Annotated in this window: 52 protein-coding genes and 1 tRNA gene (1 of these 53 cut by a window edge); 35 read left to right on the top strand and 18 right to left on the bottom strand. The window is 52.9% G+C overall.

Features of this window, described 5'->3' with window-relative positions; genetic code table 11:
• Both FE845_RS13895 and FE845_RS13890 read right to left on the bottom strand, forming a co-directional pair.
• A protein-coding gene (locus FE845_RS13895) for an NADP-dependent oxidoreductase (RefSeq protein WP_200365665.1) crosses the window boundary here: on the bottom strand, nt 1-505 show its 5' portion. 521 nt of this gene lie to the left of the window's left edge; 505 of the gene's 1026 nt are visible here — the first part of the coding sequence; its start codon is at nt 503-505; its stop codon lies off the left edge, out of view.
• A 111-nt stretch (nt 506-616) separates the two neighbouring features.
• Nucleotides 617-1537, bottom strand: a complete 921-nt coding sequence (locus FE845_RS13890; RefSeq protein ID WP_200365663.1) for a DUF1853 family protein — start codon at nt 1535-1537, stop codon at nt 617-619.
• Between the two features lie 139 nt (nt 1538-1676).
• Here FE845_RS13890 and FE845_RS13885 point away from each other — a divergent pair, with 139 nt between their 5' ends.
• The 3 genes from FE845_RS13885 to FE845_RS13875 all read left to right on the top strand — a co-directional run bounded on the left by FE845_RS13885 (nt 1677) and on the right by FE845_RS13875 (nt 4027).
• Entirely contained in the window at nt 1677-2117 is a 441-nt protein-coding gene (locus tag FE845_RS13885; protein ID WP_200365661.1) for a VOC family protein, read from the top strand.
• A gap of 127 nt (nt 2118-2244) precedes the next feature.
• The gene (locus FE845_RS13880) at nt 2245-3666 is read left to right on the top strand and encodes a hypothetical protein (RefSeq protein ID WP_200365658.1); all 1422 of its coding nucleotides are present in this window, start codon (nt 2245-2247) and stop codon (nt 3664-3666) included.
• Nucleotides 3653-4027: a hypothetical protein gene (locus FE845_RS13875; protein WP_200365656.1), complete on the top strand. Its 375-nt coding sequence runs from the start codon at nt 3653-3655 to the stop codon at nt 4025-4027. Before FE845_RS13880 ends, FE845_RS13875 begins: the two co-directional genes overlap by 14 nt.
• Before the next feature lie 78 nt (nt 4028-4105).
• On the opposite strand, the gene FE845_RS18925 is transcribed toward FE845_RS13875, so the two are convergent.
• Nucleotides 4106-4657, bottom strand: a complete 552-nt coding sequence (locus tag FE845_RS18925; protein ID WP_200365654.1) for a cold-shock protein — start codon at nt 4655-4657, stop codon at nt 4106-4108.
• A 250-nt stretch (nt 4658-4907) separates the two neighbouring features.
• Between FE845_RS18925 and FE845_RS13865 the strand changes: the two genes are divergently transcribed.
• The gene (locus FE845_RS13865; protein WP_200365652.1) at nt 4908-5126 is read left to right on the top strand and encodes a SlyX family protein; all 219 of its coding nucleotides are present in this window, start codon (nt 4908-4910) and stop codon (nt 5124-5126) included.
• Between the two features lie 68 nt (nt 5127-5194).
• Here FE845_RS13865 and dapE read toward each other — a convergent pair whose 3' ends face one another.
• From dapE to map, 6 genes are read right to left on the bottom strand one after another with little or no spacing between them, the layout of a single operon-like run.
• Nucleotides 5195-6325, bottom strand: a complete 1131-nt coding sequence (gene dapE / locus FE845_RS13860; protein WP_200365928.1) for a succinyl-diaminopimelate desuccinylase — start codon at nt 6323-6325, stop codon at nt 5195-5197.
• Nucleotides 6318-7346: a 2,3,4,5-tetrahydropyridine-2,6-dicarboxylate N-succinyltransferase gene (gene dapD / locus FE845_RS13855; protein ID WP_200365650.1), complete on the bottom strand. Its 1029-nt coding sequence runs from the start codon at nt 7344-7346 to the stop codon at nt 6318-6320. Before dapD ends, dapE begins: the two co-directional genes overlap by 8 nt.
• Nucleotides 7347-7377: 31 nt before the next feature.
• On the bottom strand, nt 7378-7719 hold the full coding sequence (locus tag FE845_RS13850; protein WP_200365648.1) for an ArsC family reductase: 342 nt from the start codon (nt 7717-7719) through the stop codon (nt 7378-7380).
• A gap of 3 nt (nt 7720-7722) precedes the next feature.
• Nucleotides 7723-8919: a succinyldiaminopimelate transaminase gene (dapC, locus tag FE845_RS13845; RefSeq protein ID WP_200365646.1), complete on the bottom strand. Its 1197-nt coding sequence runs from the start codon at nt 8917-8919 to the stop codon at nt 7723-7725.
• Entirely contained in the window at nt 8916-11561 is a 2646-nt protein-coding gene (locus tag FE845_RS13840) for a [protein-PII] uridylyltransferase (RefSeq protein ID WP_200365644.1), read from the bottom strand. Before FE845_RS13840 ends, dapC begins: the two co-directional genes overlap by 4 nt.
• Complete coding sequence (gene map / locus FE845_RS13835; RefSeq protein ID WP_200365642.1) at nt 11562-12332, bottom strand: type I methionyl aminopeptidase; 771 nt, start codon at nt 12330-12332, stop codon at nt 11562-11564.
• 263 nt (nt 12333-12595) lie between these two features.
• Between map and rpsB the strand changes: the two genes are divergently transcribed.
• The 17 genes from rpsB to FE845_RS13750 all read left to right on the top strand — a co-directional run bounded on the left by rpsB (nt 12596) and on the right by FE845_RS13750 (nt 29745).
• Nucleotides 12596-13342: a 30S ribosomal protein S2 gene (gene rpsB / locus FE845_RS13830; protein ID WP_200365640.1), complete on the top strand. Its 747-nt coding sequence runs from the start codon at nt 12596-12598 to the stop codon at nt 13340-13342.
• Between the two features lie 93 nt (nt 13343-13435).
• Entirely contained in the window at nt 13436-14305 is an 870-nt protein-coding gene (gene tsf / locus FE845_RS13825; RefSeq protein ID WP_200365638.1) for a translation elongation factor Ts, read from the top strand.
• Nucleotides 14306-14486: 181 nt separating this feature from the next.
• Entirely contained in the window at nt 14487-15215 is a 729-nt protein-coding gene (gene pyrH, locus FE845_RS13820; protein ID WP_200365636.1) for a UMP kinase, read from the top strand.
• A 42-nt stretch (nt 15216-15257) separates the two neighbouring features.
• Entirely contained in the window at nt 15258-15815 is a 558-nt protein-coding gene (frr, locus tag FE845_RS13815; protein WP_200365634.1) for a ribosome recycling factor, read from the top strand.
• Nucleotides 15816-15885: 70 nt separating this feature from the next.
• Nucleotides 15886-16656: a polyprenyl diphosphate synthase gene (gene uppS, locus FE845_RS13810; RefSeq protein ID WP_200365632.1), complete on the top strand. Its 771-nt coding sequence runs from the start codon at nt 15886-15888 to the stop codon at nt 16654-16656.
• A 21-nt stretch (nt 16657-16677) separates the two neighbouring features.
• Nucleotides 16678-17517: a phosphatidate cytidylyltransferase gene (locus FE845_RS13805; protein ID WP_200365918.1), complete on the top strand. Its 840-nt coding sequence runs from the start codon at nt 16678-16680 to the stop codon at nt 17515-17517.
• Between the two features lie 2 nt (nt 17518-17519).
• Entirely contained in the window at nt 17520-18704 is a 1185-nt protein-coding gene (ispC, locus tag FE845_RS13800) for a 1-deoxy-D-xylulose-5-phosphate reductoisomerase (protein ID WP_200365916.1), read from the top strand.
• 47 nt (nt 18705-18751) lie between these two features.
• Nucleotides 18752-20101 (top strand): RIP metalloprotease RseP, encoded by a 1350-nt coding sequence (rseP, locus tag FE845_RS13795; RefSeq protein WP_200365628.1) that lies wholly within the window; start codon nt 18752-18754, stop codon nt 20099-20101.
• 44 nt (nt 20102-20145) lie between these two features.
• Nucleotides 20146-22464 (top strand): outer membrane protein assembly factor BamA, encoded by a 2319-nt coding sequence (gene bamA / locus FE845_RS13790; protein WP_200365626.1) that lies wholly within the window; start codon nt 20146-20148, stop codon nt 22462-22464.
• 63 nt (nt 22465-22527) lie between these two features.
• Nucleotides 22528-23022 (top strand): OmpH family outer membrane protein, encoded by a 495-nt coding sequence (locus FE845_RS13785; RefSeq protein ID WP_200365624.1) that lies wholly within the window; start codon nt 22528-22530, stop codon nt 23020-23022.
• Nucleotides 23023-23070: 48 nt separating this feature from the next.
• The gene (gene lpxD, locus FE845_RS13780) at nt 23071-24096 is read left to right on the top strand and encodes a UDP-3-O-(3-hydroxymyristoyl)glucosamine N-acyltransferase (protein WP_200365622.1); all 1026 of its coding nucleotides are present in this window, start codon (nt 23071-23073) and stop codon (nt 24094-24096) included.
• A gap of 11 nt (nt 24097-24107) precedes the next feature.
• Nucleotides 24108-24545: a 3-hydroxyacyl-ACP dehydratase FabZ gene (gene fabZ / locus FE845_RS13775; protein WP_200365620.1), complete on the top strand. Its 438-nt coding sequence runs from the start codon at nt 24108-24110 to the stop codon at nt 24543-24545.
• The gene (gene lpxA / locus FE845_RS13770; protein WP_200365618.1) at nt 24545-25336 is read left to right on the top strand and encodes an acyl-ACP--UDP-N-acetylglucosamine O-acyltransferase; all 792 of its coding nucleotides are present in this window, start codon (nt 24545-24547) and stop codon (nt 25334-25336) included. Before fabZ ends, lpxA begins: the two co-directional genes overlap by 1 nt.
• Before the next feature lie 20 nt (nt 25337-25356).
• On the top strand, nt 25357-26538 hold the full coding sequence (gene lpxB / locus FE845_RS13765; protein WP_200365616.1) for a lipid-A-disaccharide synthase: 1182 nt from the start codon (nt 25357-25359) through the stop codon (nt 26536-26538).
• Complete coding sequence (rnhB, locus tag FE845_RS13760) at nt 26539-27228, top strand: ribonuclease HII (RefSeq protein WP_200365613.1); 690 nt, start codon at nt 26539-26541, stop codon at nt 27226-27228.
• A gap of 67 nt (nt 27229-27295) precedes the next feature.
• Nucleotides 27296-27372: transfer RNA gene (locus tag FE845_RS13755), tRNA-Met, on the top strand.
• Between the two features lie 225 nt (nt 27373-27597).
• The gene (locus FE845_RS13750; protein WP_200365611.1) at nt 27598-29745 is read left to right on the top strand and encodes an autotransporter domain-containing protein; all 2148 of its coding nucleotides are present in this window, start codon (nt 27598-27600) and stop codon (nt 29743-29745) included.
• 123 nt (nt 29746-29868) lie between these two features.
• Here the strand turns inward: FE845_RS13750 and FE845_RS13745 are convergent, their stop codons facing one another.
• Nucleotides 29869-30450 (bottom strand): DUF2799 domain-containing protein, encoded by a 582-nt coding sequence (locus FE845_RS13745; protein ID WP_200365609.1) that lies wholly within the window; start codon nt 30448-30450, stop codon nt 29869-29871.
• 265 nt (nt 30451-30715) lie between these two features.
• Between FE845_RS13745 and FE845_RS13740 the strand changes: the two genes are divergently transcribed.
• On the top strand, nt 30716-31720 hold the full coding sequence (locus FE845_RS13740; RefSeq protein ID WP_200365607.1) for a hypothetical protein: 1005 nt from the start codon (nt 30716-30718) through the stop codon (nt 31718-31720).
• 59 nt (nt 31721-31779) lie between these two features.
• Here FE845_RS13740 and FE845_RS13735 read toward each other — a convergent pair whose 3' ends face one another.
• Nucleotides 31780-32814 (bottom strand): AraC family transcriptional regulator, encoded by a 1035-nt coding sequence (locus FE845_RS13735; protein ID WP_200365605.1) that lies wholly within the window; start codon nt 32812-32814, stop codon nt 31780-31782.
• Nucleotides 32815-32944: 130 nt separating this feature from the next.
• Here FE845_RS13735 and FE845_RS13730 point away from each other — a divergent pair, with 130 nt between their 5' ends.
• Nucleotides 32945-33802 (top strand): sterol desaturase family protein, encoded by an 858-nt coding sequence (locus FE845_RS13730; protein WP_200365603.1) that lies wholly within the window; start codon nt 32945-32947, stop codon nt 33800-33802.
• Here FE845_RS13730 and FE845_RS13725 read toward each other — a convergent pair.
• Nucleotides 33762-34661: a LysR family transcriptional regulator gene (locus FE845_RS13725; RefSeq protein WP_200365601.1), complete on the bottom strand. Its 900-nt coding sequence runs from the start codon at nt 34659-34661 to the stop codon at nt 33762-33764. The two genes, FE845_RS13730 and FE845_RS13725, sit on opposite strands and share 41 nt — an antisense overlap.
• A 194-nt stretch (nt 34662-34855) precedes the next feature.
• Here FE845_RS13725 and FE845_RS13720 point away from each other — a divergent pair, with 194 nt between their 5' ends.
• The 8 genes from FE845_RS13720 (at nt 34856) to FE845_RS18650 (ending at nt 44351) form a co-directional block, all read left to right on the top strand.
• Nucleotides 34856-35815 carry a quinone oxidoreductase family protein gene (locus FE845_RS13720; protein ID WP_200365599.1) on the top strand — a complete coding sequence of 320 codons (960 nt, stop codon included), beginning with the start codon at nt 34856-34858 and terminating at the stop codon, nt 35813-35815.
• 49 nt (nt 35816-35864) lie between these two features.
• Entirely contained in the window at nt 35865-36563 is a 699-nt protein-coding gene (locus tag FE845_RS13715; protein WP_200365596.1) for a pirin family protein, read from the top strand.
• Nucleotides 36564-36679: 116 nt separating this feature from the next.
• Nucleotides 36680-37279: an NAD(P)H:quinone oxidoreductase gene (wrbA, locus tag FE845_RS13710; RefSeq protein WP_200365594.1), complete on the top strand. Its 600-nt coding sequence runs from the start codon at nt 36680-36682 to the stop codon at nt 37277-37279.
• A 143-nt stretch (nt 37280-37422) separates the two neighbouring features.
• Nucleotides 37423-41148 (top strand): ATP-binding protein, encoded by a 3726-nt coding sequence (locus FE845_RS13705; RefSeq protein ID WP_200365592.1) that lies wholly within the window; start codon nt 37423-37425, stop codon nt 41146-41148.
• Nucleotides 41141-41776 carry a condensin complex protein MksE gene (locus FE845_RS13700; protein WP_200203967.1) on the top strand — a complete coding sequence of 212 codons (636 nt, stop codon included), beginning with the start codon at nt 41141-41143 and terminating at the stop codon, nt 41774-41776. The genes FE845_RS13705 and FE845_RS13700 overlap by 8 nt, the downstream gene beginning before the upstream one ends.
• Nucleotides 41776-43020, top strand: a complete 1245-nt coding sequence (locus FE845_RS13695) for a hypothetical protein (RefSeq protein ID WP_200365590.1) — start codon at nt 41776-41778, stop codon at nt 43018-43020. The genes FE845_RS13700 and FE845_RS13695 overlap by 1 nt, the downstream gene beginning before the upstream one ends.
• On the top strand, nt 43010-43864 hold the full coding sequence (locus FE845_RS13690) for a hypothetical protein (protein ID WP_200365588.1): 855 nt from the start codon (nt 43010-43012) through the stop codon (nt 43862-43864). Before FE845_RS13695 ends, FE845_RS13690 begins: the two co-directional genes overlap by 11 nt.
• Before the next feature lie 88 nt (nt 43865-43952).
• Nucleotides 43953-44351 (top strand): hypothetical protein, encoded by a 399-nt coding sequence (locus FE845_RS18650; protein WP_227714357.1) that lies wholly within the window; start codon nt 43953-43955, stop codon nt 44349-44351.
• A gap of 43 nt (nt 44352-44394) precedes the next feature.
• Here the strand turns inward: FE845_RS18650 and FE845_RS13680 are convergent, their stop codons facing one another.
• From FE845_RS13680 to FE845_RS13665, 4 genes are all read right to left on the bottom strand, one after another.
• A complete protein-coding gene (locus FE845_RS13680; RefSeq protein ID WP_200365586.1) occupies nt 44395-46962 on the bottom strand; it encodes a CHASE2 domain-containing protein in 2568 nt (855 codons plus the stop codon).
• Between the two features lie 30 nt (nt 46963-46992).
• Nucleotides 46993-48630, bottom strand: a complete 1638-nt coding sequence (locus tag FE845_RS13675) for a FecR domain-containing protein (protein ID WP_200365583.1) — start codon at nt 48628-48630, stop codon at nt 46993-46995.
• Nucleotides 48627-49331 carry a response regulator transcription factor gene (locus tag FE845_RS13670; protein ID WP_200365581.1) on the bottom strand — a complete coding sequence of 235 codons (705 nt, stop codon included), beginning with the start codon at nt 49329-49331 and terminating at the stop codon, nt 48627-48629. Before FE845_RS13670 ends, FE845_RS13675 begins: the two co-directional genes overlap by 4 nt.
• 116 nt (nt 49332-49447) lie before the next feature.
• Nucleotides 49448-51610 carry a DNA topoisomerase 3 gene (locus FE845_RS13665; RefSeq protein ID WP_200365579.1) on the bottom strand — a complete coding sequence of 721 codons (2163 nt, stop codon included), beginning with the start codon at nt 51608-51610 and terminating at the stop codon, nt 49448-49450.
• A 278-nt stretch (nt 51611-51888) separates the two neighbouring features.
• Here FE845_RS13665 and FE845_RS13660 point away from each other — a divergent pair, with 278 nt between their 5' ends.
• Together FE845_RS13660 and FE845_RS13655 are read left to right on the top strand one after the other, a co-directional pair.
• Nucleotides 51889-52260 (top strand): BolA family protein, encoded by a 372-nt coding sequence (locus FE845_RS13660; protein ID WP_200365577.1) that lies wholly within the window; start codon nt 51889-51891, stop codon nt 52258-52260.
• Entirely contained in the window at nt 52257-52877 is a 621-nt protein-coding gene (locus FE845_RS13655; protein WP_200365575.1) for an L-threonylcarbamoyladenylate synthase, read from the top strand. The genes FE845_RS13660 and FE845_RS13655 overlap by 4 nt, the downstream gene beginning before the upstream one ends.
• Before the next feature lie 6 nt (nt 52878-52883).
• Here FE845_RS13655 and FE845_RS13650 read toward each other — a convergent pair whose 3' ends face one another.
• Complete coding sequence (locus FE845_RS13650; RefSeq protein WP_200365572.1) at nt 52884-53549, bottom strand: hypothetical protein; 666 nt, start codon at nt 53547-53549, stop codon at nt 52884-52886.
• A 226-nt stretch (nt 53550-53775) separates the two neighbouring features.
• Here FE845_RS13650 and FE845_RS13645 point away from each other — a divergent pair, with 226 nt between their 5' ends.
• Nucleotides 53776-55398: a methyl-accepting chemotaxis protein gene (locus FE845_RS13645; protein WP_200365570.1), complete on the top strand. Its 1623-nt coding sequence runs from the start codon at nt 53776-53778 to the stop codon at nt 55396-55398.
• Between the two features lie 45 nt (nt 55399-55443).
• Here FE845_RS13645 and rnk read toward each other — a convergent pair whose 3' ends face one another.
• On the bottom strand, nt 55444-55827 hold the full coding sequence (rnk, locus tag FE845_RS13640; RefSeq protein WP_200365568.1) for a nucleoside diphosphate kinase regulator: 384 nt from the start codon (nt 55825-55827) through the stop codon (nt 55444-55446).
• A 375-nt stretch (nt 55828-56202) separates the two neighbouring features.
• On the opposite strand from rnk, the gene FE845_RS13635 reads away from it, so the two are divergent.
• A complete protein-coding gene (locus FE845_RS13635) occupies nt 56203-57333 on the top strand; it encodes an aminotransferase class V-fold PLP-dependent enzyme (protein ID WP_200365566.1) in 1131 nt (376 codons plus the stop codon).
• Nucleotides 57334-57450 lie beyond the last annotated feature (117 nt).

The following is a 57450-nucleotide window of genomic DNA, read 5'->3' as shown; positions in this document are numbered from 1 at the left end:
GGCCAACCACTGTGCCCACGGGGCCTGATGCTGCGGAAACCACGACGGTCTCTCCCGCTTTAGGCTTGCCTACATAGGTTAAACCGCAGTAACCGGTGCGGCCAGGCATACCGGCAACACCAAGGTATGTTTGCAGCGGAACGCCTTCTTTTTGATGGATTTTGTAAACCATTGGGGCGTCCGCCGGAAAGGTTACATACTCCTGCCAGCCAGAGTAACAGGTAACTAAATCGCCGACGTTTAGTTTGTCTGAACGAGACTCGACAATCCTCGCTACACTCTCGCCTACGATGGGTTCGTCGATCCCGATAGGATCCATGTAGCCCTTGGCATCGTTCATGCGTGGGCGCATGTATGGGTCTAACGATAACCAAAGAACCTTTGCAACAACTTCACCCTCTTCGGGTTTGCGCACTGGGCGATCTTCCATAACGAGATCACCGTCTTGGATCTCTCCGTTGGGGCGTTTTTTTAGGACAATGGCACGATTTTGGTACTGGCTCATAGTATTCCTCCCTATCTGTAGTGAGGCCTTTCGGAGCAGGCTTGCCCCTTGGGTTGCGTAACGAAACCAGATTAGCCTGCAGCAGAATAGCTTTGGGGTCAACCGCTCAGCTCATTTGGAGGCTAACCGATTTGCCCCCGGCCAAGCTTGCGGCACTACAAACACTCGATTTATTTCCAGCCAGTTTTCTGTTTGCGGGTCTTTCTGCATCATAGCGAACAGCTGGGGGACGGCTCTGTGGTCCACGCGCTCCAGTGCGTCCTGAGTGTGCGTAGTATCAGGCGGGTCCGTCTGGTACCAGTTACCAATCCAGTGCGGTTTGTTAAGAACAACCCAGTGTGACGTGTCCAGAGCCTTGGCGTCGGCAATATACATCCAACTCCCGCGCAGGTGCCCATCGGGAACATAAGCGGGCGTTTGCACCTGTTCGTTGGTGGGATAGAACAGGTATCCCGGCATGAACACTCGCGGGGTCAGTGGGCCAGCGATGTTGAATTCAGAAAGGAGTGCGAGGGTTTCAGGACGCTGTGTTCGTTGGCTTTGTTGCTCAAGCAGGCTGGTTGTTTTTATATCCAGCCTGTCCCGGGCATTGGGGCCGTACCAGAAGGTAGGGCCGTCTGACGCCGGTACACCAAGATAAAACTTGATGGCGATTTCGTGGTGCTCAATCCGGTCGTCTATTAGGTTGTGCACTACAAAATCGAGCTCTCCGATGGTGCGCCCGTTCGATTGGATCTGCTGGTTTTTTAGTAGGATGGGCCAACCTAGCAAATCGTTCAATAAAACCTGATACAGCCGCTCAAAATAGAAACCCAGCCGGCGCTGTGGTGGTTCGCTCAGCAGGAGCGGTGCGGTTTCAGGTTTCTGGTCCCAGCATTTGAGTAAACCGGGGTAGTTTGGGGGCAAATAGTGCGCGGGATCGATTGTGATCGGCGAGTGCAGCAGTTGCGGTGTTTGGCACAGCCAAGCGAGATGACGTATCGCTGGTGTTTGGTAAGAATTGATCAGCTTGGCGGCTAGGTTTGCATTCATCTACCCAGAATACCGTAAACTGTCGGTGAATAAAGGTGCGAGGTTTGAGGGGGCCGCAAGCTTAATCGAAAGGCCCGCAAGCCTAATCGCAACAAGCTATTGCACAAAGCGCCAGAGAACAGAGAACGGAGAGATGAGCATGCAATACTTACATACGATGATCCGCGTTAGTAATCTCGAACAAACTTTGCACTTTTTTTGCGACCTGTTGGGCATGGTTGAGATTGACCGTAAAAGCAGCGAAAAAGGCCGATTTACTCTAGTATTTCTGGCGGCACCGCAAGATGAGGCGCAAGCTCGTAAAAGCAGGGCTCCCATGCTGGAGTTAACCTATAACTGGGACCCGGAGGCTTACGAAGGTGGGCGCAATTTCGGTCATCTGGCATACCGGGTGGACGATATCTACGCGCTTTGCGAGTCATTACAGGCGAACGGCGTGACCATCAACCGCCCGCCGAGAGATGGGCGCATGGCGTTTATCCGCACCCCGGATAATATATCTATAGAGTTACTACAGAACGGTGAGCCACTGACGCCTAGAGAACCTTGGGCAAGCATGCAGAATACGGGCATCTGGTAAGCCTAATAGGCTCACGGGAATTGCAGATGTAAGAAAACGCCCATAGAATCATTGGCTCGCTTTTACGTAGCTTGTTGGTATCACGCTCAAAGCATCAGGACGATGCGCTAAAACAGGGAGATGTTCCATGGAAGACTGGCAAGGATGCTTGGCCCCCCAATGTCAGACTGCATTGCTGAACGCACGTGAAGATGTTGATCATCGCGGCGGTGCTGTCATTACGGTCGAAGATTTTCTGCTCGCATTGCTGAACTCCAGCCCTTCTATAAGCCGTTTTTTGCGTGGATCCGGTGTCGATATGGATGAGCTTATCCGCACCGTTCAGTGTGAGCAGCCGATTGTGACCGAAGTAGGCGGTGAAGGCCTGCTCTCTTCTCAGTTGATCTACTGGTTGGCGACTGCGCGAGAAACCTATGGAACGCCTGCTTGGCTCGATTGGCCGCAGCTCCTCGAAGTGCTTGCACGACACGCAGAGCGCTTGCAGGAAAAGGCGTATGTTTCGGTTCTTGAGCTGGTTTTACGGTGGCCGACTTCAAGTGAGCAGATGGATAGTGATCAACTAATTATTGACGGAAGCCTCGCAAAGTCAGGCATTGATGAGGAAACGGCCCCGGTTGTTATTACCGATACGGACTGGATTGAGCTGGCGGAAGACGTTGCTATCACTCTGGCTGCAACACCCAATGCGTTAGTTTGGGTAAGGGGAGAGCGTGGCTCGGGTAAATCCGCTTGGCTGCGTTCGCTGTTATCATCGTTCACGCAACCCTATGTTGAAATGGATCTGCGCCGCGAAGCGGAATTAATGGCTAGCGAACTCGCCGTTATTCCGGCCACTGGCAAAAAGCCCTGGCCAGTGTTGGTGCTAGATAATGTGACACCGGCCGACTTGCTTATGTTGATGGATAGCCCGTCGGGTCTCGCTTCTGAACTTGTTCAGCGGTGGCAGGGGCCCGTGATGCTTTTGGGCCCGGATGTGCAGCCTGAAGGTGCGGAAAGCTGTCGTACATTGGAGCAACGGCTTGGGCGGGCATTGGAGGTGTATAGTGCGCCGCTTTCCAGTGAGATGCAGCGCAAGGCAATCTTGGTCGCACATCAGGCAGCTATAGAGCGCCGATGGAACATTCATTTGCCGCAACCAGTGATTCATTTTGCAGCCTCCCGGCGCAGCCGGTGTGTTTCTACTCCGGGCGGAATGCTCCAGTGGGTAGAGCGAGCTGCTGCACGGCTGGAGCTATTTGCCCGGCGTGGGCCCGTGAAGTCGGTAGCGCTTTCCGGGCAAGAAGATACGCTCCGGCGCCAGAGTCTTGTTGCCATGGCGAGGCAAGAACCACTGGATGAAATAGCCCAGTCGCTTGAAGATGTGCAGTTGTTGCGTGTGGCTGCCGAAGTCGACTGGTACGAACGGCAAGCAGCAGGCACATTGCGCCAGCTTACGGTGGACGATTTACGGTATGAACTGGAACGCTGGCTTGCAGCGCGGCCCGGGCCGGTTCACTATGTGCTGCATTGTGATCACCAGCATGGAGAATCTGCGAGTGCAGGATCTTGAAATCTACATTCGTGACCTGAAAGCAGGCGCCGTTTCCCGTTGGCTTGAAAGCCATGTAAAGCAGTTGGTACTTGACGACAATGATGTTGCATCCGTTACCAAAGGCACAGCGTATTTTGGCGAAAAGCGGCTTAAAATTACCTTGTATCCACAGGCTTTTGGTAAGCGATTTACCTCGTTGATTATTGAAGGCGAGCAGCTACCGTGGACTAGCGATCTGGATTGTGCACGCAGTGCAAGGCGAGCGATGGATGCCGAAGTCCGTTGCAGCCCGGGGGAGTGGCAAGAGGGTGAAGCGGTGGAAGATGAAAAATGGTGGCGGTTGGACGACCGAGGAGAGCAGCTTGTTGTTTGGAATTGACTAGCTGCGTGCCATCCAGAACGAAAAAAGGCAGCCCCAACTCAATAGTGGGCTGCCTTTTTTGTTTCAGCTTGCGTTTCAGTCGCTCAAGATAGAAACGTTATCTGCTTGCAGGCCTTTATCGGCGTCTACCACACTGAAGCGAACCAGTTGGCCTTGTCGAAGAACCCGGCGACCACTTCCGCGAATAGCACGGAAGTGAACAAAGACTTCGTCTCCGCTGTCGCGGACAATGAAACCGAAGCCCTTCTTGACGTTAAACCACTTAACAGTGCCTTCTTCGTCGCCTTCGGGGCTGTCGTCATCATAGTCGGCATCATCGTTATCGGAGTTCGCGTAGCCTTGGCTAGAACTCTGGCTCCGAGACGGTGAGCTGCTACGCTGCGGCGCACTGCGTGTCGGCTGCTGTTTAGCGGCAACTGCGACGGCAATAAAGCCGGTAATACCGAAAACAATGAAGGTAATGACGTATGCGGCAATGCCACGGGTGCTGCCCAGAGCCTCTACAAATTCGCCAATGGCAATCAGGCGAAGTGGTTCAGGGGTAAATGAGAGCAGCAGGGCAAGTACCAATGGTGCTGGGATAGCGATCAGGAGAGCAACAAGGATCGCTTTGGCTGGATTACGCATTGACTGAGAATTCTCCATTTTTCATTAACGCTGACGATAAAAAACCGGATATCGGGTAAAATCGCTTATCCGGCCAGTGATTACCACCTGATTCCCTAAAAAACGGAAGCTCGGGCGGGCAAAAGCGGCATGATAGCAGATTATCCCCGCGGCATACCAAACGGCTGTGGCATCGAATGCTCTTGGCAGGATCTGGATCTCATATTTACCCATTCACGCGAACCTATTATCCAAGAGGGTTGAGTAGCTGATGAGTCAAAACGATTTGCAAACCAGACTGGACGAACTCGAAACACGGCTTGCCTTTCAGGATGATGTTATTCATACCCTGAGCGAGCAGGTGGCGAAGCAAGAGATGGATATTCGTGAACTGTGGGATGCGAAGCGGTTGCTGCATAGCCAGATCAAGGATTTTTCGTCGTCGAATATCAAGCGTGAAGAGGAAGAGTTACCCCCACCACATTATTGATTCGCGAGACAAAGAGGCCAGAACAATGTTCTGGCCTCTTTGTATGTGTCAGCTTTCAATCGAGCCGCTCAGGCTAGCAATTCCACAAGAATCTGCTCATAAATCCGGGATAGAGTGTCTAGGTCCTCAGCTTTTACGCACTCGTTCACTTTGTGAATGGTCGCGTTGATGGGGCCAAGCTCCACAACCTGCGCGCCGGTTGGTGCGATGAAGCGCCCATCAGACGTTCCACCAGACGTAGAGAGCTCGGTCTCGCGCCCGGTGACGTTCCGAATGGCGCTCTGGCTGGCAGACACCAGCGCGCCCTTATCCGTAAGGAAGGGGCGACCACTGAGGTGCCACTGTAGGTCGTATTTCAGATTGTGTCGCTCAAGTGTTGCCACAACCCGCTCCTCAAGGCTCTCCGCCGTGTTTTCTGTGCAGTATCGGAAGTTGAAGTGCACCAGACATTCGCCGGGGATGATGTTGCTACCAGTGCCAGCTTCCATTTTTGTAATTTGGAAGGTTGTAGGCGGGAAATAGTCGTTGCCGTTGTCCCAAAACTCATTCGCCAGCGTATGCAGAGCCGGTGCGACTGCATGGATGGCATTCTCAGCCAGATGGGGATAGGCAACATGGCCCTGAACGCCCTGTACCGTTAAGTAGCCGTGCAGCGAGCCCCGGCGGCCGTTCTTGATGACATCACCGACTTCATGAGTGCTGGAGGGTTCACCAATTAAGCACCAGTCAATTTTTTCTGAACGGGCTTCCAGCGCTTCGATAACCTTCACCGTTCCGTTTTGGGCCGGGCCTTCCTCATCACTGGTAATCAGCAGGGCGATGGAGCCGCGATGATTCGGGTGAGCACTTACGAAGCGTTCACATGCAGTGATGAAGGCCGCGAGACTGCCTTTCATGTCGGCAGCGCCCCGGCCATGGAGGTAGCCATCCTTGATAACCGGATCAAACGGCGGGTGAGACCAGTTTTTTTCAGGCCCGGTAGGAACCACGTCGGTATGGCCAGCAAACGCAAGCACAGGCCCCTCTGAGCCTTTGCGCGCCCAGAGGTTGTCGGTGTCGCCAAACCGCATGTGCTCTCCGGCAAAACCCAAGGGAGATAGCCGCGACATCATGAGTTCTTGGCAGCCCGCATCATCTGGCGTTACTGATGGCCGGCTGATCAGGTCGATGGCCAGTTTGATTGTTGGTGAATCAGTTATTTGCATGGAGTTCGTCGTTCAGCTCGATAGCGGATTGATTGGTTTTACATTCAACCGCGCCGGTTTGGCTGTTACGGCGGAACAGAAGGTCTGGCTTGTTGGCCAGATCGCGGGCTTTGATGATTTCAACCAGTTCGTTGCTGTCGTCCAGCAAGGCAACTTTAGTGCCAGCAGTAATGTATAGGCCAGCCTCAACCTTGCAGCGGTCACCCAAGGGAATGCCAATACCCGCATTGGCGCCGATCAGGCAGTTTTCGCCAACAGAAATAACCATGTTGCCGCCACCAGACAGAGTACCCATGGTAGAACAGCCACCACCGAGGTCGGACCCTTTGCCCACCATCACGCCTGCAGAAATGCGGCCTTCAATCATGCTGGTGCCTTCGGTGCCAGCATTGAAGTTGATAAAGCCTTCGTGCATAACGGTTGTACCTTCACCCACGTAAGCGCCAAGGCGTACGCGCGCTGTATCTGCAATGCGAACGCCATTGGGAACTACGTAGTCCGTCATCTGCGGGAATTTGTCTACGGATTTCACTTCCAGAGAACGGCCTTCGAGGCGGGCCTTGAGCTGACGTTCCGGCAGCTCGTTCAGGTCAATGGCGCCTTCGTTGGTCCACGCAAGGTTAGGCAGTAGGCCGAAGATGCCGTCCAATTTCAGCCCGTGGGGTTTTGCTTGCCGGTGGGAGATCAGATGTAGCTTAAGATAGACCTCCGGCGTGCTTGAAGCAGTATCGTCTGTTTCCAGAACGGTCACTACAACCGGGCGTTTGCTGTTGGCCGCTTTCTCTGCCAGTGATGCCTGATTTGTTGAGCCGATTTGGCGCAGAGCCTTTGCAAATTCAACCAGTTGTTCAGCGGTTGCATGGATTGCCCGGTTTCCGCCTTTGTAATCCAGAGCAGTCCCCACTACATCAATCAGCTCTGTCTCGGGTGTGATGATCGGTTGCTGGTAAAAAACCTCCAGCCATTCTCCCTGATTGTTTTGGGTGCCGATACCTATGCCGAATGCAAAGCTCATGCAGTGATTGCTCCTGTCTATTTGATCGTGTTTATTTGATGATTGTTGCCCAGTCATCGGCATTGAAGCCGACATAAATCGCGCCGTCATATTCGACGACGGGCCGTTTAATGATGGAGGTGTTTTCCAGCATAATATCGTGGGCAGATTGGGCGCTGATAGTATCACGAACCTCGTCGCTGAGTTTGCGCCAGGTGGTGCCGCGGCGATTCAGCAGGGTTTCCCAGCCCACCGCTTTTTCCCACTGGGATAACCGGCTTTCATCCAGCCCTTCTTTTTTGAAGTCGTGAAACTCGTAGTTAATGCCTTGCTCATCAAGCCATTTACGGGCTTTTTTGACGGTGTCGCAATTGCGAATGCCATAGAGCTTCATAATTCAGTTTGCCTTTACAAATTCAACGATGCGCCTTGCGGCTTCGACGCACTCTTCCAGTGGTGCAACCAATGCCATGCGAACTCTGTTTTCGCCCGGATTGTGGCCATCCACAGTACGTGATAAATAGCGGCCGGGCAGAACATGAACGTTTTGCTGAGCTGACAACTCTTTTGCAAAGGTTTCATCGTCCATTGGGGTGGTCGGCCAGAGGTAAAATCCCGCATCGGGAAAGTCCACTTCCATGACTTCGCGCAGAATAGGCACAACGGCTTCAAACTTGGCACGATAAGCCGCTCGGTTCTCCCGCACGTGATCTTCATCTTGCCAAGCGGCAATGCTTGCGAGTTGGTTATGAACCGGCATGGCGCAGCCATGGTAGGTTCGGTAACTCAGATAGCCTTTCAATATGCTTGCGTCACCCGCTACAAAGCCGGATCTCAGGCCCGGCAGGTTGCTGCGTTTCGATAGGCTGTGGAAAACAACACAGCGTGCGAAGTCGTTACGGCCCATAGCAGCGCAAGTCTGTAGTAGGCCTTCCGGTGGGTTGTTTTCATCAGGGTAGAGTTCCGAATAGCACTCATCTGAGGCAACAATAAAGTCATACCTGTCTGCAAGTTCAATAACCTTGGTTAGGGTACTCCGTGGTATGACTGCCCCGCTGGGGTTTCCTGGAGAGCAAAGAAATAACACCTGACAATCCCGCCATACGGATTCCGGCACCGCGTCGAAGTCCGGAATAAAACCGTTGGAGCCATCGCAGGGCAGGTAAACCGGCGTCGCACCTGCTAAAAATGCGGCCCCTTCGTATACCTGGTAAAAGGGGTTGGGGCTTACAACTGTGGCCTGCCTGCTTGCATCAACCACCGCCTGCACAAGTGAAAAGATGGCCTCGCGGGTGCCGTTTACCGGGACGATATTGTGTTCCGGGTCCAGAGAGCCTGCTTTCAGCTGAAATCGTTGAGTGGCCCATTGGCTAATGGCCACCCGCAGCTCACCCAGACCCCGGGTGGTGGGGTAGTTGGCCATCCTATCGAGATTGTCTGCAATCACCTGTTTTACAAACTCAGGGGACGGGTGTTTGGGCTCGCCAATACCGAGGGATATAGCTTGCAGATGCTCTGGTACCGAAATACCGGCTTTGAGTTTCGCCAACTTCTCGAAGGGGTAGGGGTGTAGCTTTTTCAGGTTGGGGTTCATTGAGTTTCGTCCAGCATTTTGCATAGGTCTTGCTGTAGGGCGCGGCACACGGAAGGGTCGCTGATTGGTTCGCCTTGCTCGTCGGTCACAAAGAAAACGTCCTCCACGCGCTCGCCCAAGGTAGCAATTTTGGCATTACTCAAGCGTATACGATGATCCAGCAGCACCTGACCAATCCGTGCCAGAAGGCCGGGACGGTCAGGCGTAATCACTTCAATCACCGTGCGCTCGTTAATGGTGTCGTTGGAAAACAACACTTCGGTTGGGAAGGCAAAGTGCCTGAGCTGTCGCGGCGTGCGGCGGTGAATGATGTCAGGGTAGTCCTCCGGATCATCCAACTCTTCGATCAGGCGCCTGCGCACACGCTCTTTGCGAGCAGGGTCCACACCCAGCGGTTGGCCCTTCTCGTCCAGAACCACATAGGAGCTGATGGTGAAGGGGCTATCATTCGAGCTGATGCGGGCATCAACAATGTTCAGGTTGAGTTGCTCCAGCACGGCTGTTGTTGCTGCAAACAGGGTGGCCCGGTCTTTCATGTAAATAATGATTTGGGAGAAACCATCGGTGGGGCCGCCGTGAGTATCCCGAATAAGCACCAGTGGCCCGGGCGTGTCGCCATGATTGATGATTGCGGCTGTTTGCCAAGCAATATCAACCGTGGAATCCTGCAGAAAGTAGTCCTCATCGACAGTATCCCAGATAGCATCTATCTGCTCGTCGGTGATGTTTTGGGCATGGAGAATGTCCCTTGCCTCAGACTGGGTCGCGCGTACCCATTCCTGTCTGTCTACAGGAATTTCCGTGCCTTGCCTTAGGGCTCTCTTGGCTTCTAGATACAGTTGACGCAGTAGGGATGCGCGCCAGGTGTTCCAGAGTTTTGGGTTGGTGGCGCTGATATCGCAAACCGTAAGGATGTACAGATAATCCAAATGCGCCTGGCTGGGCACTGCGCGAGCAAAGGAACGAATAATGTCCGGGTCGGAAATATCTTTTCGCTGCGCCGTCATCGACATCAAAAGGTGGTTTTCTACCAGCCAAGAAACCAGTTGGGTGTCACGCTCACCTAAGTGGTGGCGCTCACAGAAGGATTCGGCATCTACGGCGCCAAGCTCTGAATGGTCTCCGCCACGGCCCTTGGCGATGTCGTGGTATAGGCCCGCAATATACAGTAGTTCTCGCTTAGGTAGGCCGTGGATTAACCGGGCGGCCAGCGGGTAGTCGTCGCGAGCCTCCGGGCCACTCATTCGAACCATGTTGCGAACAACCCGCATGGTGTGTGCGTCAACAGTGTAAATATGGAAAAGGTCGTGCTGCATCTGGCCGATAATTTGGCCGAATTCGGGCAGGTAGCGGCCCAGCACGTTGTACTTTTTCATGGCGGAGAGGGTTGTATCCAGCCCGTGGGGTGTTTTTAATAGCTCCATGAACAGGGATGTCACAGCCAAGTCAGCCCGAAAAGCATCGTCAATCAGATGCCTGTGTGCCCGCAAAGAGCGAATGGTGGTCGCCCGGATTCCCTTTATTTCAGGGTGCTGCGCCATCAGTACGAAAATTTCCATAATTGCGTAGGGCGAGTAGGCAAACACCTGATTGTTTACCGCTTCTATATAACTGTTGCGAATCTGGAAGCGTTTGTTGATGGGTTGTATGTTGTCCTCTGTGCCGGTGCCGAGTATCGCCTCATCGTAAAACTGAAGGATAACGTCAGCCAGTTCGGCAAGCGCCAATACAGCCCGATAGTACGATTGCATCATGAGCTCTACATCGAGCCGCTTGCCTTCGTCTTTATAGCCCAGCATTTGGGCAAGGGCGCGTTGGTGATCGAACAATAGGCGGTTTTCATTTCGGTTTGCGATCAACTGAAGCCCGTAACGCAGCCGCCACAGCAGAGTTTCACCTTGTACCAAAACCTGATGCTCTTCATCCGTTAAGATGCTGAAACGGGTGAGGTCGGCGATGCTTTGTAATCCAAAGTGCCGCTTGGTAATCCAGCCGATGGTTTGTATATCCCGCAGGGCTCCGGGAGAGCTCTTTACGTTGGGTTCGAGGTTGTACTCGGTATCGCTGTATTTTTTGTGGCGCTGCTGCTGCTCTCTGCGCTTTGCAATAAAGTAGTCGCGGTCTGTGGTGATGTTGTCGGAGTAGGCTTGTTCACTAAGCTCTTTGCGCAGCTCGTCTGGGCCCGCAATTGTACGGGTTTCCAATAGGTTTGTGAGGGTGGCTACATCGCCTCTTGCGGCAGATTTGCTTTCATCAATACTGCGAACGCTATGGCCGATGTCGAGCTTGAGATCCCAAAGCAGGGTCACAAAGGCTCCAAGATCTTCCTGCCATTCCGGGTCCATACCATTTCGGGTGAGAATGAGCAGGTCAATATCCGAGTGCGGGTGCAGCTCACCACGCCCATAGCCGCCAACGGCGACCAGTGCAATGTCCGATGAACTGGAGAAGGGGTAGCGGTTCCAGATCAGCTCCAGAACGGTGTCTACCGTATCGGCTCTGGAGCGAACCAGAGCCCTTACGTCTGCGCCCTGCCGGAAGGCTTCGGCATCTGCATCATAGCGTTCTTTCAGCAGTTCTCTGGCTGCCTTGATCGGGGAAAGATCCCCACTGATTCTGGCCACCAGCTCCTGACGCGTCACTTAAAAAGACTCCTCCGATCGCTTGGTCAGCACTTCATAGCCATCAGCTGTGACAAGAATTGTGTGCTCCCACTGTGCTGAAAGCTTGTGATCTTTGGTGACGACGGTCCACTGATCCGGGAGCAGTTTGGTTTGGTACTTGCCTTGGTTGATCATCGGCTCGATCGTAAAGGTCATGCCTTCCTGAAGTTCCATTCCGGTGCCTGGCTTGCCGTAGTGCATAACCTGTGGCTCTTCATGAAACACCTTGCCGATGCCGTGCCCGCAGTAGTCACGCACCACGGAATAACGATGTTTTTCAGCGTGCTGCTGTATCACGTGGCCAATATCACCCAAGCGTGTGCCGGGCTTGACCAGTTCAATGCCTTTATATAGGCATTCCTGGGTAATTTTGATCAGCCTCTCTGTTCCCGGCTTGGGCTTGCCGACAATCCACATCTTGCTGGTATCGCCGTGGTATTCATCCTTGATTACAGTCACATCTATATTGACGATGTCACCATCTTTAAGGATCTTTTTCTCTGAAGGTATGCCGTGGCAGATGACGTGGTTAACGGATATGCAAACAGATTTCGGGAAGCCTTTATAGTTGAGTGGGGCCGGGATGGCATCCCTCTCGTTAACAATATAGTTGTGGCATATCTGATTGAGCTCTTCGGTGGAAACACCAGGTTTGACATGTTCCCCTATCATCTCGAGAACGTCAGCCGCCAAGCGACCGGCCACACGCATCTTTTCAATTTCTTCCGGAGTCTTGATCGATACTTGCATTGAGCTTCCCATTGATTTGTGTCAAACGAGCATTTTAAGGGTCCCGCGCTCAGGGTACAAGGAAGGCTCGATGCAAAATTAATGGCGTGAGGTCACCGATTTATGGTATAAACGCGCCCGCTGGAAACAAATCCGGCAAATTCACACACGTGTCAGCACGTTGCCCCAGGGTGCCTGCTCCCGCTTTAAGAAGTGTAAGGGATGCCTGGTTGGGGTAATTGGACGCGTGGAGGACTAACCCGAAGCTAAACTAAGGTAATATCATGGCTCAGGTAAATATGCGTGACCTGCTCAAGGCAGGTGCTCACTTCGGTCACCAGACTCGCTACTGGAACCCGAAAATGTCGAAGTACATCTTCGGCGCCCGTAACAAAATTCATATCATCAACCTTGAGCAGACTGTTCCTGCTATGAACGAAGCTCTAGATTTCGTTCAAAAGCTGACAGAAAGCAAGAACAAGATCCTGTTTGTCGGCACCAAGCGCGCCGCAGCCAAGGTCATCAAGGAAGAAGCCGAGCGTTCCGGCCAGCCTTTTGTTAACCACCGCTGGCTTGGTGGCATGCTGACCAACTACAAGACCATCCGTCAGTCCATCCGTCGCTACCGTGATCTGGAAGCCCAGAGCAAAGACGGTACTTTCGACAAGCTGACCAAGAAAGAAGCTCTCGAGCGCACCCGTGAAATGGACAAGCTTGAGCGTTCTATCGGTGGTATCAAGGATATGGGCGGCCTGCCTGATGCCTTGTTCGTTATCGACGTAGACCACGAACGTATTGCTATTAAAGAAGCTAACAAGCTGGGTATCCCCGTTATCGGTGTTGTTGATACCAACAGCAACCCGGACGGCGTTGATTTCGTTATCCCCGGTAACGATGACGCTATCCGTGCGATCCAGATTTACGTAAAAGCTGTTGCTGATACCTGCCTGGAATCAGCACAAGCCGGTGGCGCTGACGAGTTTGTAGAAGTTGCAGAAGAATCTGCAGGTGCCGCTCCAGCTGCTGAGTGATGCATTCGCGTCACTGATGAGATGTAAGGCATGCCCGGGTGAATTGCCGGGCATGCCTCCCTACCGAATTCGGAAAAGTTAAGAGGACTGAACATGGCTGCTATTACCGCTGCAATGGTCAAAGAGCTGCGTGAGCGCACTGGCCTTGGCATGATGGAGTGCAAAAAGGCTCTGGTTGAATCTGAAGGTAGTGTAGACGCGGCAATCGAAGAGTTGCGTAAGTCTTCCGGCCTCAAAGCCGCCAAAAAAGCTGGCCGTACAGCCGCTGAAGGTGTGTCGCTGATCAAAATCTCTGACGACAACACTGTGGCTTACGTTTTGGAAGTAAACTCCGAGACAGATTTTGTTGCTCGCGACGACAACTTCCTGAATTTTGCCAACGACGTGTTGAGCGTTGCTTTCGAAAAAGACGAAACCGACGTTGCCAAGCTGATGGAAGGTGATCTGGAAGCCAAGCGCGAAGCTCTGGTTCAGAAGATTGGTGAGAACATCACTGTTCGCCGTCTGGTTTCAGTGAAAGGCCCGGTTGTTGGTGGTTACGTTCACAGCACCAACAAAATTGCCTCGGTTGTGGCTTTGACAGCTGGTGATGCCGAGCTTGCCCGCGATATCGCGATGCACGCTGCTGCGGTTAACCCACGGGTTGCCAAGCCGGAAGATATGCCTGCTGAAGAGCTGGAAAAAGAGAAAGAAGTCATCAAGGCTCAGCCGGATATGGAAGGTAAGCCTGCCGAAATCGTTGAAAAAATGATGGGCGGTCGTATCCAGAAGTTCCTCAAGGAAAACAGCCTTGTTGAACAGCCTTTCGTAAAGAACCCGGAGCAAACCGTTGGCCAGCTTATCAAAGCGGCTGGTGGTGAGTTGGTTGGTTTTGTTCGTCTGGAAGTAGGCGAAGGCATTGAGAGAGAGGAAGTGGACTTTGCCGCCGAGGTTGCTGCTGCAGCCAACGAAGGCAAGGCCTAATCCCTTTTTAGGCGCTTTAACACCGAGTTACAGCGCCATTCTAGTCTGCCACGTTGGTCGGTTTTTCCGGCTCTCGTGGCGGGCTTGTATCTGAGATGTCCTTTTTTCAAGGGATATGTCAGATACAAGCCTGCAACGCGTATCAAGCCGGATAGCAGCCAACACATGAAAGGGGATCAGTATGCCGACATCACCTAAAAATCAGCCAAGATACAATCGGGTTTTGCTCAAGCTCAGTGGCGAAGCCCTGATGGGCGAACACGATTTCGGCATTGACCCCAAAGTTCTAGACCGTATGGCCCTTGAAATCGGCGCATTGATCGGCATTGGTATTCAGGTGGGATTGGTGATTGGTGGTGGTAATCTGTTCCGGGGCGCATCGCTCAGTCAAGCGGGTATGGACAGGGTAACCGGTGATCATATGGGTATGTTGGCAACCGTTATGAACGGTTTGGCTATGCGCGACGCTCTCGAGCGCTCGAACATTCGCACCCGGGTAATGTCGGCCATTCCCATGAGTGGTATTGTTGAGCATTATGATCGTCGGCGGGCCGTTCGCGACCTGAAAGATGGTGATGTGGTTATATTTTGTGCAGGTACTGGCAACCCGTTTTTTACCACCGATTCGGCAGCCTGCTTACGTGGTATCGAAATTGAAGCAGATGCAGTACTGAAGGCAACAAAGGTTGATGGTGTCTATTCTGCGGATCCTTATCTCGACCCGACCGCCGAAAAGTATGACAAGCTGACGTACGATGAAGTGTTGGATAAGAAACTCGGCGTGATGGATCTGACAGCAATCTGTTTGGCGCGGGATCACGGCATGCCGCTGCGAGTATTTGATATGAACCGTGCGGGCGCTCTAACGCGCATCGTGACCGGTGAGAAAGAAGGTACACTGATTGAATAATGGGCGCTGTGTTTGCCCGTCGAACGAATTGAGGATGATTACGTGATTGACGATATAAAAACTGAAGCCGAAAAGAAGATGAAGAAGAGCCTGGACGCTCTGACCTCGGCGTTCAATAAAATCCGAACCGGCCGTGCCCATCCGTCTATTTTGGACAGTGTGATGGTTAACTACTACGGTCAAGAGACGCCACTGAAGCAAGTTGCCAGTGTAAACGTGGAAGATAATCGTACTTTGGCCGTATCGCCTTGGGAAAAGAATCTGGTACCTGTTATCGAGAAGGCTATTATGGCTTCCGATCTAGGGCTCAATCCGGCCACCAGTGGCGATCTTATCCGCATTCCTATGCCGATGCTGACCCAGGAAACCCGAAAGGAAATGGTTAAGCAAGCCAAAGCGGATGCCGAGAATGCTCGTGTTTCTGTGCGCAATGCGCGCCGTGATGCCAACAGCATGATGAAAGAATTGCTGAAGGAAAAGGATATTACGGAAGATGACGAGCGCAGAGGTGAAGACGAAATCCAGAAGCTGACAGATCGCTACATCGCCGAAGTCGAGAAGATGCTCAAGGCAAAAGAAGAGGACCTGATGGCGGTTTGATCGCATCGGTTCACTTGAAAGCGAAACATACGGCCGGCAGTGGCTTTCTGCAGGCTGTACAGGGGATTTCATGACGGGAACAGTATCCGCAGGAATTCCGGTGTCGGCTGATAACCGGCCCCGGCATGTGGCCATTATCATGGATGGTAATAACCGGTGGGCGAAAGAACGCCGGTTAAAAGGGGTGGCGGGGCATAAAGCCGGTGTTGATGCTGTAAAAGCGGTTGTTGAGACCTGTGCCCGCGAGGGTATAGAGGTGCTCACGCTGTTCGCCTTCTCAAGCGAAAACTGGCGGCGACCCAAGGACGAAGTGTCGGCTCTGATGAAGCTGTTTCTTTTTGCCTTGGAGCGGGAAGTTAGAAAGCTTCACCGCAATGATATCCGCCTGCGCATCATTGGTGACCGCTCTGCGTTTAACGCAACCTTGCAAGAACACATGGCCAAGGCAGAAGCCCTTACACAGCACAACACCAGAATGACACTGGTCATTGCTGCAAACTATGGCGGCCACTGGGACATCACCCAAGCGACCCGGCAGGTTGCGGAAATGGTGAAGAGCGGCGAGGTTGCACCCTCTGATATTACCGACGATCTCATTCAGCAACACCTGAGCATTGGTGATCTCCCGATGCCGGATTTAATGATCCGAACCGCAGGCGAACAACGGATTAGCAACTTTATGCTTTGGCATCTGGCCTACACGGAACTGTATTTTTCGCCCGTGTTCTGGCCTGAGTTCAAAGAAGATGAAATGCGCAAAGCACTGCAGGCCTACGCAGGACGTCAGCGGCGTTTTGGTCAAACAGACGATCAAATTGCTGCCATGCCCGCACAACAATAACGAATGACAGCGACCTCTATTGTGCTAAAAACCCGAATCATCACAGCTCTTATTCTCGCGCCCATTGCTATCGGTGGCATCTTCTTTCTACCTCCAATGGGTTTTGCGCTATTTACCGCTGCGATTATTACGTTAGGGTCTTGGGAGTGGGCAAATATGTCTGGCTTTGAGCAGCAGTCGGGTCGAATTGCCTATGCCGCTGTTATCGCACTCATCCTCTACAGTCTTCTCAACGTCTCTGCCGTGCCGGTGCTTTGGCTGGCACTTATCTGGTGGGTGGTCTGCTTTTTGTTGGTGCGCAGTTATCCCGCAGGTTCCGAACGCTGGGGCAGCGCGCCAATGCGAGCGCTCATGGGGGTATTGGTTCTGGTGCCCGCGTGGGTGGGGTTAAACCACCTTCGAACCGGCGGCTTTCAGTTCGGCAGCACAGACAACAACTTGCTGCTGATATTGTATGTGTTTTGCGTTGTCTGGGTGGCAGATATTGGTGCTTACTTCTCCGGTAGAGCATTCGGCAAGGCCAAGCTCGCGCCCAGAGTCAGCCCCGGAAAGTCTTGGGCGGGCGTATACGGCGGGTTAATTGCGGTAGGTGCTTTTGCGTTGGTTGTAAGTTTGCTTGCCTCCGCAAACGCTACGGAAACTACTTTGCTGGTTGTCGCTACCCTAGTGACGGGCTGGGTATCGGTGCTTGGCGACCTGCTTGAAAGTATGCTCAAACGCTTCAGAGGTATCAAGGACAGCAGCGGGCTGCTGCCCGGGCATGGCGGTATTATGGATCGGATCGACAGCCTAACGGCGGCCATTCCAGTGTTCGCGCTCATAATCACACTGTTGGGTTGGCTCGCGGTCGGGCCTTTGTGAATATGGTAAGCCGCTCTATTACGGTGCTGGGAGCTACTGGTTCGATCGGGCTCTCAACTCTGGATGTGATCCGCCGTCACCCTGATCGATTCTCTGTTTACGCTCTAACCGCCAGTACCCGTGCCGACGAGCTTGCAACGCTATGCCGTGAATTTCGTCCGAAAGTTGCGGTGATGGCCGATGCAGCAGCCGCCAAAAAATTAACTGAATTGCTTTCAGACCTCCCGGATATATCTGTTTTGAGTGGCGAAGCGGGGCTTTGTGAGGCAGCTTCCGCCCCGGATGCCTGTACCGTAATGGCGGCGATAGTTGGCGCAGCGGGGCTTGCGCCGACATTGGCCGCTGTGCGCGCTAGTAAGCGGGTGTTATTGGCCAACAAAGAAGCGCTGGTTATGTCCGGTCAGCTTTTTATGGACGCGGTATCTGCCTCCGGGGCTGAGTTGTTGCCTATAGATTCTGAGCACAATGCAATCTTCCAGTGCTTGCCCGCCGATAAAGTACGCGACCCTGAAGGCGCTGGCATTACCCGAATTCTTCTCACGGCGTCCGGAGGCCCCTTCAGACAGCACAGTGCGGAAGATCTAATGTCGGTGACGCCAGCTCAGGCCTGCGCCCACCCAAATTGGTCTATGGGTCAGAAAATTTCTGTCGACTCGGCCACTCTGATGAATAAAGGGCTTGAGCTGATTGAAGCCTGTTGGTTGTTTAACACCACGCCCGAACGCATCGAAGTTCACGTACACCCAGAGAGCATTATTCACTCCATGGTAGAGTATGCCGATGGTTCGGTGCTGGCCCAACTCGGCAGTCCTGATATGCGCACGCCCATCGCCAACGGTTTGGCTTGGCCCGAGCGTATTGATGCGGGCGTTGCTCCTTTGGATCTTTTTTCAATCGGGCGGTTTCATTTTGAACGGCCGGATTTGTTGCGATTCCCCTGCCTGCGCCTAGCGGCAGAGGCCTTTCAGTTGGGTGGAACCGCACCTGCAGTGCTTAACGCTGCAAATGAGGTTGCGGTAGGTGAGTTCCTCAAGGGGAATCTTGCGTTTACGGACATTCCGGTAGTCATTGAGCGAACACTAGCTGCAACCCCCGTGGTGCCAGCAGACAGTTTTGATACCATCTTTGCGAAGAACTCAGAAGCGCGGCAGCGGGCTCGGGAACAGATTGGCCTGTTAACTGTCTGAAATAACTTAGAGATTTTCGCCAGATTGGCGTTTACACCGGGAATGTTATGCAGATTATTCAAACCGTACTTGCACTCGCGCTTACTCTGGGGATACTCGTTACCCTGCACGAGTATGGCCATTTTTGGGTGGCGCGCCGCTGCGGCGTAAAAGTGCTGCGCTTTTCCGTGGGCTTTGGCAAACCTTTATTCTCTTGGTACGACCGCCACGGAACTGAGTTTGCAATAGCCGCTATCCCGTTGGGTGGCTACGTTAAAATGTTGGACGAGCGAGAGGGGCCCGTCCCCGAAGAGCTTAGAGATCAGGCCTTTACCTCAAAACCACCGTCTCAGCGGATCGCCATCGCAGCCGCAGGGCCGTTAGCCAACTTTCTGTTTGCTATTTTTGCCTATTGGTTGCTTAGCGTTGTGGGCGTTACCCACGTTGCGCCGATTGTCGGCGATGTAGCTGTGGGCAGTGTCGCCAGCAATGTTGGCTTGCAAGAGGGCATGGAAATCCACGCAGTTGATGGTCACCGCGTGAGTTCGTGGCGCGATGTTAATATGCGCATTCTTGAGCGTGCCGGGGAGCAGGGTCTGATAGCCTTGGATGTGTCAAGTTCAGGCGCCCGCGGAACATTGAGTGGTGAGCTTGGTGGCTGGAGCCTGAGCGATGAGACACCGAATCCACTCGGTGAGTTTGGCATTACGCCCTGGCGACCAGACGTACCTGCCGTACTTGGCCAGATTGCTGACGGTGGTCGCGCCCAGACTGCAGGTCTTCAGGCGGGAGATCGCGTAATTGCGGTCAATGGCGAGCCAGTGGGCAATTGGTTTGAGTTGGTTGACTTTGTTCGCGACGCACCAGAACAACCGCTCGAACTTACCATCGAGCGTGCTGAAGCTGAACGATCTGTTCAGATTACACCAGCGGAAAAAGTGCAAGACAACGGCGAGATAATAGGATTTGTGGGGGTTGGCGTGGAGCCGGTCTCATGGCCAGATAATGTTATGCGGGAAGTCCGCTATGGTCCGTTGGCGGCGATCCCCATTGCGCTGGATGAAACCTGGGCTGATACCCGACTCACACTTGTCGCTATCAAAAAAATGGTTACAGGGCTGCTTTCACCCAGTAACCTCAGCGGCCCAATTACCATTGCCCGTGTAGCTGAAGCCAGTGTCAGTTCCGGATTTGAAGATTTCGTTCGTTTTCTGGCTTACCTAAGCGTCAGTTTGGGCATCCTGAACCTGTTACCCGTTCCTGTGCTGGATGGTGGTCATATTGTGTATTACACCATCGAAGCCATCCGCAAAAAACCGGTATCAGATGCTGTTCAGGAGCTTGGGTTACGAATTGGTATGGCAATGATTCTTACATTAATGGTGTTTGCTCTTTACAACGACCTGATGCGGTTGTGAGAATTGCGGGCTCCTTACGCGCATTAACCAGGCGAAATAATTGAATGAGACGTTCTCTTCTAGGTTTAGCCGTTGGCCTCGTTGTTGCCGCAACCGGCATGACGCCAGCATTTGCAGATGAATTTACGGTTGCAGACATTGAAGTGGAAGGCTTGCAGCGTGTTTCTGCGGGTACCGTGTTTTCTGCTTTTCCCGTTAACATTGGCGAGCAGATGGACGAAGCCGAACTGGCCGATGCGATTAAATCACTGTTCCGGACAGGGTTGTTTACCGACATAGAAGCTAGCCGCGACGCTGGTATCCTGATTCTCACCGTCCGGGAACGGCCTTCGATTACCTCAATCGACATTGAAGGCAACAAGAACATAGAGACTGACATGCTCATGGACGCCTTGGCTGGCGCCGGGCTTCAGGAAGGTCAGGTTTTCCGCCGTGCAACACTGGAGCGGTTAGAGCTGGAGATCTTGCGATCGTACATCGGGCAAGGACGCTACAACGCCCGAGTCAAAGCAACAGCCGAGGTGCTGCCGCGTAACCGTGTGGCCATTCGTCTAGACATAAACGAAGGCACAGTGGCTGCTATTCAGCATATCAACTTGGTCGGTAACAAGGAGTTTAGTGACGAGGAGCTACGCGATCTGTTCGAGCTGCGTACTACCAGTTGGTGGAATTCCCTCACTAATTCAGACAAATATGCACGGGAACGCTTGAGCGGTGATCTCGAAACCTTGCGTTCGTTTTATCTCGACCGCGGTTATCTGGACTTCAATGTAGAGTCCAGCCAGGTGTCTATCTCGCCAGACAAGCAGCAGGTCTTTATTGCGATCGCATTGAATGAAGGGCCGCAATACACGATTTCAGAGATAAAGCTGCGCGGCAATCTCATTGTTGATGAAGAAGAGTTGCGTGAGCTGATTCCGGTGGATGCGGGCGATGTATTCTCCCGTGCCCGTATGACGGCGATTTCAGAGACACTGGCCTTCCGGTTGGGCAAAGAGGGTTATGCCTTTGCCAACGTAAATGCCGTGCCTGAGCCCGGCCCGAACAATACAGCAGCCGTCACGTTTTATCTTGAGCCCGGCAAGCGGGCCTATGTTCGCAGAATTAATTTTGACGGCAACGTATCCACCCGAGACGATGTCTTGCGCCAGGAAATGACGCAAATGGAAGGCGGTATTGCCTCATCGGACCGCATAGAGTTTTCCAAAACCCGCCTAGAGCGGCTTGGGTTTTTTAAGACCGTGAATGTGGACACGGTACCGGTACCCGGAACTGACGACCTTGTTGATGTGAATTACTCGATTGAAGAGCAGCCCACAGGAAGCCTTTCGGCGTCTATAGGTTTCTCCCAGGATTCCGGCATTATTCTTGGTGCGAACGTATCTGAAAATAACTTTTTCGGTACGGGTAAGCGGGTATCCTTTGGCGTAAATGCCAGTGACTCGGTCAAAAGTGCCAATATTTCTTACATGGATCCTTACTATACTGTCGACGGAGTGAGTCGCGGTTTCAGTGTATTTGCCAGAGAGACGGATTTTGAGCAAGAGGATATTTCGTCCTACCTGCTCGACGAGTATGGCGGCCGTGTCACCTTTGGTTATCCGACCGACAACATCACTAGGCTGAACTTCGGTTTAGGCTATACGCTTTCCAAGCTTAAGGGCGGCGTGTTCACCTCGCAGGAAGTCACGGATTTTATCGACGAAGAAGGCGACTCCTTCAATAACTTCTTCCTCTTTGGTAGTTGGCGCCGTAGCACGTTGAACCGAGGCGTTCTGCCAACAGACGGCTATAGCCATTCACTGTCTGTTGACGTGGCCGTGCCGGGCAGTGACCTTACGTTTTACAAGGCCACCCATAAAACCGACTTCTACTTCCCGATTACAGATAACAATCGCTGGGTTGTGCGCACGCGAACGGAAGTAGGATATGGCAATGGCTACGGTGACCGTTCACTGATGCCGTTTTACGAGCACTTTTATGCGGGGGGCTACGGCTCGGTTCGCGGCTATCGGGCCAACTCGCTGGGGCAGCGGGCCACCAACGCCCCCAACGATTTTTCGGATCCGGATCCGTTTGGTGGTAACCTCCTGACGGAAGGTTCTCTGGAGCTGATTTTCCCGACGCCGTTTGCCGGTGATAGCCGCTCCATGCGTACAGCATTTTTTATAGACGCAGGGCAAGTGTTCGATCCGGATCGCGGGTTTGAACCTGAACCCGAGGAGCTACGACTTTCTGCAGGTGTTGGGTTCCAGTGGATTACGGCAGTAGGCCCGCTGGCATTCAGCCTTGCCAAACCGCTGAACGATAAGCCTGGAGACGATACTCAGGTATTCCAGTTCTCGCTCGGCCAGACATTCTGATTCCCCGGTATTCAGATTAAGCACGACGAGAAATAAAAACGAACGACACACAGGAGACTCAACATGTTCAGAACCCTATTGATGTTTGTAGCCGCCACTGCGCTGGCTTTGCCCGCCGCAGCAGATACCCGCATTGGTGTTGTAGATCTTCGCCAAGCCTTGTTTTCGTCGAATGATGCCAAGTCGTTCAGCGAAAACATGCAGAAAGATTTTGCAGGTGATGAGCAGAAAGTGCGCGAAGCCCAAGAAGCAGCGCGTAGTTTGAAAGAGCGTCTGGAAAAAGACGGCGCTATGATGAACGATAGCGAGCGCAACAAGCTAGCAGGTGAGTTTCAAGAGAAAGTAAAAGAGTTTAACTTCCTCAAGCAACGTCTCGATACGACTGTAAATCAGCGCAAGCAGGCGTTTCTGGAAGAGGCCCGTCCGGAAGTGGATGCGGCCGTTAAAGAATTGCTGGAAGAAAACGACCTTGACCTGATTCTTCCGAGCGAAGCGGTTGTCTATGTGAAGCCGGATATGAACCTAACACCACAGCTTCTGGAAAAGCTTAACCGTTAATTCTTGCCGGAGAGCCTTTGGGCTCGCTAGCGTGTTGTGGAGCGCGTGATGACAGTAAAGTCTTACCGGCTTGGAGAAATTGCAAAAGCGTTGGGGGCAGAGCTACGTGGCGATCCGGACGTTATGGTTTCTGGCCTTGCAACGCTTCAAGCTGCTGGCTCGGGTCAGCTCAGCTTTCTGGCAAACCCTGCCTACGCAAAGCATTTGGCAGATACTCAAGCGGCAGCGGTCATTTTATCGCCTGCCGCCGCTGAGAACTGTCCGACCAACGTCCTGTTACTTGAAAATCCTTACCTAGGCTATGCTCAACTGAGTCACTGGTTTGACCCGACGCCCGTTGCGCCGCAGGGCGTTCACCCTTCAGCTGTGGTTGATCCCGCCGCCACCGTGGCTACCAGTGCTAGTATAGGGCCTAACGCCGTTATTGAAGCGGGCGTGGTTATTGGAGAGCAGGTTGTTATCGGTGCGGGTAGTGTGATTGGTGCGCGTACCAGTATTGGTTCCGGCTCCATTATAAGGTCTAGAGTTACTCTCGCCCATGACGTGGTGGTGGGGCGGCGCTGCCATATTTTAAGTGGCGCCGTGATTGGTTCTGACGGCTTTGGCTTCGCGAATGAGAAAGGCCAATGGCACAGAATTGCCCAGCTTGGCCGTGTGGTTCTTGGTGATGACGTGGAAGTTGGCGCAAACACAACGATTGATCGTGGTGCTCTGGACGACACGGTTATAGGTAATGGCGTTAAACTGGATAACCTGATTCAGATCGCCCACAACGTCCGCATTGGTGACCATTGTGCCATGGCCGCAATGGTTGGCATTGCAGGCAGTACAAAGATTGGCAGCCACTGTGTATTTGGTGGAGCTTCCGGAGTAGCTGGCCATCTGGAAATTGCAAATCAGGTGCACCTTACCGGCATGACACTGGTTACCGGAGATATTCGGGAGTCAGGGGTCTATTCCTCCGGAACCAGTGCAGATACGAATCGGCAATGGCGCAAAAACGCTGTGCGTTTCCGTCAGCTGGATGCTCTGGCACGGCGTGTTAAAGAGCTGGAAAAGAAAACAGAGGGCTGAGGCCGATCACGATGATGTATATAGATGAAATAATGGAACACCTGCCGCACCGTTATCCGTTTTTATTGGTGGACCGGGTTACCGAAATTGAAAAGTCCAAATCAATCAAGGGTTACAAAAACGTTTCATTTAACGAGCCGTTTTTTACCGGCCATTTTCCCGATAACCCGATTATGCCGGGTGTGCTGATTATTGAAGCCATGGCACAGCTTTCTGGCATTCTCGGTTTTGTGACCGTGGGGCGGAAACCTTCTGACGGGCTGGTACAATACTTGGCTGGTACCAGTAAGGCGCGCTTCAAGCGCCCTGTGTTACCCGGAGATCGGCTGTCTATGGAGTCTGAGATTATCTCGGGGAAACGCGGTATCTGGAAATTCGATTGTCGCGCACTGGTCGATGGTGAGATTGTTTGTGTGGCAGAGATACTGACCGCTGAGAGAGAAGTTTAATGGCGACTAATGATTGGTCGGGTGTCCATCCTCAAGCGATTGTAGATCCATCAGCCAAACTTGCGGATAACGTAACGGTTGGCCCTTGGAGCTACATCGGCCCGAACGTTGAAATTGGCGAAGGCACAGAGATTCTTTCCCATGTGGTTGTGAAAGGCCCAACGGTTATTGGCCGCAATAACCGCATCTTTCAGTTTTGCAGCGTTGGTGAAGAGTGCCAAGACAAAAAATACGCCGGAGAGCCAACCACGCTTATCATCGGCGATAACAACACGATTCGCGAAAACTGCACCATTCACCGTGGCACCGTTCAGGATCAGGGTGAAACCCGAATCGGCAGTAATAATCTGCTTATGGCCTATGTGCATGTGGCCCACGACTGCGTGATTGGCAACGATACAATTCTTGCAAACTGTGCAACGCTCGCGGGCCACGTGACGGTGGGCGACCACGCTATTCTGGGCGGTGGCACGATGGTTCACCAGTTCTGCCATATAGGCCCGCACAGTATGGCCGCCGGCGGCAGTATTGTACTAAAAGATATTCCCGCTTATGTGATGGCGGCGGGTCAGTCTGCAGAACCTCACGGCATGAACGTCGAAGGCCTCAAACGTCGTGGATTCGACAAAGAGGTGTTAATGACCCTGCGCCGGGCTTATAAGGTCATTTACCGTCAGGGCCTGACAACTGAGCAGGCCGTCGAAAAGCTGGAAGAAGCATACTCCGACACGCCCGAAGTGCGCGTGTTGATTGACTCTCTGCGCGGAGCTCATCGCGGAATTATTCGCTGAGCGGGCAGGAGCCTTTTTGGATGGACCATCTCCAAGCTGCGGTTGTAAGTGAGCGCAGAACGACCTTTGGAATCATTGCCGGTGAGGCGTCCGGAGACATTCTGGGCGCCGGTCTGATTCGTTCACTTCGCAAACGCTACCCAAATGCGCGTTTTGTCGGCATTGGCGGCGACGAAATGATCGCAGAAGGCTTTCACTCTCTGGTTCCCATGGAGCGTCTTTCCGTTATGGGGCTGGTGGAAGTTCTTGGGCGTATCCGAGAGCTCTTTAGTATTCGCGCCCGCCTCCTGAGCTATTTCTTTGCCACTCCCCCGGATGTAGTGATTGGCATTGATTCCCCGGATTTTACTCTGGCCATAGAACGGCGCTGCCGCGAAGCAGGCATTCCCTCTGTTCATTATGTGAGCCCCTCCGTTTGGGCATGGCGCCAAAAGCGCATCTTCAAAATCGCCAAGTCCGTGGACTTGATGCTCACCTTGTTGCCGTTTGAAGCCCAGTTTTATGAGGCGCACCAGGTGCCAGTCGCCTTTGTGGGGCATCCTCTTGCAGACCGCATCCCTCTGGTTCCCGAGACCGGTAGAGCCCGTGAAGAGCTTGGGCTTGATGAGCGCGCGCCCCTGCTGGCGATATTGCCCGGTAGCAGAGCCGGTGAGGTTGAGCGGCTTGGCACATTGTTTTTGGAAGCTGCGCGCTGGATACAAACCAAGCGGCCGGATATGCAGTTGGTTATACCCTGTGTGAATCGCGAGCGGGAACAACAGGTTCGCGACCTTATCGAAGCACTGGATGTAAAGTTGCAGGTTACAATTGTAAGAGGCCGATCCCGAGAAGTGATGGCCGCTTCCGATGTTGTTTTGTTAGCCTCGGGAACCGCAACCCTTGAAGCGATGTTGCTGAAAAAACCCATGGTTGTGGGTTATCGTTTAAGCAACGTCAGCTGGGCATTGCTTTCTCGGTTAGTGAAAGTGCCTCACGTTTCCCTGCCCAATCTGCTGGCGAAGCAGCCTCTGGTTCCCGAGCTGTTGCAGGATGACGCGACGCCAGAATCACTTGGCGCAGCGGTGCTGGAACGTATGGAAGACCAACAAGAGCGGGATAGGCTGATTCACGCCTTCACGGAGCTTCATCACACATTGAGGCAGGATGCCGATGAGAAAGCCGCCCAAGCCATTTCCACGCTACTTGAAGAGCGAACACACTAGGTGGCCCGCGCACTCGTATTGCCGCCGTTTGAATGTGCCTATCAGGGCCGACTTTTGGCCGGTGTGGATGAAGTAGGGCGCGGCCCGCTCATCGGCGCGGTTGTTACTGCTGCGGTAATTCTCAACCCTGAACGGCCCATTGCAGGGCTGGCGGACTCGAAAAAACTCACAGAAAAAAAACGCAATGCGCTGTATGACGAGATCATCGAGCATGCGACTGCCTGGTGTTTAGGCCGCTGTGAAGCCCATGAGATTGATCAGATCAACATCTATCAGGCCACGATGATTGCAATGGAGCGCGCCGTCGCTGGCCTGAGTGTTACCCCTGAATACGTTCTCGTGGACGGCAACAAATGCCCGAAGTGGCACTGGCCCTCAGAACCTGTGATAAAAGGCGATAGCCGGGTAGAAGCCATCAGCGCTGCCTCCATACTCGCGAAAGTGACCCGAGACCGGGAGATGGCGCAGATGGAAGAAAAATATCCGGGATATGGCTTTGCTAAACACAAAGGCTATCCGACGCCTGTGCATATGGAAGCGCTATTCCGGTTGGGCGTAACACCAGAGCATAGAAAATCATTTCGGCCGGTGCAGGAAGCGATGGAGCAGGTGGGTTTCTTCAAGGAGCCAGTTGCACCAGCGTTAGACAATCTTCACTATCCGACTGACCTCTTTGAAAACAGTGATTGACAATAGCCTCTTGTATCCTTAATATACGCGCACGTTGATCGGGGCAACCCGGCAACAACCAGTTTGATGCGGGGTGGAGCAGTCTGGTAGCTCGTCGGGCTCATAACCCGAAGGTCGTAGGTTCGAATCCTGCCCCCGCTACCATATTTAAAGGCAAATCAGTAATTTACTGGTTTGCCTTTTTTTATTCTGCTTTTTGAATTTCCTCAGTATCCACGCAGCGCCGAGTATTACTTGGGAACTGTGGATTGCCTCCAAAATCAACCGCAATAGCGTGATCATTAATGTACTGCGTCTGTGGGGCTAAAGTTACGCAAAGTTTATGTTCTGCCCTATACTTAGGCCCACCTATTTTCTTTCGGTGTGATTATGGAAAATCCAATAAGAATTGTTGTTATCGCGCTGCTACTGCTTTTAGCTAGCCCCTTAGCTTTTTCGGCCACAGCCGTTAACGATTTTTATTCTATCAATATGCAAAATAGCACTACGCTTTTCTTTTACCCGAGCGACAATGATACCTTTGACAGTGGTTTTAACGGCTTCACTAATGCAAATTTTGAGCTTATAAAAGGTCAGGGGGACATTAATATATCCCTCGACGGGCCTACGTTTGAGCCAGCTCCGGGGTATTCTGGAGTTGCAGAAATCCGCTATACGATCACCGACAGCACCAGCACTTCTGAAGCTCTCATCTTTATTACCGTAGAGAATGCTAACGCTATTTTTCAGGCTATAGATGATACGTTCGATGTGCCTGAAAATGCGGACGCCACGCCGTTGGATGTGCGGTTAAATGATCAACCTGTGCATGATATTATCCCGTCGCCAGTCCTATCGGTCGACAACGCGACCACCTCCAATGGTGGAGCCGTTGCGGTCCTCACTTTCGAAGATCGTCCTTCTATCTACTACACTCCACCGACCAATTTTTCTGGCACCGATTCATTCACCTATACGTTAACGAGAGGAAATGACACCTCCGTAGCGTCCGTCACAGTGAATGTTGGTGAAGCGCCCGTCAGTTTTGAAGCCATCGACGATACATTCGATATCCAGAAAAACGCAGACACTGTCACGTTGAATGTCCGAGAGAATGACCAACTTGCGGGCGTAAATGGGGTTGTCGAGGTCGTTGATAGTATCAGTGAGACTACCGAAGGCGGGGTGGTTGCTATCCAGAGCGAGTCATCTATTAACTATACGCCTCCCACCGATTTTACGGGGACCGATACCTTCACTTATACCTTGAGGGGAGAAAACGGCTTCTCTGAGGCGGTCGTCACGGTGAATGTTAGCGAGGAGTCAGGGCAGGATGAGCTTGAGATGCCCAGTAATCTCACAGAGGAAGAGGCCCGCGCCTTCGCTGTTGTTATTGATGCTTGTGGGCAAGATTTCGAAGTTTTACCTTGTGGTGAGATTGCAAGCATGTCCCCAGACCAGCAAAAACAACTGATACAACAGGTCTCCGGGCGTCACACTAAGCTGCAATCACGAACCATGCGGCAAATGCTAGAGCTACAAACCAGCAACATCAGTTCGCGTTTGCGAGAAATTCGCGACCAACGGAATCAATTTAGCATTGATGATTTAAATCTGGCCATCATGGGGGAGAACACGCCTTTGGCTCAGGCCCTGCAAGGTAATTTGCGCGGCGGCGCAGCTGGCGATGGTGGGCTGGTAAGCCCTTGGGGTGCATTTGTTAACGGTAATATTAGTTTAGGGAAAAGCAAAGATACGAGCAGCCGGCCAAGCTATGATCAAGACGGCTACGGCCTGACGTTTGGTCTTGATTACCGTTTTAGCGATACCGTCGTGCTGGGCGCTGCCGCCGGGGTTAGTAAATCCGATACGGACTTTACTTCGATGCAAGGGCATCAGGATGCCCAGTCTATTTCCCTGATATCGTTTGGCAACTACTACCCAATCGACAACCTCTACGTAGACGGCTTCGCCATGTGGACAGAGGGTGATGTGGACATCAACCGCCGTGTTGATGTGGCAATGGTTCAACAGGATTTGGCCTCAGACACCAAGAGCCGACAATTAACGGCCGCCACCAGCGTTGGTTATGAGTTTAACTACCAGAGCTGGCAGAGCACCGTCTACGGCCGCCTACAATACTCTGATCTGAATATTGAGGGGTATACTGAAACCGGAGGTAGCATGGCGCTTACCGTAAAAGAACAAAAGACTAACAGCTTTACCAGCGCTTTAGGTGCGCGGATCAACCATACCTTCAGTTGGAGTCGTGGGGTTATAATTCCCAGCATTGATTTGGAATATGTTAAAGAAAACAATAAAAAATATAATATCAGTAACAACTTTGCGAATGCGGCCACCGCCGGAAATTTCAGTATTAGTGCCGATGAGTCAGACACTGAATATATGAGCTTAGGCACCTCATTAACCGCAGTATTCGGTGGCGGGCAATCAGCTTTTATTCGCTATGAACGACTGTTGCTACAGGACCGCTATGATTTTAGCTCCTACGCTCTGGGGCTTCGCGCGGAGTTTTAGAAGCCCTTAAGTGTTTTGCAGGCTTGCGCAATAGCCGTTATGTTGCTGCTTCTTACTCTGTGCAACTGGTCGCGGAGCCAAGGGTGGTGCTATCCGACTTTGCGGGGTGGCGTTAGAACTCAATCAAAGATCAAGCAAATAAAGCCGCTCCAACCGAAACAAATCGCGATTCAGCTCGCGCAGTTTGTCATAGAGTTCCCGTAGCTCCCGATGTAGTTCAAGCCGTTCCTTAGACGATGTATCGTCATCGCTAAGGAACTGCTCTTTGCGCGAGATATCTCTTTCGACGGACTCTATGTTCGTATCAATTTCGTGAATCATCTCGCCTTTGCTAAACGCTGCGAGAAAGCCCCGTTCCAAGTCCGGTGGGCATACGCCGCGGTAGCGATTGCCTCCACGCCCTTCATCAAACCCTTTGCGTGGTGTGCAATATTGGTTTAGGCCCACTTCCCTGCCAGCGTAGTAGCGGTCTGCCTGCGGCTCAATCTTGTACTCGGCGCAGGCTTCGTAGTGCTTGTGCAAGCGGGCGCGGGTGTAACCTTTAGATCCGTCTTTGCGGCCAATTTCGTGCCAGTCAGCCGTTTTACACTCGCCTTCCGATAAAGTGGCACAACCATAAAACCCGGCACAGAGCAGCCCGACGAGCGCAGCCTGCGTGATTCGGTGAAGGAGAGTTTTTTTGGAGCAGGTGTTAGCTTTCTGCATCTAGTGTGATCTCCCTATCTGGCTTCTAGTCGCGGCTGCTGTCTTATTGGTTGAATCCACGGTTAAAGTATGACTCTATCTTTTGCAGCAACAGAATAACAGTGATGTGCGCCAGAAGACGGCGCCTGTGCTGATACGAAATAGTGTAAAGAGGGGAGAGGCTAATGGTGGATTCTGGCAAGTGCTTGACGGGAGGGGCACGGCTACTAAATTAAGAGTTTAATAGTAATAGAATCCACTCATCTGGGAACGATAGGTAACAATCATGAAGGATTTTGAAGTAGGAACTATTATCGGACTGCTCCGGCGCACGGCGCCGTTTTTGATCTTTCGGTTTTTGATCTATTTTGGCATCACTTTAGGGTATGTAATCATCACCGGTGCTGGTGCCGGGGTTGGCTATGGTGCGGGGGCTGTGTTTGGGGATTCAGCCGTTGGTGGTACCTATGGCGGCCTTATCGGCTTTGGTCTCGCCAGTGGCATCATGTATTTCCTGCGCGAGTACCTTCTGTATATGGTCAAAGCGGGCCACATCGCTGTGTTGGTGGAGGTGATGGACGGTGGGGAGATTCCAGAAGGTCGCGGCCAAATTGATCATGCGCAATCGGTGGTGAAAGAGCGCTTTGCCGAATCCTCTGTGCTATTTGGCGTGGACCAGCTTATAAAGGGTGTGCTCAAATCATTCAATCGGGCTTTCTTCACCTTGGCTGCAATTCTGCCGATCCCCGGTATTGAAGCGGTTGCCAAGTTTCTGAACACGGTGATTCGGTTGTCGCTCACTTATCTGGACGAAGTGATCCTTGCCTACAACATACGTACTCAGTCCGACAATCCTTGGGCGTCCAGCCGCAGCGCGCTGATTCTTTACGCCCAGAATTATCAAGTTTTTCTAAAGAATGCAGTCTTTCTAGCGCTGATTATCTGGTTTTTAACTTTCATCGTTTTCTTGATTATCCTTGCTCCGGTCGCCGGGCTGGTGGCGTTATTCCCTGGTACTGCCGGGCCGCTGACCTTTGCAATTGCTTTGGTATTCGCTTGGGGTATTAAGCAGGCGGTGATTGAGCCATTCGGGATGACGGCTTTGATGCAGGTGTTCTTTAAAGTTACGGAAGGCCAGCAACCGAACCCGGAGTGGGAGCAGAAGTTGGATTCAGTTTCGGAGAAGTTTGAGGAGCTGAAGGTAAAAGCGAGCCAGTGGGTCGGCAAAAACGATGCGCCAGTGAAAACGGCTGAGGCGACTGCGGGAAAAGATACGCAAACGCCTGAGTAAACTCAGCTGCCTGAATACCTTCGTTGTTATGAATTCTCTGCGCCCCCGCTATGGGGGTGCTAGCTTTTTATGGCCTTAGTCTTCTCTTGCCACTTTTTAGGCGATGAACCACAGCCCCTTAAAAAGAAATGGTTAAACGAGCTTTGCTCTCTAAACCCGAGTAGCTGGCTGATCTGCAATATGCTCAAGTTCGAATACTGCAGATAATCCTGTGCGTGGTGTAAGCGAACATCAGCCAGCAACTGCTGGTAGCTAGTACCCTGCTGCTTCAGTTGCCGCTGCAAGCTGCGTTCACTTTGTCCAAGAATGGCCGCAATTTGGGCGAGTTTGGGGCTGTTCATTAGGTTTTTTCCGAGCTGGCTTTTTACCTGCTCGACCGTGTGCTTGGTATCTGCCTCGATAACGGAAGGGCGTGTTATCTGCTGTAGCGGCCATGCCAAAACATCGGCAGCGATCATGATGCTGTTATGGTTCTGGCCGAACCGGCATTGGGCGCGGAACCCATGCTGGTATTCCGCCTCGTTATAATCATTGGGCCTTGGGTGCACAAAACACACTTCCATTACCGGAATCAGGCGACCGGTCAGTTGTTCTGCCAAATGAATAATCCCTGCCAATACACTTTCGCACACTAATCGAGCGGCTTTATGCTGCTGAAAATGCGCGCGCCATATCAAGCGTACATGCCCGCCATCAGATTCTATACGAGACGTGCCCAAACGGTGAACGAGCCGCTCCAGCGTCATAACCTGCTGAAGTGCGTGGCCCAGTGTCAACGATTTGGCCCGCGTATTGGCTAAAGCTTCGCCCAGGACATCAAAGTTTTCTAACCCTGCATTTTGCCCTGCTTTAATGCCGAGTAGCGGGTCTTGCACCAGGTCGCTGGCGCTTAGAAAGAGCCGAAAGTAATCCTCCACTCTTATCTTTTCTGGTGGGTTGACCATCCAAAGGTCAGTGACTGATGCCGCATCTGCAAGTGCTGATAGACGGCCCCCTTGTTGAAGGTACGCCATCAGAACAGGCTGAATGTACGGTCCGACCACATGATTGGTGGGATGGTTAACGGATGTGGTTAAGGCTGGGTTTTCACTCATATTTGCCGCTTTATAGTAATTTTTATTCGTAATCCAACAATTAAGCCAGAGTAGGGCAGGCTAAGATGCGATGCAAATGGCAGGTCAAAATATAAGCACAATAATAACGAGTGCCCCGTCTGGAGCAATTATGAATGTATTCGGGTATTGGGACGGATTTTATAACGACCCCTGGTTTTGGCAGTTTCCCATGGCCACGCTCGCCATTAGCATGGCGGCATTCCTTATTGTTGCAACGCCTTGGACGATTGTTGCCGGGTTAGACCCAGCACCACTGAGAAAGTACAAAATTCAGCAGAAGCCGTTTGAGGTCAAAAAGTTTCTGCTGCCTTCTCTGGGCCGCATTCTTATAAACAATATTATTTTGGCCGCACTTTTGGTGCTCAGTTGGCCGGTGTTGAAGCTCACTGCTGTGCACAATAACGAATTGCCGGTTTGGTACGTGATCGTCGCGCAACTCGTGTTTTTTGTGGTGCTGGATGACTTCTTGTATTACTGGATGCACAGGTACATGCACGAGAACAAGTGGCTGCTACGGAACGTGCACAGCGTGCACCACCGGGTACGCAACACCTGTGGTATCAACGGGAATTACATGCACTGGCTGGAATACACCTTGACCGCTGCGGTCACGCTGATAGGGCCGATTCTTTTGGGTGCGCACATTTATGTAGTATGGCTGTGGGTGATTATTCGGCAGATTGAAGGTGCAGATGGCCATATCGGTTATGACATTCCATGGAACCCGGTACACCTACTTCCTGTATATCAGGGGCCGGTGTACCACGATTTCCACCATGCCAAGTTTAAAGGCAACTACGCAGGGTTTTTGCCATATCTCGATAAATACATGGGTAAAACCTATGTTCCGGCCTACTTAAGCTACCTGAAGGCCAAGAAACGGGGGCTGACGGCTGGCGAGATTGAGCAACAGAGCAAGGCGGAGCTCAATCCCAGTAGGGCGGATCGCCAAAATACCCATCAATAAAATCAACAAAACTCCGAACCTTGCTGGCCAGAAGCTGCCGGTGTGCGTACACCGCATAGAGCCCCATGGGCTCGGGCTCGTACTCCTGTAGGATAACCTTCAGCTTTCCCTCCTTAATGGCCGGGCCTGAAATAAACGTAGGCTGCAAGGCGATTCCCGCTCCACCTATAGCGGCTTCCACCAGCACATCCCCGTTGTTGCTGGTAATGCCGTTTCTGTCGTTCTGACCATTGTTTAGCAACCATCGGTGCAGGGGTTGGCTGGAGTCCAGCTCTATGTAGCTATAACGCAGGTAGCGGTGGCCCTGAAGATCTTCGAGGTGTTTGGGCGTGCCGTTTTGCTTTAAGTAGTCCGGTGAAGCGCACACCGCCATTCTGATCGGGGCAATCCGCTTGGCGATCAGTGAGGAGCTTTTCAAGTGGCCGATGCGCAGCACTACATCGAACCCCTCTTCAACCACATCCACTTTGCGGTCATTCAATTGCAAATCGATGCCTACCCCCGGGTGAGCCTTTTGATACTCGCTCAGCATGGGGGCCATGTGGCGAATTGCGAAGGACACAGGCGCGCTGATTCTTAGCAGGCCGCGAGCTTCGGTTTGCAGGTCGCCAATCTGGCATTCCATATCTTCAATGTCGTGCAGCACCTGTTGTGCACGCAGGTGATAGCTGGCTCCTGCCTCAGTCAGATGAATCTGTCGGGTGGTGCGGTTGAGCAGGCGCACACCCAAGTGCTCTTCGAGCTGGGAAACATACTTGCTGACCAACTGTGGGGACATGTCTAGCCGATCTGCAGCGCGGGTAAAGGCGCCTTCACTCACCACCGTAACAAAGGCGCGCATGGCATCGAGGCGGTCCATAGGTTCATCCTGCTCCTGCGGTTTTCATTGATTATCAACGCTGTGTTGATAGTGGCTCAATAGTAGCCCGCTTATTCTTTCGATTTGGCGATAGTAAAGTGGTTCCATCAGTGGAGCGCTTCGGTGGTATCAGCCTATAACGCTTCGTAGTAACGGATAAAGTAAAACTCTAAATCTAATGATCGAGGTCGATTATGCAAGCATTACAGTTTTCAGCAACCGGCTCACTCGATTCGCTGCAAATAAACGATATACCCAAGCCTGTGCCGGGTGTTGGCGAGGTTTTGGTGGAGGTTCGGGCTGCAGGCCTGAACCCCAGCGATTTGAAAAACGTACAGGGGCTTTTTCCCTACACCACAACGCCGCGTATTCCCGGTAGGGATTTCGCCGGTGTTGTTGCAGACGGGCCTGCGGAGCTTATAGGCAAGGCAGTCTGGGGCGGCACAGGTAAAGGCTTTAGTTTCACTCAAGATGGCTGTCATGCGCAGTATGTGGTTATGCCCGCGAATGCCGTGGCGCCCAAACCGGAATCGCTCACCTTTGCTCAGGCTGCCACGTTTGGAGTTCCGTACATTACAGCTTGGGATGCCTTGGAGCGGAGCCAAGTTGCGGAGGGTACCCGATTTTTGATCATCGGCGCTGGAGCCGTAGCCAAGGCAGCGCAGGCGCTGGCGAAAACCAGAGGTGCCAATGTTGTACTGGGGGTTCGCCGTGCCGAGGTTGCGCAGGAGTTGGAGGCGCAGGGTATTAATGCTTTCCAACTACCAGAGGCCGAGAAGCTGCCGGAGCAGGCACAAACTCGCTTTCAGGGGCAGTCGCCGGAGGTCATTTTCGATACCACTGGCCACTGGCTGCCAGCTGCGGTGAAGGCGCTCGGCCCCTTTGGGCGCATAGCGGTTATTGCTGCACCGGCAGACGGGCTGACTAGCATGCCCGTTCTTGACCTATACCGCCGTGGCGGCTCGGTCATCGGGGTTAACTCGCTGCTATACAGCTTGGAAGATTGCGCAAAGATGTTTGAGCGAATCAGTGCAGCGTTTGATGGCGACTTGCCTATTCCTGACAACTTTACCGAAATGCCGCTCTCGGAAGCTATTGCGGCGTACAACAAGGTACATAAAGGTGGGTCTGAAAAGATCGTTTTAATCCCTTAAAGCAACATGATTTGACCGTCATGATTTACACGAAACAGGAGATCACACAATGATTGAACTTAGACCCCACAGTGAACTCGGCGGAGCCCATCACGGTTGGTTGGATACTCGCCACCACTTTTCATTCGCAGAATATTACGACCCGAATCGCATGCACTGGGGAAATCTCAGAGTATGGAATGACGACACTATCGCTCCGCGCTCTGGCTTTCCACGCCACCCGCACCGCGACATGGAAATCATTACCTATGTCCGCAAGGGAGCGATAACGCACCAAGACAGCCTTGGCAACAAAGGCCGTACCGAGGCCGGTGATGTGCAGGTGATGAGCGCGGGAACAGGCATTGCCCACAGCGAGATGAATGAAGAAGATGAAACCACGCAGATCTTCCAGATCTGGATTATGCCTAACGAAGCGGGCCTGCCGCCCACCTGGGGCACTAAGCCGTTTCCCAAGGGTGAGCGTAGTGGATCATTTGTTACTCTCGCCAGCGGTATTCCCGGCGATGACGATGCTTTGCCTATACGAACGGATGCACGCATGGTGGCGGCAACGATTGAGGCAGGTAAGAGCACTGAATACCGTATTGCCGCTGGGCGCAAAGTCTACTTGGTGCCTGCAACCGGCAAGATAGATGTTAACGGAGTCGTCGCTTCTGCGGGCGATGGCGTTGCGATCAGTGACGAGGAATTGCTGAAAGTGAGTGCTCTGGAAGACAGCGAAATTGTGCTGGTAGATGTGGCGTAAGAAGCCAGCTTGGCTTGTTGGAAGCGGGCTGCACTACTACATTGAGTGGAAGTGTTGTCCGCCTCTCTCCTGAAAATATGCACATGTGTAAACCAAAACAGAAGAAGGATATATAAATGACGAAGATTCTGGTTCTTTACTACTCCATGTACGGCCATATCGAAACCATGGCAAACGAAGTGGCTGAAGGCGCCCGCAGCGTGGCGGGTGTGGAAGTAACCCTGAAGCGTATACCCGAAACCATGGATGCCGAAGCTTTCAAAGGTGCGGGCGGCAAGGTTGATCAAGCAGCACCTGTTGCTTCACCCACCGAACTGGGTGACTACGACGCCATTATTGTTGGTACACCGACCCGTTTCGGCAACATGGCCGGGCAGGTACGTACCTTCTTCGACCAAACCGGCGGCCTTTGGGCGAAAGGTGCCCTGGCAGGCAAGGTGGCGAGTGTGTTCACTTCAACAGGCACCGGTGGTGGTCAGGAAATGACGATCACGTCGACCTGGACCACCCTGGCACACCATGGCATGGTTATCGTTCCAATCGGCTACACCACGCCAGCGTTGTTTGATGTTTCGCAAGTAGGTGGCGGCACGCCGTATGGCGCATCCACAATTGCTGGTGGCGACGGCTCACGCCAGCCAGACGAACGTGAGTTGGGTATTGCCCGTCATCAAGGTGAGCATGTGGCAAAAATTGCCGCCAAGCTTAAAGGCTGATCAACTATATCAGAGTCATTGGGTAGACAAGTTATGCCCAGCGTCTCTGAGCGTTGTTTGAGCTAGTTCCATAGCTTTGTCCGGAAACTATTCCCTGTATACTGCGGGTATCAAGAACGACCTGCCGTTACGGGGAAATCAGTTTGTCTGGCGAGACTGTTAGCTACGGACTAGAAAGCATCATCCTGCATCACTCCTTCAAGCAAGTGAAGGGGCGCACCATCAAAATCGACTGCCGCGAACGTACGCACCTGGGTGGTGTGAACGGGGCAGGCAAAACCTCTGTCCTGGCGCTTATACCGGCGTTTTTTGGCGAAGAACCGGAGCGCATCGTTACCAAGGCATCGGGCAAACTGTCCTTTCTGGACTACTACCTGCCCACCTTCCAAAGCCTGATCATATTTGAGTACCGGCGAAGCACGGGGCTGCACTGTGCCGTGATGTATCGCCATGCACAGGGAAAACCCTGCTATCGGTTTGTGGCTGGCTCTGCTGAGGAGACCTTTTTCTCGCCAGAGGTGAAACCGTTGCTTCAAGCCGGGGCCAGTGCGGATGACGTGTTTGCCGCGCTACGTAGCCGGGGTGTTAACCCTTCGAAAATGATCGATACCATTACCAGCTACCGGGCCATTATTCAGCGGAATCAAAAGTTGCTGAAGCGGTTGCCTGCGGATGCACGGGCCCTCCGCGCTCTGGCGGCCGAGCATGGCCTGGGTGACAGCGACACCCAGATGACCAACATTGAGCGTCTGACCCACGTGGTGTTGAACAAACACCGGCTGCTTAGCAGCTTCAAGACCATGATCTGCGAAACTCAATTTGAGAATATCCATCAGCACGCCAAGCCTCGCGCCATTGATCGCAAAGATCTGATCGCGGATATACAGAGCCTTTCCGCTTTTGCGGGTGAGGAAGAAAAGATCCGTGAATGCTTGAGAAAGGATGCCGAACGTAGGGCAATTCTTGAACAGGCGGATAAATCTGTAGCCAACCTACACGCCTCTGTTGATGAAGCCCGAGAGAAGGTCAGCGAGCTGGGCGAGCAGAAAGAGCGGCTTGAGGCAGATAGAAGCATTCGAAGAGCGGAGTTTGAAGACAGCGATCGCCAACTGGCCCGAGAGGTAACGGATCGCAATGCCGAGTTTGAATCCCTGGACGGGCAAGTAGCCGCCCTGCACAAGCAGAACGACAGATATGAAGAGGGTGGGCTATCCGAGCTGGCCCAGAGTTTCGATAATCTCGCCGACTACCGCCAGCGCTTGGCCACAGCGCAAGCAGATTACGACAGCCTGACGGGTAAGGCCTCTGAGATAGAAGGCGAGTACGAGCAAGAAAAGCAGAGTATCCAGCGCGAGCATGAGAAGCAGCAGGCCCAGCGCCAGCAGCGCTTAAGGGAAGCTACTGACGCGCTTACCTCAGCAAAGCATGCCTATGATCTGAAACTGAATTCCATCAAAACAAGTCAGGTTACGGCGGTATCTGAGTACAAGGGTGGCCGTTCAGAAGAGCGCTCGGAACTGACGAGTGAGCAGGCTCGCTTGTTAGCGCTGCGGGAAAATCCGGGGCAAACGGAAACTGAACAGCAGGAAATTGCGATTGCGGAGCAGGCCGCAGAAGAAGCAACGGAGCAGGTGTCTCTGGCCCATGAAAATCGGTTAGAGGCGGGGCGTAAGCGAGATCAGGCAAACCAGGACTGGAAAACAGCCCAGGATCAGGTTCAGCAAATGGACGACAAGGTCCAGACGCTGGAAGACAGGTTTAACGAACTGCAACGGCAGATCGCCCCTGAAGACGGTACCTGGTTATCAAATCTGCGGGCCCAGGACCCGGAGTGGGGCAGCCACTTGGCAAAAGTCGTCAATCCCGATCTGCTGCACAGAAAGGATCTTGCACCTACCCGCGATCATACTGCAAATAGCACGGCTGTTATGGGTTGGCAGCTCGCATTGGATACCTTGCCAATTCCGGATTTTGCCGCCTCTGAAGAAGCCTTGCAGGAAAGCAGCCGGAACATAGATAAAGAGCGCCAGGCCGCGTTCAAGCAGCGGGCGGAAACCGAGCGCGAGGCCCAGCGCAGGCATGAGACCTACAAGGAACGAGCCGCCGCTGCCGACCGGCTGGAAACTGAGTTCTCGCTGGTCAAACGTGCCCGCGATAACGCGCAGAACAAACTGGCTAACGTACGCCAACGTGTTAAAGAGGCGCAGGCCACTCGGATTGCAAAGATCACAAAAGAGCTTGAAGCCGTTCAGGGCAAGCTGCAGGCCTTCGATGAGCAAACGGGTGAGGGCGTACGAGAGGTTGAATCAGGATTCCAGCAACAAGTGCTGGATATGCGCGCTCATTGGGCGGAGAAAGAGTCTGAGCTGCAATCCAGCATAGACCACCAAAGTGAGCTGATAGCTTCTGCGGATTCCGACCACAAAGCACGGCTCAAGAGTAAGCGCCAGATATACGATCAGCGCCTTTCGGAAGAGGGGATTGATCCCAAGGAAGTTCAAAAGGCTCGAGAGGCGTTAGCCAAGCTCAAAGACACTGTCGAAACCATTGTGGCGTCTGAAGACCTTGTGCGTGGCTATCGCAAATGGCGCGAGCAGGAGTGGTGCAAGGTTGAAGCGCTTACCGAGCAAGCCAATCAAGCCAAGGCAAAATGTGAGGCTGCCGCCCGTACTCGGGAGCAAGCAGAGCGCTCATGGAAGGAGCAGGACAACAAGCTGAAGGTGTCTATTGCTGAGCATCAAGCAGCAATCAAAAACCTGCGGGATCAAACGGAAGCGGCAGAGGCTGTGCTCAAGCATTTCCAGAGCAATACCTTCGCCGAAGGCTTCCCGGGCAATATGGCCGATCTTACCCAGGAGCTTCAGGGGGCCTACCAAAAGCTGGAGCAGCTGCGCAGAGAAGTGGTGGGCACGTTCGATCAGGCCACCGCAATCCTGAACCGGTACGACAACACCCAAATCCAGCAGGCGTGGCAGAAGCTATCAGCCTATCGGCGCGGACAGATGACGGGCGAGGTGTTGGACCATGAGGAAAGCTTCAAGCTAGCGCGGATTCCGGATCTGCGAGAGCTATTGGATACCGATATACCCCAGCTTCGCGATGCACTGATTGACCAGTTTGTGTCGGAAGCTGGCAGTCTGGTGAAGTATTTCGACAGCCTGGAAGTCATGGCTAGAGAAGTGAAGGCAGTTTCCAGCCTTCTGAAAAGAAAGATTAATACCGACCAGCACATTGAAAGCCTGAGCGACATACAGGTTGTGCTGGAGCCCAGAATTTACGAAGACGAAACCTGGCAGCCGTTGAAAGAGTTTGTGGGTCAATGGCAAAACTGGATTCAAATGAATCGCCGCTCTCTGCCGAGCGATGCCATTCTGCGCCGTTTTAAACTGGTTACAGACACGCTCAGTGATGCCAAGGTAAAAGACAGCGTTGAGTCGATGATCGACATGCGTCTGGAAATGAAAGAAAACGATCGTCAGGTGGTCATCCGCACCGATGCAGACTTCCTGTCGGCCAGCTCAACCGGCCTGACCTACCTGGCGATAATGACTGTGTTCATGGGGCTCACCCGCTACCTGTGCCCGGATTTGAACACGCGCATTACCTGGCCCATAGATGAATTGGGAACGCTAAGCCCCAACAACATCTCTCATCTGGCGGATATGCTGGAGGCCAATAATCTCACCATGATTTCTGCCTGCCCGAAGCTGGACCGAAGCTTGAGGAAGTTCTTTGAGAATAAGATCTCCCTCAAGCAGGGACGGATTCACACCTACGAATCCTCCGGGATTGAAGGAAAACACGCGGAGCTGTTCTCCAGCGTGAGTCAGAATGAGAAAGCAACAGAAGAGGTGACAAGCCATGAGTAGTCCGTTATTCGAGCGAACCGTAACGGCCTTGCTTCAGGAGCGGGTTATCTGTGAGGTCAGTGACGATGAGTTGTACAACTACCTTCTTATGCCCGCCAATCAGGATTCTGTGAATCGATTCCTGGCTCAGATAAATCGAACGCTTCGTCAGACCAGTGCTCACGATGCCTTCGTTTGCGCCTATCTGGACACCTCCGACTCCGATACCAAAGATGCGATTCGCCACCAGTTTCGGGATGTTGCCAACAACCTTGAAGCCTTTGTGCAGTTTTTGCGGCTTGTGATGATGCTGGAGGCAAACGACCGGCCGATTTTGCCCGGCGACAAGCTGTCTGAGGGCGCCATTCTGGATCGCATTGCGGCAGCGCCTGCATTGGAATCGAAACTGAGATCGCTGGCGGAGAAAAAGGTGTTTCACACCAAACGTGCAGACTCAGCCGGCCAGATACGTGCTGTGCTCTCCAGTCTGGAGAAGATGGGGTACCTGAAGTCGGTAGGCACCAGCGGCAGCCTTTTCAGGGCCACTGGCCGTTGGAGCTGGCTGTACGATGCCATGACATTCATACAGACCCACGAAGGCATTCAGGGCTCTGACGACACAGATTCCGAGCAAATGAGGCTGCACTGATGGCCCGCGCTCATGATGCCCATGGAACGCTTCGTGCGCTGGCCAAATATGGTGAGGCCATTTTGGAGGCGCACCTGCGAAACGGCAACCGGGTGCCGGATTCCGATGACAACCTTGGCCTGATCGAAACCCTTGAACACCACCGCCTGGTTTGGCGGATTGGTGACAACGAAGACCTGCAACTGAAGAAGGTGCTGGTTCAGTTTCTGGATCACATCACCGAGTCTGAACGACGCCGTTACGCCAATGCTCAGGTGGATATTCTTTGGCAGCAACTCAGTGAGCTGTTTCTGGAATACAAAGAAGCAAAAAAGCGATCGGCTCTGAGTGATATTGATCGGCTGGAAGGTGAAATCAAGGAATGCCTTGCGGATGTTATTGAGGATATCCGAAACGCCACGGAGGCCTTCGCCACATACATCAATACCGGCTTCGCTTACATCACAGACTTGCAATTGCGCATCCGTGAAAACGAGCGGGTTATCGAGCGCGCGGGTCGTCTGATTACCTTGTTTGAAAGCTTTCGTATACGGGAGCTGGCGGAGCAGGCGGGTTCCGATGCCTTCTTGAAGCGATTGTTATTGCGGCATTTGCCGGCCACCTTGGAATCCTCGCAGAAGAACCTGTCTTATGCCCTTAACCAGCTGCGCAAAATGCTGGTGCGCATGCGTGAGGATCAACGGCTAAGCCGAATGGTGGGTGCCTTTGAAGCGCACTTTATAAATAACCGCGGATTTGAACCCTCCATTGATCATCTGGATTTGAGGTATGTTCCGGAGTTTCTGAATACGGTAGAGCCGTTTCAGATAAAGGGCTTTGGTGATATTTATGATTCAGCCGACGATCTGGAACTGATAGAAATTGCCGCAAAGGCTCGGACAATCCCTGTCGAGATAGACGATAAGCCGGTTCCGGACGGCGTGGCCACGGTTAACTTTGACGTTGAGGGTGAAACCGAAGTTGAGGAAGACGACCCGGTAGAAGAGGCTATCGAGGAGCTGATTCAGCTGGTGGTTGATGGTGCACTTGGTGAACGGAGTATTCTTGCCTCAGAAGCCCTGGCCAGCACGGGACTGGAGATAGATAAAGCCGATTGGCTACAGGCCATTGTGTCCGAAATCGAATCCTTGTCTGACGGGGACCAGCAGTATATTGAGGTGATCTATCATCAAATGCCGCATCGGGTATATCCAGACAACGTCATGATCTCAGATCTTACCCTAAGGTATAGCAATGCCGGCTGAAATTGCCGCCATTGAGCGTTTGTTAAGGGGCGGCAAGTCATCGGTCAGGCGCGGAAAAGTCTGGGACCAGATATGCGCAGAGACGGGTGTAGGGCAGGTCGTTGGTAAAGAGATTCACTTCACGCCGGAAGAGCGCCAACGGCTGAGAGAATACGCCAAAGCTGAGCATGGTTTAGACCCGCAATATGATTCCCGTGCTGGTGGCCGCATGGCAATGGCCAGTCACAATGCCAGTGAAAAGCTCAGCCCTGATTCAGTCTTCGGCGAACTGCTTGTTTTGGCGACTGCTGGTTCTGCAAATGTACGGGTGAGCGGTGAAGATGTCACAACACCTCTGGGTAGTGTGCTCAGCGTGCGGTCGGATTGTCTTGACGTGGAATATCTTCAAACTCAGAACTTGGTCATCATCGAAAACGGCGGCTTGATGCCTTACTGGGCGGATCTCAAGCTTCCGGCTTCCTTCACGAATTCAGTCATTCTTTACCGTGGGCATCGGGAAAATGTTCGTGCTGTTGCAGAACTAGTTAGCAATCAGTCCTCAGACAAACTGGCGTGGTTTTTCGATTTCGACCCATCCGGGCAGTCCCTCGCACTGGATCAGGGCAAAGGCAGCACGCTTGTGCCCGCCGATTGGCCTGAACTTGGCAGGCATACGCCGTTTAACCAACCAAAAGTGCATCGTAATCAGTCCGTCGCACTGAAAAGGCTGAAAGGCCGTGCAACCGGCGAGCTTTTCGCCATTACCGAGCATATGGCGAGGGAAGAACTGGCGGTGATGCAGGAGCATCTGGTGCGGCGGAACGTTCGACTCATGGAATTGACCATTACCTGTAAACGAATCTGACCTTCTAGTGTTCACTGTTTTTATATCGATCCCTGATCGAATTTTGTACAATTTAAAAGTTGCGACTATATATTGGTGGAATCATGCTATGGAGCGCGTTATCAAACTGTCACAGGCATGGATTGCCACATTTGCACTGGGAATATTGCTGACAGGCTGTGGCGGTTCTTCTGATCCCACCTATTCAGGCTTGAACTCCCTTGATAGGCAAAAAGCAGCAGTGCTGAGCTGGAGTGCTCCAAGGAGCCGTGTAAACGGCGAAGGCATAAGGATGGCCGAGCTGGATAAGTACATTATTCGTTATGGTACAAATGCCGGTGCTTTGGATAAGGAGATCATTATTGCGGATGCCCAGAAAGACGCGCACATGGTATATGTAGTGCGCGATTTGGGTGCCGGGGTTTGGTACTTTACGATTCTGGTTCAAGATAGCGGTGGTTTGCTTAGCGCGCCTTCCGAAATGGTTAGCAAAGAAATTGAATTCTAGGGAGCCTTGGTACCTGCCAACTGAATACTGTTGCCGCTACGGGCTAGGGTAAGGGTTCGGCAATCGGAAGTTTAAGCGTGAACGTTGCTCCTTCTCCCGGGCGCGAAACAACGTATATCTCGCCTCGGTGCTTCTCCACCACTGTTTTCACGAACGAAAGCCCCAGCCCGGTTCCATGAACGCCCGCCAGCTCACTGCTTTTTTGGCGCCGATACCGGTCAAATAAGTAAGGCAGTTCTTCTGGGTCAATCCCCGCACCATCGTCAACAATGGTCAGGCAAGCCTGATGTCCGGCACGAAATACTTGAATACTCACCGCTGAGCCGGTCGGGCTGTACTGTACGGCATTGGTTAGCAGGTTGATAACGGCCCTTTCGAGTAGTTCGGCATTTCCTCTTAACCACAAATCCTCTGTTCCTTGCAGTTGTAGGGCAATCTGCTTCTCTACGGCCTGCTCACTCACACTGTCACGGGCATTTTCAACAATGGACAAAAACTCGCATTCGTAAAAACGGGTCTCTGTTAGCTGCTCTGCACGGGCGAGCTGCACAAACTCTTCAGCCAGATGGTAGCTTCGTCTGGCCAGCCGCCCAAGTTGCTCCAATTGGCTTTGATCAATGTGAGTGGGATCGCGTTTTAGTTGCTCAATCAGTGCCAGTTGAGACACCAACGGTGAGCGTACATCGTGGGAAATAAAGTCAATCGCCTCCCGGTGTTGGCGTTGCTGTTCTCTCAGCTCGGATATATCCGAAATATTGGCAATGATGCCGTATTGCACGCTATCGGGGAGGGCGAAGGGTGCAAAATGGATGAGAAAATCCTTATCCCGTATTTTTAGATCCACTGTGCGGCTTTGCAGCATTGTGAGCGTTTCAGAAACGGTCTCATACCAGGGCGGTGTTTCGCGTGGGTCGTGACCGTCTAAAAGCCGGGTTAGGGGAAGCCCGCTAAGGCTAGGCATGGGTTCGCCAAACCACTCTTCAATGTGGCCGTTGGCGAACCGTATGATGCCGAGTTCATCGGTTACGATAATGCCGTCCGGCATACGCTCGAAACTGCGCCGGATAAATTCCTGCATGTGGTTTAAGCGCTCTGTAGCTACTTTAACTCGTTCAATACGAGCTGAAATATTCTCGCTGGGGCTAAGCCTTTTTTCGAAAGCGTCTGTGCTCGAGAGCTTAAGGCGCCGCAAGTAGCGTTGTATTGCCTCTAGGTTCAAATTGTTGGGTAGGATAATCCCCAAGGTGTAGCACACATTGCCACGGTTGAGCCGAATCCAGCTTTGGTTGCCGCTGTGATGCCACAGCCCCGCCTTCAGATTGGCGGGGACATCCGTTAGGTTCAGGTTTCGGTTCGATATAATGTCGTGAGCTTCCGTCAGCAGCCAGCCTTGCGGCTGAAACAGTGCTTGGAAGTGTTCAAGGAGCTGGCTCGCTGGGTGCTTTGCCGGTTCGGGTAGCGCTACTCTGGGGGTGCGCACCAGTTCGTCCAGCTGGCGGTTCAGAAAGTGATTGGTCATCGCTAGGCGCATGCCGCTGGCAATCGGAAAGGCGACCAGAGGCATGATCAAAGCGTGAGCCACAGGAAGCCACATGTTGAGTGTGTGCAGCAATACTAAATACAAACTTAGAATGGCGCCGCCAGCGGTGATGCATGCCAATAGTGTGCGCGCCGGGCGCACTCGGGGTACCAAGGTAGCCAGAGCCACAAGTGTGATCAAGGCGAGGGCTATGCCCGTCCATTTCGGGGCTGGGCTGATTAGGCGCTGCTGTTGAATGGCTGAAAGCGTATTGGCGTGGAACTCCACACCAGACATGGGCTGGCTGAGGCCAGAAAAGGGCGTTGGCAAAATGTCTCCCAACCCGGCTGCCGTGGCGCCAACAAAGACCGTTTTCCCGTTAAAGGCATCGGGTGCCAGAGCCGCGTTCAGCACATCGCTGTAGGAGTAGGTGGATAACGTGCCCGCCCTGCCTGCAAGCGGCACAACCCGATAATCGTCTCGTACATTTATAAATGCCGGTAACCCTTGTGTATCGGGTTCTCGGGGGCTGGCGCCTGAGGCCGCAAGTGCGAGGCTAGGCCATAGTTGGCGCCCCATGCCATTAAATAGGTAAAGCCCTCTGGCAATGCCATCATGATCCAGCTCAACGTGTGCGTGGCCCAAGCGTGACGCTGCTGATGTCAAGTTGCCAGGTGGTAGCTGCTCGCTTAGCTGCAAGCGCGGGTTTGAGGGTGCCAGATGAATTGGCAGCACTACGTTCCCGTGGGCCTGCATAGCGCTTGCGAGCTTGGCATCATCCGTGGAGGGTTCGGTGAACAGAACATCGAACACAATGGTTTTTGCGCCAGCTTGATGCAGCTTATGTATCAAGTTCGCGTGGGTTTCGCGAGGCCACGGCCATCGGCCCTGGCGGGCTAGGCTGAGATCATCAATAGCCACAATGGCGATGTTCGGGGAGGCAGCAGTGGGGTTGGCTAGTAGGGCAGAATCCAAAAGCCAGTAATTAATCCGCTGCGGCAAATCGGTTGTTTCGGCGAGCGAGAATAGGAACAAAAGTGCAAGACCGAGTGTCCATGGGGTCGTTTTTATTGGCAACCAATCCCGGTTCATGAGTCCTACTTGTGCGTCAATTGTTCGATACTATTCTAGATACAGCTCCCTCCCTGGGCCCCAGCGGCTTTCCAATGGGCCATCGGAAAGCGCTTTCAGGCGCACAAAATACCGCCTTCCGGGAATAAGACGCAAGGCCGCTGTTGTGTCTGGCAGCGTTGCTTCCTTAATTATATCGTTGAAACTAGGATCCTCGGAGAGCTGCATGCGGTAATTCGCGGCGGTATCCACTTTCTCCCAAAACACCCGAACCTGACTGTCTATGTAGTTAATACTGATAATGCGTACTGGCGGGAGCGTGCCATTTACAACCAGCTTTCTGGGCTGAGTAGTTGCCACCGAGTTTCCGCCTGCTTCTGTTACGACACGCCAATAGTACTGGCCGGGACTTAAGGGGCGGGAGGGAAGGGCGGTGGTTCCTGGCGCCCATTCGCTGGTTGCAACCAAGTCCCTGAAGGCTTCATCTTCCGCAATTTCTACTCGCGCCACTTCGTTCTCGCCCTTGAGCTCCCAGCGGAATTCCGGCATGTCATCATTTACACTGCCACCATTTTCAGGGGCTAGCAGTTTGGCGGTTCGTGCCTGTAGGTCAACTTCTATGGGCAGTATGCCGGGCATTCCTGTCATGCCTTGTTGATCAAACGCGGCCAAATGAATTTCATACTGGCCATTATCCAAACGGCTGATGTCAAAGCGATTACCGCTGACTTCGCGACTTTCAATCCAGCGGCCACTTTCTGTCTCAAAAATATCCAAGCGATAGGTGCTTGCCGGGCTTGATGTCCAAGTCAGCTCGGCCGGCAGCTGCGAAAGCACCGGTGGGAGGGGATTTAATTCGGGTGCCGGGGGCATTTTGCGAATGCTGAGTTTGTTGCCGTTATTACTGGCAACAGTCGCGCTGTAACCCGCGGGAATACGCTGGATTTGCTTTGGAGAACCGAAATCGACAACGCCTTCGGTGACTTGCAGGTGCGTGCCCTCTGGCCCGGCGTGTAGTGAAAAAGCGGTACCTCGCACAGCAGCCACCGCAGACGGGGTCTCGATCTCAAATCGGGCGCCTCCTTCAATCACTGGCTTTACACGAGTGTGTACCTCACCACGGTCAAGCCTTAGCCGCGTATCGACCATGCCGGATTTACCGTACTGGGTTAGTCGATTGAAGATCAATCTGGAATTCGGAGACAAGCGCACTTCCGACCCATCAGCCAGAGTGATGGTCGCGGCGCCAGCAGCAGAGAGCACCTCATCACCCACTCTTATGAGCGCTTCTTCTGTCAGGGTTCTTTTCCGGCCATCAATACCGGATATCAGTTGAACACTGCCCGAAACCGAGGTAACGCGAGCAGGGTTGGGCTGTCGTTTTAGCCAGGACAGCGGAATGCGGATGCGGTCACCCTCTCCAAGAATGGCGGCGTTTGCGATAGCGTTGTATCGCAGGAGTTGAGCTGGGCTGTGTTGTGTAACCAGAAGGTCACTGGCCACCTCCGCAAAGCTCTCACCGCGTTTCAGAGTATAAATCCACTCAGGCACGGTTTCGCGAGTGGAGCTTGCGACGGTTGTTGCTGAGCCGCGGGTAATGGAAAGCTCTGCGCCCGCAGGCATGCCTAATGCTAACAACATTAGCATTAGGAACGCTTTGGTGATCGAGGACAAAGAGGGTTCTGTCATTCTGTAGCTGTTGCCTCGGCTTTCATGGCTTCAAGGCGATATCCGCGTTGGTAGATTGTCTTAATGCGGAAGCCATTTTCCGGGTTTAGGCCCAATCGACGCCGCAAGCGGCTCATATGGGTGTCTACAGTACGGGTATTGATGTCCTTTGCCATTCCCCATACGCGTTCCAGAAGCACGTCCCGTGTGAGTAACCGGCCCTGATTCTGAAACAGGAATAGTGTTAAATCGAAGTCTTTGTCGGTCAGCGAGAGAGGTTCACCATGCAGGGTTATGGTTCTTTGCTGCGTGTTGACTTCAAAAGGCCCATATTTAAGGACTTCTTTTTCGTTATCCGGGTTAGCACGGCGGGCCAGAGCGTTTATGCGTGCAACCAGTTCGGCAGCGCGGGCGGGCTTTGCGATAAAGTCATCTGCGCCTGCGTCTAACGCCTCAACAATATCGGCTTCACTGTCGCGCTGGGTGAGGAACACCACGGGAATAGGCCAGTTAATTTGTGCTCTTACGCTCTTTAGCACATCAATACCGGTCATATCGGGGATCTGCCAGTCAAGAATCATCAGGTCGTAACTGCGGTGCAGTGCAGCGCTGATAAAGCTCTGACCCGTAGGAAAGCTGTCGCAGTCGTGCCCACGCTCAGACAAAAGAGCCTGAATGTGCTGCGCCTGTTCCTGTTGGTCTTCAAGCAGAGCAATACGCATTGTGCCTCTCCCGGATTCGATGATGACTCGTTGCGATTCGGTTTCGCTGTGTGCGACACAGGATAACCTGCCATATCAGGTAATTATCACAAATTGCTCTGCTATATTCAGTGTTGTTATGTAGCCTTGCGTAAGCGAACTGCAGGTTTTCCGTTGTCGTCATCTAAGGTTTGTCGGCAAGAAGGAAAATTACTGCAGCCCCAGAACCAGCCTTTCTTGCCTTTTCTGCGCACTAGGGGTGAAAAACAGTGCGGGCAGGGCACTGGTTTTTCGCCGGTGCCATCCTTCGGTGCTGAATCTTCAATCGGTCGGGTTCCTCGGCATTCGGGGTATCTGGTGCAGGCGAAAAAACGGCCGAACTTGCCATCCCTTTCGGTCATTAGCGCGCGGCACTTGGGGCAGTTTGGTGCCTTGCTTTGAGGCTCTGAAACCCGCGCTCCCGCATGAGGGCCTATGAACAGCCTTATTTCTGCTTTTAATGTTTCCAAAAATTTACGCGGGTCGTCTTCACCTCTGCGAATGCTCTCAAGAGTCGCCTCCCAAACTGCCGTTCTGTCCGGCGTACTAACCGATTCCGGCAGTGCACCAATCAAGGTTTTTCCCTTGTCGGTCGCGCGAATATGTTTGCTGTTGCGATACAAATAGTCGCGTTTGAACAGAGTGTCGATAATGCTCGCGCGGGTTGCCTCCGTGCCTAAGCCATCAGTCTCACGCAGGGTTTTTCTAAGCTCGGGGTCCGTTACAAACCGGGCGATGTTGGTCATTGCCGAAAGCAGCGTTGCATCTGTGAAGTGCTGGGGCGGTTGTGTTTTACGCTCGTTTACGCTGCTATCCTCGCAGAATACCGGTTCGCCTTTACTCAGGCGTGGCAGAGGTGGTTTCTCTGCTTCTTTACTGCTATCACGCAGTTTTAACTCCAGTGCTTTCCAACCTGACGTGAGTACCGCTGTTTCTGTCGCTCGAAACCTATGCTCTGTAACCCGCACCGTTAATCGGCCTTCGCGGTGTATGGCATCTGCAAAAAACTGCATGAGGTAGTAACGACTGATCAGACCATATATCTTCTGCTCGGCGTCACTGAGCTTGCCGCTCGGTGCCGTTCGACTGGTTGGGATAATGGCATGGTGGGCATCAACCTTTTTGTCGTTCCAAGCCGCGGTTCTGCGGCTCAAGTCTGCACTGCTACAGGCGTTTGAAAGGTCTGGTGAGACTCGTGCAATCGCGCCCACAACCTGCTCGCACTGGGCATAGTGGCCTTCTGGCAGGTATCGAGAATCGGAACGGGGGTAGGTGATTAATTGATGGCGTTCGTAAAGATTCTGGGCTGTGTCGAGTACGTCTTTGGCACCCATGCGAAACAAGCGGCCCGCTTCAATTTGCAGAGCCGACAGAGATAACGGCAAAGGCGGTACTTCTGGGCGGTCGCGAAAGCGGGATTCGACGATTGAGCCCGGTCGGCTATGGATACTGGCGGCAATTTGCTCGGCGGTGGCTCGGTCTAGCAAGCGGTTTTCTTCGTCCAAATAATCCTGAAATTGTTCATCCGGAAGCCACCGCGCCGTGAACGCTTGCTGGTCGGCTTCCTCTTCCTGTGCTTTGAAGCGGGCTTCAATGCGGAAGTAGGGTTTGGGCTCAAAATTCTCTATGGTGTTATCGCGCTCAACCACCAACCCCAGTACCGGGGTTTGTACTCGTCCCACGGAGTAGACGCCTTTTTGCCCCTGCTGCTGGTAGTTCAACGTGTAGAAGCGGGTTAGGTTGATGCCATAGAGCCAGTCGGCACGTTGCCGGGCGAGGGCAGAGTGGGACAGCCGCCTGAATTCCTGATTGTCTCTGGGCTGTTGTATGGCTTTGGCGACTGCTGCTGGCGTTAGGTCGTTAATAAGTATGCGTTTTACCGGCGCCTGGGTTCCGAAGTAGCGTATTACCTCGTCCACTAGCAATTGGCCTTCCCGGTCTGGATCACCTGCATGAACGATGGTCGTTGCCTTTCGGATTAGGGATTCCAAGGCATTCAGCTGTTGGCGCACGCTGTCCTTTGGGGTTAGCTGCCATTTGTCCGGATACATGGGCAGGTCGTGCTGGCGCCATGTTTTCCATGCCGGGTTGTAGCTGGCGGGTTCAGCCGGTTCTAACAGGTGGCCAATACACCAGCTTACGGTGGCTGCTTCGCTGCCTTGGCCGCAACGTATCCAGCCCTGCCCTTTTTGGTAGGGGCCGGGGAGGGCGGCGGCGATGGCTCTGCCGAGGCTGGGTTTTTCGGCGATGTAGAGGAGCATGTTTGGGTATGGCTGTGTCTTGATTTGAGGTGGTGGGGAATGTGGCGGTTTGGTTGTTGGGTGTCAAGGTTCGGGGGGTGCTTGTTCTGTAGTAGACTGTTGTTTTGGAGTTAGTGGACGTGGGGCTGGCCTTTCCAAAACACGCCGTGAACCCGTCCGTGGGGGCTTGGTGTTGCCATCCTTGGCAACACACAGTTTTGGAAAGGCCAGCCCCACGCCCACTTTATACTCCGGAGTATCGTCATTTATTTCAGAACGAATGTTGAGAGTTAATTCTTATGAAAATGCAGAACGCAATTGAAGCCAAGCTGAATGACGCGTTTAGCGCCAGCATTCTTCAGGTAGAGAACGAGAGCCATAAGCACAGTGTGCCGCCTAACTCCGAAACGCATTTCAAGGTGACCATGGTGTCACCAGCGTTTGCAGGGCAGATGAAGGTTAGGCGGCATCAAGCTATTTACAAGGTGCTTTCCGAGGAGTTGGAGATGGCGGGTGGCGTGCATGCGTTGGCGTTGCATCTATACTCTCCAGAGGAATGGGAGGCGTCTGGGCAGGTTGCGCCTTCCTCGCCGAATTGTATGGGCGGTTCCAAGGTGGATTCTCAGTCAGCGGCTTCAGACGTTAAACATCAAAACGGAGGGCTTTCATGAGCCAGTTTTTTCAGATTCATCCAGAAAACCCGCAAAAGCGGTTGATCAAGCAGGCGGTTGATATTCTTCGTAATGGTGGTGTTGTTGTGTACCCCACCGATTCGGGCTATGCCCTTGGTTGTCATTTGGGTGACAAGCCAGCTGCGGATAAGATTAAGCGCATTCGAAAGCTGGATGATAAGCATAACTTTACGCTGGTATGCCGTGACCTTTCGGATATCGGCGTGTATGCCAAGGTGGATAACACTCAGTACCGGCTGCTTAAAACCTTCACGCCTGGGGCTTATACGTTCATTCTGGATGCTACAAGCGAAGTGCCAAGGCGCTTGCTTAATCCTAAGCGTCGTACCATTGGGGTGCGGGTTCCGGATAACGCGATTGTGCAAGCGCTGTTGGGTGAGCTTGGTGAGCCCATTATGAGCAGTACGCTGATTTTACCGGGTGAAACGGACCCCATGACCGACCCCTATGACATCCGGGATACGCTGGAGCACGAGTTGGATCTGATTATCGACGGTGGCTTCTGTGGCATGGAGCCCACCACAGTGGTGAACTTCACTGGTGACGTACCGGAAGTTACCCGGGTGGGTAAGGGTGATCCAACCCCCTTTGAGTGAGTTTGCTCAGGCCCGGGTGTTCAGGTTGAAGGCGTAGCTGCCTCGGTTTGCAGCAACTTCAAACTGGTCTGTTGGGGCAGAACGGCGCAGGGTGTCGTAACGGTGTACGAGATCCTGCAGACCGTTGAATTGTTGGTTTTCACTGACCAGTGTATCGAGCAGTGAATTATTTACGCCATAGGCCTGGTTGAGCTTTAGGGCGTTGTCCATGAAGTGCAGCGTGGGTTCGTTAACGCTCAGGCGACTGAAAGCATCCTCGAAGTTCTTGTTCACGTTTAGATCGTTTTCGATTCGAGTGCGGGTTTCTTCCGCCAGATTTCCGCCCACCTCAATTTTACCGTTTTCGTTTTTGTTGACGCTGATTGCCGAGTTAGGGTTTAAGTTGTACTCGGCAAGTTTGTGCCGCAGCGTTTCCCGTATGAAGGCAAGATCCTGCCCTACCGTCTGCTTGTAATCTGCCAGCGGCAGCTTCTGTGATTTTAGCCTGTTGGTATCACCGAACGATGCTCCCGATGGCGTAAAACGGTCATCCCCCGGGCCTGCGGGTTGAAGCGGGTCTGCACTGCCTATGCCTTTAGCTTTCTGGCCCTCTGCATCATTTACTGCCGGGCGCTTCTCCAAGCTTTGTTGGAAACGGGTACTTGCCTGTATAAGAGATGTCAGCAACGACATAGCGTGTATTCCTCCACCGACACGCAGAAGCGCGCCAGAAAATTATCGTCTATGATCTAGTGGAAGCACATTCCGGGCCAGTCGATGAAACTCCCGGTTTCTGATCTGAATCAGTAAATAATTGACGCACATCTATAAAGTTACACGTCGTTTTGCCGTCAACTACATAGGTTGCTCTAAATTGCCGGGTTGAGCTGGCGTTCATTGTTCTTTTGACCGGGTCGCTATGAAAAAACAAAATTCCATTCGTTTCCTGCTGCTCGCTGCGTTGGCAGCGGCGTTCTCTCTCGTTCTGGTTTTCACCTTGCTGTATAGCGCCAGTGCGCAGCGCGATCACATGGAGGAGTTCAGCCATAAGTACGTGGATGGCCTAGCCAAATCTTATTTTGACGGCCTGAACACCATGATGGTTACTGGCACCATCAGCAACCGTGATGTACTTCGGGACAAAGTAATGGCCCCGGCGGACGTGCTCGACGTGAGGGTGATCCGCAGCGATCAGCTGAACCGCATGTTTGGCAGTGGCACCGCAGCAGAGAAAACGCGTGATTCTGATGACAGAAAAGCCTTGGCGGGCCAGCGAGTTGAGCGTTACTCAGTTAACGAGGGTGGGCGTGTTTATACGCTGATTGACCCGGTTATCGCCCGGGAAGACTATCAGGGCGTAAATTGCTTGGGGTGCCATCAAGCGCAAGAGGGCGATGTGCTCGGTGCAATACGTGTGGACTACTCTCTTGCTGAAAGCGATGACGCCCTGCACCAGCAATTATTCGCCAGTGTTGGAATTCAAATAGCTATCTTTGTTGCGGTGTTTTTCCTGACCGGGTTGGTTTTGAATCGATTGGTTTTCTCCCGCTTGCGTCGGCTTCAGCGGAGTATGGATGAAATTTCCAAAAACTCCGATCTCACCATTGAGCTGGATGTCGCCCGCAATGATGAAATTGGCTCCGTCTCTCTTGCGTTTAATCGCATGATGGCGAAAATCCGTGAGAGCATGCATACGGTTATGGATAACGCTGCACAGGTTGAGCAGGCAGCGCGCAGTATCGCTGCAAAAGCTGAAACCACCGGCCGTGAAGTGATGGCTCAGAAGGACAACACCGATCAGGTTGCCAGCGCCACCACTGAAATGGCCGCATCGGCTGTGCAGGTACGTGAAAACGCCATCCACACAACCCGTAAGTCGTCCGAAACGGCTGAGTCTGCTAATAGTGGTGAACAGCTTGCGCGCGCTGCCGTTGAGGGTATTGAGGCATTGAATACAGAGGTCCAAGGTGGCGCTAAAAGAATAGAAGATCTGAATCAGCGCACCGGCCAGATGGCGAGCATGCTGGAAGAAATTTCCAATATTGCCGAACAGACCAACCTTCTGGCGTTGAATGCCGCTATTGAGGCGGCCAGAGCGGGGGAGCAGGGGCGCGGGTTCTCGGTTGTTGCGGACGAGGTTCGTGCTTTGGCATCGCGTACTCAGGTTTCCACAGAGGAAATTCGGAAAACGATAAACGACCTTAAAAGTGAAGTGGTGGATTGCGTAGCAACTATGAGCCATGCGTCCGATATGGCGAGGCAACAAGTAGAAGCTATTTTGAAAGTAGAGTCCGAATTGCAGGACATAGCTTCTGCAGTGCGCGAGATTGCATCGCTCAATCTGGAAATGGAAAGCGCGGCGAATGAGCAGAGTGATGTGTCGGAAGCCATCAATCAGAATGTTATTGAAATCAGCCGTTCGGCAGAGCAGGCATCAACAGATGCTCAGGAAACGGCGAATATAGCGGGGGATTTGTTGGTGATGGCGGAAACACTCAGGGAGACCATCGAGCAATTTCGCTTGGCCGAAAAGAACCGCTAACCGGGCGCCCCTTTTGGGGCAGCTCCGGTAAGCCTTACCCGTGGGCTAGCCCTCTCGGGTAACTTCAATGATCTTGAGATGGATATTGTTGCGGCCACGGATTGGCCATTCGATAGAGTCACCTACCGCAAGCCCTAGCAAAGCGGAGCCCGCAGGGGCCAGAATAGAAATCTTACCCTCTCCTGTGCCCACCTCATGGGGATAGACCAGAGTCAGCTCTTGTTCTTGGCCGCTGTCTTCATTCTTGAAGCGAACCTTTGAGTTCATAGTCACTACGTGGGCGGGCATCTCTGCCAGTGGCACCAGTGTGGCGCGGCTTAGCTCATCGTCAAGGCCGTCGGCCACATCCGAATCACCCTGCTTTTCAATCAGGGTAGTCAAACGGTTAAAGTCTTCTTCAGCAACCAAAACTGCGGGCATATCTGCCATAGTAATCTCCAAAATATAATTAGTTATTCGAAACTCAAGGGTTCAGGCGCCGAACCCGGCATGTAAAAGCGGATTCAGCGAGAAAAGAGGAACGCGGGCAACACACCGGCAGTGCCTGCCTGACGGCGGGCACTTAAATGGTAGAAAGGAATGATCTCTGAGAATAATCTTCTCACAGGTTCACCTAGTGTGTTGTCTGGGTAAATAAAGGAATAGCGGGAACTTGGCCGCTCTGGTCAATTTATAAGCTTTTGCCGGGTTCCACAAGTGGGCTTGCAGAAAACGTAAGAAATAAAGCGCATAACGCCAGATTTGTTAGACTGGCATCATTGATACTTTATCCATAAACCGCATTAGGCAAGGAATTTCTCAACCATGTCCAAATTGTTTCCTTCTGTCGACCCAGACGGGTTGTTGGAATACTCGGTCGTGTTTAACGACCGCTCGCTAAATCACATGTCTGCACCGTTTCAGCAAGTAATGCGGGATATATCTTCAACGCTCCGGCAGGTATATAACGCCAAGGGCGCCGTAATTGTACCCGGGGGCGGTAGTTTTGGAATGGAAGCCGTAGCCCGACAGTTCGCGAATGGCGAGCGGTGCCTTATTGTTCGCAACGGGTGGTTCAGCTATCGCTGGACGCAAATACTTGAAGCAGGGCGAATGACCGACACCATCACTGTGCTTCAAGCGCAGGCTTCGGATAACACCGCCAAAGCGGCATACGCCCCGGTGCCCGCAGAACAGGTTGCGGAGCGAATCAGAGCCGAAAAGCCAGCGGTGGTGTTCGTTCCTCATGTGGAGACCGCTTCCGGGATTGTGCTGCCAGACGAATACCTAAAAACCGTTGGCGATGCAGTAAAAGACGTCAACGGTTTGTTTGTGCTGGACTGTGTTGCTTCCGGAGCTCTTTGGGTTGATACCACAGCCTGCGGTGTGGATGTACTAATCACTGCACCGCAAAAAGGTTGGAGTGCCTCGCCCTGTGCTGCACTGATTACACTGAGCGAGCGCGCCATTGCACGCGTGAATGAAACAACCAGCACCAGTTTTGCGGCAGACCTGCGTAAATGGTCTCAAATTATGCAGGCTTATGAGTCTGGCAGTCACGCCTACCATGCAACCATGCCTACCGACACTCTGGCTATTCTCCGTGACGCCATGCTCGAGACGGTGAAAACGGGCCCGGGCCTGTTGTATAAGCGGCAGGAAGAACTTGGCAAACAGGTGCGCGAGCTTTTTTACAGCGCAGGTTTCAAAAGTGTTGCCGCTGCAGGTTTCGAATCGCCCAGTGTTGTGGTTTTACACACCGACGATATCAACATTCATAACACCAGCTTATTCCGCGAGCAGGGCTTGCAGGTAGCCGCCGGTGTGCCTCTGATGTGTGGTGAACCGGAGGACTTCCGTACCTTCCGCATGGGGCTGTTTGGTTTGGAAAAACTGAACAATCTGGATAGAACGGTTGAGAAGCTGAGAGTGGCTTTGGAGGCGATACAAGGCTGATTTCAGGCCTGCAATGGCACTGGCATGGCAGAGCCATTAGGATTTCGTGTCGTACGATATAGTAATCTCGTTAAACTCACTGAACTCTGGGCTGCGGAAAGCGGCCCAATGACCAAG

The organism is Marinobacter sp. 1-4A (assembly GCF_016597725.1).
Lineage (GTDB): Bacteria > Pseudomonadota > Gammaproteobacteria > Pseudomonadales > Oleiphilaceae > Marinobacter.
This window is presented reverse-complemented; position numbering and strand designations above follow the sequence as displayed.

What these genes read in the sequence shown, in the direction of transcription:
- FE845_RS13890 (WP_200365663.1), bottom strand. Translation starts at nt 1,537, where the DNA reads ATGAATGCAAACCTAGCCGCCAAGCTGATCAATTCTTACCAAACACCA.
- FE845_RS13885 (WP_200365661.1), top strand. Translation starts at nt 1,677, where the DNA reads ATGCAATACTTACATACGATGATCCGCGTTAGTAATCTCGAACAAACT.
- FE845_RS13880 (WP_200365658.1), top strand. Translation starts at nt 2,245, where the DNA reads ATGGAAGACTGGCAAGGATGCTTGGCCCCCCAATGTCAGACTGCATTG.
- FE845_RS18925 (WP_200365654.1), bottom strand. Translation starts at nt 4,657, where the DNA reads ATGCGTAATCCAGCCAAAGCGATCCTTGTTGCTCTCCTGATCGCTATC.
- FE845_RS13865 (WP_200365652.1), top strand. Translation starts at nt 4,908, where the DNA reads ATGAGTCAAAACGATTTGCAAACCAGACTGGACGAACTCGAAACACGG.
- dapD (WP_200365650.1), bottom strand. Translation starts at nt 7,346, where the DNA reads ATGAGCTTTGCATTCGGCATAGGTATCGGCACCCAAAACAATCAGGGA.
- FE845_RS13850 (WP_200365648.1), bottom strand. Translation starts at nt 7,719, where the DNA reads ATGAAGCTCTATGGCATTCGCAATTGCGACACCGTCAAAAAAGCCCGT.
- dapC (WP_200365646.1), bottom strand. Translation starts at nt 8,919, where the DNA reads ATGAACCCCAACCTGAAAAAGCTACACCCCTACCCCTTCGAGAAGTTG.
- map (WP_200365642.1), bottom strand. Translation starts at nt 12,332, where the DNA reads ATGCAAGTATCGATCAAGACTCCGGAAGAAATTGAAAAGATGCGTGTG.
- rpsB (WP_200365640.1), top strand. Translation starts at nt 12,596, where the DNA reads ATGGCTCAGGTAAATATGCGTGACCTGCTCAAGGCAGGTGCTCACTTC.
- tsf (WP_200365638.1), top strand. Translation starts at nt 13,436, where the DNA reads ATGGCTGCTATTACCGCTGCAATGGTCAAAGAGCTGCGTGAGCGCACT.
- pyrH (WP_200365636.1), top strand. Translation starts at nt 14,487, where the DNA reads ATGCCGACATCACCTAAAAATCAGCCAAGATACAATCGGGTTTTGCTC.
- uppS (WP_200365632.1), top strand. Translation starts at nt 15,886, where the DNA reads ATGACGGGAACAGTATCCGCAGGAATTCCGGTGTCGGCTGATAACCGG.
- ispC (WP_200365916.1), top strand. Translation starts at nt 17,520, where the DNA reads ATGGTAAGCCGCTCTATTACGGTGCTGGGAGCTACTGGTTCGATCGGG.
- rseP (WP_200365628.1), top strand. Translation starts at nt 18,752, where the DNA reads ATGCAGATTATTCAAACCGTACTTGCACTCGCGCTTACTCTGGGGATA.
- bamA (WP_200365626.1), top strand. Translation starts at nt 20,146, where the DNA reads ATGAGACGTTCTCTTCTAGGTTTAGCCGTTGGCCTCGTTGTTGCCGCA.
- FE845_RS13785 (WP_200365624.1), top strand. Translation starts at nt 22,528, where the DNA reads ATGTTCAGAACCCTATTGATGTTTGTAGCCGCCACTGCGCTGGCTTTG.
- lpxD (WP_200365622.1), top strand. Translation starts at nt 23,071, where the DNA reads ATGACAGTAAAGTCTTACCGGCTTGGAGAAATTGCAAAAGCGTTGGGG.
- fabZ (WP_200365620.1), top strand. Translation starts at nt 24,108, where the DNA reads ATGATGTATATAGATGAAATAATGGAACACCTGCCGCACCGTTATCCG.
- lpxA (WP_200365618.1), top strand. Translation starts at nt 24,545, where the DNA reads ATGGCGACTAATGATTGGTCGGGTGTCCATCCTCAAGCGATTGTAGAT.
- lpxB (WP_200365616.1), top strand. Translation starts at nt 25,357, where the DNA reads ATGGACCATCTCCAAGCTGCGGTTGTAAGTGAGCGCAGAACGACCTTT.
- FE845_RS13750 (WP_200365611.1), top strand. Translation starts at nt 27,598, where the DNA reads ATGGAAAATCCAATAAGAATTGTTGTTATCGCGCTGCTACTGCTTTTA.
- FE845_RS13745 (WP_200365609.1), bottom strand. Translation starts at nt 30,450, where the DNA reads ATGCAGAAAGCTAACACCTGCTCCAAAAAAACTCTCCTTCACCGAATC.
- FE845_RS13740 (WP_200365607.1), top strand. Translation starts at nt 30,716, where the DNA reads ATGAAGGATTTTGAAGTAGGAACTATTATCGGACTGCTCCGGCGCACG.
- FE845_RS13735 (WP_200365605.1), bottom strand. Translation starts at nt 32,814, where the DNA reads ATGAGTGAAAACCCAGCCTTAACCACATCCGTTAACCATCCCACCAAT.
- FE845_RS13730 (WP_200365603.1), top strand. Translation starts at nt 32,945, where the DNA reads ATGAATGTATTCGGGTATTGGGACGGATTTTATAACGACCCCTGGTTT.
- FE845_RS13725 (WP_200365601.1), bottom strand. Translation starts at nt 34,661, where the DNA reads ATGGACCGCCTCGATGCCATGCGCGCCTTTGTTACGGTGGTGAGTGAA.
- FE845_RS13720 (WP_200365599.1), top strand. Translation starts at nt 34,856, where the DNA reads ATGCAAGCATTACAGTTTTCAGCAACCGGCTCACTCGATTCGCTGCAA.
- FE845_RS13715 (WP_200365596.1), top strand. Translation starts at nt 35,865, where the DNA reads ATGATTGAACTTAGACCCCACAGTGAACTCGGCGGAGCCCATCACGGT.
- wrbA (WP_200365594.1), top strand. Translation starts at nt 36,680, where the DNA reads ATGACGAAGATTCTGGTTCTTTACTACTCCATGTACGGCCATATCGAA.
- FE845_RS13700 (WP_200203967.1), top strand. Translation starts at nt 41,141, where the DNA reads ATGAGTAGTCCGTTATTCGAGCGAACCGTAACGGCCTTGCTTCAGGAG.
- FE845_RS13695 (WP_200365590.1), top strand. Translation starts at nt 41,776, where the DNA reads ATGGCCCGCGCTCATGATGCCCATGGAACGCTTCGTGCGCTGGCCAAA.
- FE845_RS13690 (WP_200365588.1), top strand. Translation starts at nt 43,010, where the DNA reads ATGCCGGCTGAAATTGCCGCCATTGAGCGTTTGTTAAGGGGCGGCAAG.
- FE845_RS18650 (WP_227714357.1), top strand. Translation starts at nt 43,953, where the DNA reads ATGGAGCGCGTTATCAAACTGTCACAGGCATGGATTGCCACATTTGCA.
- FE845_RS13680 (WP_200365586.1), bottom strand. Translation starts at nt 46,962, where the DNA reads ATGAACCGGGATTGGTTGCCAATAAAAACGACCCCATGGACACTCGGT.
- FE845_RS13675 (WP_200365583.1), bottom strand. Translation starts at nt 48,630, where the DNA reads ATGACAGAACCCTCTTTGTCCTCGATCACCAAAGCGTTCCTAATGCTA.
- FE845_RS13670 (WP_200365581.1), bottom strand. Translation starts at nt 49,331, where the DNA reads ATGCGTATTGCTCTGCTTGAAGACCAACAGGAACAGGCGCAGCACATT.
- FE845_RS13665 (WP_200365579.1), bottom strand. Translation starts at nt 51,610, where the DNA reads ATGCTCCTCTACATCGCCGAAAAACCCAGCCTCGGCAGAGCCATCGCC.
- FE845_RS13660 (WP_200365577.1), top strand. Translation starts at nt 51,889, where the DNA reads ATGAAAATGCAGAACGCAATTGAAGCCAAGCTGAATGACGCGTTTAGC.
- FE845_RS13655 (WP_200365575.1), top strand. Translation starts at nt 52,257, where the DNA reads ATGAGCCAGTTTTTTCAGATTCATCCAGAAAACCCGCAAAAGCGGTTG.
- FE845_RS13650 (WP_200365572.1), bottom strand. Translation starts at nt 53,549, where the DNA reads ATGTCGTTGCTGACATCTCTTATACAGGCAAGTACCCGTTTCCAACAA.
- FE845_RS13645 (WP_200365570.1), top strand. Translation starts at nt 53,776, where the DNA reads ATGAAAAAACAAAATTCCATTCGTTTCCTGCTGCTCGCTGCGTTGGCA.
- rnk (WP_200365568.1), bottom strand. Translation starts at nt 55,827, where the DNA reads ATGGCAGATATGCCCGCAGTTTTGGTTGCTGAAGAAGACTTTAACCGT.
- FE845_RS13635 (WP_200365566.1), top strand. Translation starts at nt 56,203, where the DNA reads ATGTCCAAATTGTTTCCTTCTGTCGACCCAGACGGGTTGTTGGAATAC.